Raw genomic sequence first — 45,884 nt, forward strand, 5'->3', positions numbered from 1 at the left:
TATCGTTGCTTTTCTAACTTCAAAAAACGTATTCTGATAATTAAAGAATTAATAGATATTAATACATGTAATATTTGAAGTTTGAATTTATTCAGCTTTTTTTGTAATGCCAAAATTTAAACATTAATGAAGATAAAGAATGATTTAATAGAAAAAGAAAAAGATTTTGATAACTCAGTTAGATCTGAATCATCAAAATCTTATGAATTTTTATTTTATTTTAGTTCATTGACATTATTTGACAATAAATCTTTTTATTTTAATCTAGTACATAAACGGAATTTAACAAATAAGTACTTTTTCTTCAATAATTATCTGCCATCTTTTGGTCTTCAATAAATAATTATTAATTAAAATTTTAAATTGAAATGTATTCCATAATTAATATCTGATTTACGACCTTTATTGTATTCCGCTCTCAAAGTTACTCCATAATTATCTGTTTTTTCTATTCCTATCTCTGCTCCAAGTGATAATCCAAGTCTATCTGCCTTTGGTTCAGAAAGTTTATAATATTCTGTATCTGCTTTTTTAAGTTTTGCTTCATTTGCTTTGGTATAAAGTTTATTCATATCATAATCTACTTCAGAGTCAGCCTTCAAAATAACTTGTTTATTCTCTCCAAATGGAATTCTATATTTTGTTTCTACTCCAACATTAGGTGTAGTGATAAAATAATTATTATCTTTTATCTCTAAAGCTAAAGTATCATCTTTTTCCTTTACTGTACTGAAATGTCCATAAGAGAAATCTACTCCTGCATATGGTTTAATTGTCCATTGAGTAGTTATATCATAATCATACATAACTCTATTTTTCCAAGATAAATTTGTAGAGTAATATGTACTTCTAACTCTATAAACATCATTTCCCAATTGCATATATCTTTTTGCCGAATGTCTATTAAGTGTTAATTCTGCTCTTGTCAAATATTTAAGTTTTACATCTTCATCGTGTTTATTCAATGCTTTTTGATAATGAACACCTACTTTTCCAGATAATATTCTCTCTTTTGAACCTCTATTTGTTTTTCCTTCAAAATCAAACTTAGTTTCTGTAATTCCAGCAGACCAACCAAATTTTCCACCATAAGAATAACGTTCATTATCACGTAAATATAGAAGTCCTGTTGAGTTATATTTGTATCCAGCCACACCAAGTGTATTATCTCTATGTTTTCCTCTTGCATTTATAACACTAAATTTATTTACATTTCTTGTAACATTATATGATGACAATAATTCTTCATAAGATCTGTCATAAATATTTTCCACAGTTCTCATTCTCTCTTGAATATTTGAATATATATCCCCTCTTATATCTGCCAAGGCACTTGCAAATTCTTCATGAGTAGTTATTTCATCTAGAGATTTAAATTCATTTGAAACTTCAGTCTTAGGTATTGAAAGTCTAACTTTTTCTAAACCTAAACCTAAGTTTTTATATCTTTCACCTTTGATAAGATTTTGATATGGAATTCTTACCATAGTTATATCTCTAGTTTCTGTAGGTGGTACCAAGTTTGGATCACTAGATATCTTAGCAATCCATGATACAGAAGCAGATTTGATATCTCCAGTAAATGTTCCTATTCCCTCTGGAGCTACTCTAAATACATCAGGAATTGTATATTTTTGTATTGAATTTCCAGAAGTAAAGTTTGGAAGAATATATGCCAATCCTTCAACATTATCAGCTTTAATTACTGGTTTTGAAGTACTTATATCAATTCCCAAACCATCCATTGTCAAATCACCTTTTATGTGAACAATTCCCCCTGTTATTATTCTATTATCAATAGTAACTTTTCCAATTGATGTTATCTTTATTCCGCCTACATTTGCATCACGAACACCTTTTAATTGAATTTTATTACTTGTAGCGTCTACTGTTATTTTTCCTTCACTTACAAGACTTGCTATCCCACCAAGATATACTCCAGATGCTCCATTAGATAAATTAATTTCACCCTTATTTATAATATTTCCACTATAAGAAACTATACCCATAGATGGATTCTTTCCTTCATTTGTACTTCCGTCTACATTTATTTTAGCATTTTCTTCAATTAATATTTCATGAATTCCAGAACCTCCCATGATACCTATACCACCATTTGATACATCGAGAACTGCCCCTGATTTCAATGTTATTGATGCTGTTGGAACTCCGCTTCCATTTTGCTCTTTATATGCATATAGCCCTACTGATAGAGGTTTATCAACAATCATATGTCCAGTGTATTCTACTTGTGAATTTTCTCCAAAAATACCTATTGAGTTCTTATTTAATGCAGGATTATCAAATCCACCTTTACCTATAGTTGTTTCTCCTACATGAATATCTCCTTTGTAAGAGATAATTGTTTTCTGTCCATATACACCTACAGCTTCCTTTCCAAGATTCATATTTGTATTTTCTACCTGCAGTCCATCTTTATTTGTTCCTAAATAATAGATTCCATACCCTTTATCTAAAACTTCTAAATTTGAATTACTTACCTTCATGTTTCCTGTTCCTTTTTTGTAGATACCGATAGAATCTTTTCCTACTGTCATACTTCCAGATATTCCATTAATAGTTATATTTCCAGATCCTAGAGATAAAACCCCTATACTATCATGTTCACCAATTGTCATTTTACTTCTCGATTTTACATTGATATTAACATTTTCACCATAGATACCAATTGCTTTATCATTACCAATTGTATGAATTCCTGAAGATACTACATTTGCTCCACTATCTTTTGCATAGAGTCCAACTCCACCATCACCAACAATTATATCACCATTTGAAGTTATATTTTTAGTACCTGCAACTCCAATACCGTTCTTGCCTACCTTGATATTTGAATTATTTACAATTTCGGAATTTTCAGTAAATATTCCATATGAATTCTCTCCAATACTAATATTTTTGCCAGAAGTAGTTTCTATCTTTCCACTTCCGTTTTTATATATTCCTATTGAATTATCACCAACTGTCATATCTCCTACAATATTTATATTTCCTTTTTCACTTGCATAGATTCCTTTAGCTCCGTTATTTCCTACATTTAAATTATTAGCAAGTTTTATATCAGCATTTTTACTTCGAATACCAATACCACTATCTTTTACAGTAATGTTTCCTTTAACATCGATATTTCCTTTTCCATAGTAAGAATCGATATTTTCAGATAAAATACCTATACCATTGGAATCAACAGTTATATCTTTATCAACTGTTTGTTCCACTCCAGTATTTATACCATATATACCTACATTATTTTCTCCAACTATTATCTTTCCAGCTGTTGATATTTTTCTAATATTAGAAGTATCAGAATTTGTCGAATATATTCCAACTGAAGTATCTGCAGAATTATTGTTTATTACAATTATATCTCCATTATTCATAATATTTTGATCAGCTGTATTATATACTCCTATATTTTTTCCAGAATTTATTCTTAGTCCTCTAAGCTTAATTCCATGTCCAATTCCTTTTGCATATACACCTATTTGTCCTGTAGCGTTGCCTTCCCCAAGTACAATTTCTGATGCATCGACCATATGTGTAATATCTTCAAAAATATACCCCTTTGTATTATTTCCACTTAAATGAGTCAATGTTCCATAAGATGTAACATTTCCTTTAGCATATATACCTACTCCACCATTAGAAACATTTACTTTAAAATTTTCCGATATGTCAGCAGGATTACTAGTATCACCTTTTGCATAGATTCCTATTCCGTTAACACCATTTACTTTAATGTCTGTAGGATTTGTCGTACTTACTTTACCTCCACTGACTGCAAGAGCAATTCCATTTTCTCTAACAGCTAGACCACCATCTAGATTTTCCAATTCAATATTACTTTTTTTGTCAGCATAAACAAGAATTGAATCTCCAGAATCTGATTTTATACTTCCACTATCAAATTTTACTGTACTCTCTTTTACATAAACTCCTATTGAATCTTTTCCAAGGACAATATCTGTTTTTGAAATAGTTCCATGAGCTTTTTCTGTGACAATTCCGATTCCTCTTTTTTCTTTATTCTCTGTATTTCCAATTACAATCTTATTTTTATTAGTAGAATCAAGAGCGAATTCTCCATTTTCAAATATTACTCCTATTCCATCTTTTAAAGAAGTAAATTCAAAATCTTTAATACTTGTTTTAGATTGGTTACCTTTTACATAAAGTCCTTTTTGTCCTGTCCCTTTTGACTCTATTTTTCCAGGATTAATAATTTCATTTGAATCAAATTTATTTGCAAATATTCCTATTGAATCATCACCTGTTAAAATAATGCTTTTACTTTCTACTTTAGTATTTTTATCAGCATCTTCATTTGTTGTATATATACCTATACCAGAAGTTCCCACCTCTATTTTATTATTTCTTACTGTGGCACCTTTTGCATAGATTCCTATTCCATTTTTTCCTGATAAAGAAACTATTGATCCATCATTTCTAATTTCAACCTTATTAGGACTAACTCCTTTTACAGACGCTGCCATTCCTATAGAATTATCTCCATTCAGATTTATCTTTCCATTAGGTCCAAGATTCAATAAATAATTTTGTAATGAACTATTGTATACTCCATATACCCCTACTCCATCTTTGGCAACAGGTATAACAGAGTCAATCGTTGAATTTGAATTATTTAGAGTTATAAAACTTCCCTGTCCTTCAATTATAAGATTTGAACCAACATTAATTTCTCCATCTTCTTGATAGATTGCTGTCCCTTTAGAATCTCCAAAGACCATTTTTGTATTTCCAGCATTTCCTATATCAACTTTTCCTTTTTTGATGACAATTCCTGCCCCGCCATCAATATTAAATGTTGCATTATCTGTTTTAAATTCTGTTTTTTCAGGAACTAATACTCCTATTCCTTTTCCAACATTTAATTCTCCACTATATACAACTTTTGTTGTCGTACTCACATCACCACTCTCAAGTGATATTCCAATAGTTTTTTCTCCCTGTTGTTTAACATTTGCTTTTATAGGTCCATTATAGCCTTTTCCTACATAGATTCCTATTCCAAAATTATTTCTTTCTCCATTACCAACTATTATCTTTGAATTATTTCCAAAAATTACACTTGAATCTTTCAGATACACACCTATATTTCCTATTCCATTCACTGCTGAAATCTTTCCATCAATCTTTGTTCCTTCGTCTGCATACAGAGATATGGCATTTTTTATACCTGAATTTACTATTGGCATAATATCAAAATCTATTACTGAATTAGCTGCATATACTCCAACTGCTGAATTAGCTGTTAATTTTAAATTTCCAGCTTTAATATTATTTTCTTTTGTATTTTTAAGAGCTAGAGCAATATTTTGTGATTCTATTTCTCCTTTATTTTTAAAATGAGCATTTTGTCCATTTACATAAACTCCTGTTGATTTAAGAGTATCTTTATTTAAAGAAATAATTTTTCCACTATTTTCTCCCACTGAAGAATCAGCAACATACATTCCAACTGCATCTCCAGTTACTTCTATATCTTTATTATTTATAACTTCACTTTTCAATGCTCCTGAGTCTTTTACAGCTGCCATACCAACAGAAAGAGAACTAGGTGTTATAAGATCCTTTATAACTATTTTTCCACTATTAATTCCAGTTCCATTTGCCACATAAATTCCTGAAGATTTATCACTATTTCCCTCTATATTTATTCCAGCAATATTTTCAAATTGAGAATTTCCTGTCAAATATGTAGCAACATTTTCAGTTCCTGCTAATATTCCTATATTTTTAGAATTCTTAATATGTACTCCTCCAGCGATATATAGAGCCATAAGATTATTTCCACTACCAATATTTAATTCAGTATCATGATTAAGTTCTCCATTTACAGTTCCCTTGTTATAATATACTCCAACTGCATTTGTTCCAGTTGTATCATTTTTTAAAGAAAGAACCCCTCCTTTAAGATTACTTCCATTTGTAAGATAAATTCCTGTTCCACCTTTAGAAATTTCAATATTATTAGTTCCATCAATATTAATAGTTCCATGATTTCCATATATTCCTATCCCTTTATCTTGAGCCTTTATCGCAGAATTTTTTATTTTAATATTACCATCTGCAAATATTCCAGCTGTTCCTTCATTTTTAGACAGTATTTCTGAATTTTCAAAACTATTATAAATATTTTTTTCATTTCCACTATTTTTAGCATAGATTCCTATACCCTTATTTTCAGTTTCTACTTTACCTTTAAAAGTATTTACTACGCTACCATTATTATTGGCAACTGATGTGTCCATGTATACTCCTATAGTTCTATTATCTCCTACAGAAGTTTCACTAGGATTTACATGAAGATTCTTCAAAGTAATTGTACTTCCTTCTGTATTATATCCTTGTAGATATATCAATATATTTTTGTTTTCAGGCTTTTGATTAAAAGTCAAATCAGAGTCTGTTATATTGGCATTTGATCCAGCAAGATATACTCCTATACTTTCTTTTGAATCTGAGCTAAATTCGATATTCGAAGTATCTTTCAATTCCACTTTTGCTTTATTTCTTCCATAAATTCCAACTGTATTCTTATTTTCTAAAGTTATCTTACCTAAATCTTCAACTTTCTTTTCACCTTCAGCATATATTCCTACACTTTTTTCTCCTTTAAGCTGAATTTGGGCATTTTTTTGTAAAACTATATCATTATTTTTACCTACTATTCCTGTAGAATTATTACCAACTTCAAATGTAAACGAATCATTTCCATTACCATAAGTCAACTTCTTCTCAGTAGCACCTGCAACTCCAACACTATTTTCATTAATCTTTCCAGATACAAGTAGATTTATATCCCCAGATTTTGAATAATATGCTGTTATATTATTCGAATCCCCCACATTTACTTTTGTTTTCATATCATACGAAGCCAAATTTTGAGTATAATCAACAAATAATCCAATATTTCCATTCTTTGCATTTGGATTTGAAAGAGTTAGGGTACCTGATGAAACTGTACTTTTATTTTGATCTCCTGCTAAATATATACCAATTCCATTATCACCATTAAAAGTAACTGTTCCCAGATCTTTTGTTTCTTTTCCAACTTTTGAATCGCTACTATATATTCCAATTCCTTTGTTACTGATATTTATATTTCCTAATTCTGGTGTTATTATAACATTATGTCCATATATTCCTATCCCTTTATCTCCAGTTGTTATATTTCCAGTATTTATTATTACATGATTTGAATCTGCTAAGTTTGTATTATTATTTTCAGCATATATTCCTATTGCGTTTTCTCCAGACATTTTTATGTCTTTGCTATTTGTTATAGAAATATTTCCTTCTCCAGTTTTCCCACCAAATTCATTTTTTATTAGAGCTCCATTATCAAGTCTATATGCCAGTCCTAAAATACCTATAGAATTGTTTCCTCCAACTTCTATTGCTCCTTTATTTGTAACAATTGAACCATCTACTGCATACACTCCTATGGCTTTATTATTTACTGTATTGCTTCCTTTTTCTACTAGTATTTTAGATTTATCATCTATATCCACTTTTCCATAGTTTATAAATAATCCAACTGCACCATTTCCTGCATCAGTTCTATCTGCTTCTACTGTAGCATTTGCTAAATTTATCTGTGTTTCTTCAACTGAAGTTGCCTTTTTACTTGAATTTCCTTCTAATGCCACAACTTGATCATTAAAAAATTCTGAATCCTTTGAATTTAGCTTTGCAGTAACATTATTATTAACATTTATTTTTAATCTTTGTCCTAAAAATCTTCTAAAGTAATAGTTAGATGGACTCTCTAAATTATTATCACTCTTATTTAAAGCAACATCTATATCTAAATTTCCACCATCTACAGCTGCTAATCTATATTTATCATATTTACTTCCATCAGCCTTCGTTCCTGCTTCAATAGTTATATTGGTTCCAACTTGATTTTTTACATCATCTTTTATTTGAGATACTCTAATTGTTCCTATATTTACAAGATTAAATACATTTACATCATCTGACATGACTGTTATTTTACCATTTGTGAATGTAACAGGGTTACTTATATTTTTATTCAATTCCATCGCTATAGATTTCCCACGTAAAATAATATTCCCATTTGTAAGATTTATTGTTCCACCATCTTTTGCAAATACAGAATATCCATTTCCATCATAATCCAAAGTAGCACCTTGTGCATTTACCTGCGAATTATTACCAATTGCTAAAATTGATGTAGCTCCTTTATCGATTTTTATACGTTGATTGGATATATTTATTATTCCACCATCTTTTGCAATAACTGCTGTTCCTTGATTATCATCACTTTTTATAGTAATCGTTGGATTTCCATTTTTATTTATTCTTGAAAAATCAATAGTTCCACTATTCTGAGCATAAAGTGCTACTGAATTACCACTTAAATAAAATAAGCTGTTTTCTGGTAACTTAACTTGAGAGCCTTCTGTGTACATTACAACTGAATTATTTAAAAATTTATTTTCGCTACCAACCTTTACATTCCCAGTGATTTTTAAAGAAGATGAAGTATTTCCCTTAAGAAGTCCTATTCCATTTCCTTCCCCATCACTTATAATTATATCTCCATCGAAAATAATTTTTGCCGAATTTTCGATTCCAAAAGCGATATTATTTTTTCCGCCATCTATAACAATTTTATTTTTTATATTTAAATCTTTATTTTGAACCGTGTTAAAAGTTCCTTCTTTAGCATAAATACCTATACTTTCTTTTGCATAATTATTTATTGCTATCAAAGTAGCTGCTTTAGTTTCCTTTCTTTGATCTTGCAATATTCCTATAGCTTTTTCTACATAACTTGCGTCATTTCCATTAATGTTTCCAAAATCTTGAGGAGGTTCTTTTCCAATTGTAAAATTCACAAGATTTTTTACATTTCTAGCTCCTTCTCCTGTATTTTTTGAAACAAATCCTATAGACTCGTCTCCTAATAAATCTATAGATTTTTTAAGGTATACAAGATGACCATCTCTCATGGCACTATTACCTTCATCTTGTGAAAAGAATACTCCTATCCCCTTTTGTCCTCTAACTTTTATTTCTCCATCATTTATAAATCCTGCTCTTCCAGAAGATAGATATTTATATGCCCAACCAACAATTATTGACCTTTCTCCATCAGCATACATTTTCCCTGTATTCGAGTATATCCATGCTTTTGCCTGACTTGTATCTGGACTATGCTTAATTATAATGCTATCAGTTCCCTTAGCAGTTATTATTCCCTCATTATCAATAAAATTCGTTCTATAATTACCGTCATTATGTGAAGTAGTAAAGAAATAATTTGATTTACTTGCATTTAAATTTATTTTTCCTTTATTAATAAATAATAACTCCTCGTCAGGGTTATCTCCTACTATTCCTGAATATGCTTTATAAGTTTTTAATAGCTTATTTTTATCAGAATCTATATATCCTCTATTTTTATATTTTTCTATAGTCCCATACTCACCAGTTTTTAATTTAACTCGACCTTCAGTTTCTAAATCTATCACTTTATATTCTGGTTTATTTACATTTATTACAACATCTCTACTAAATTCTGAATACGGTACATTTAGAAGAGTACTAAAAAATATCTGGTTTTCGTATGTTCCATTAGAAACTGTCTCGCTTTGATTACTTTGAGATTTTATATATCCTATATCTTTTGCAATACTGGCATCTCCTTCATAACCTTCAACTTTTGTATTATCAGCAATTGTGATAATACCTTTTTTTACAGATATTTGAGATATCATCCCAGCATTAGTTCCCCACCAAATAGAATATCTATTATAACTAGGATTGGCACCTCCTCCTGTAAGCTCAGGGGATTCAATTTGGGGTACTACTATCTCTTTTATTTTTGGTATATCCGGTTGAGCTATAAGTCTAGGGTTGAATCCACCAGGCACAGACGGAGCCTCTACAGTTGGTGCATTAACTTTTACTGGCTCAACTACTTTAGGCTCATTTATTTTTATATTGATTGCTTTAATTTCTGCTACATTTACAGGTGTCAAACTTGAAATATCACTTGGTTTATCCACATGGACACTTGGTATATTAGGTGTTACAGTCTTTACCAGTTGTGGATTTTTAACATTTGGAGTTTCAATCTCTATTACTGGCTCTAAAGGAGGATTAAAACTTACCAATGAAACCTCTTTTTTAATTATGTTTGGTACAGATAACTGTTTTTCATCAACACTTTTTGGTTTTATGTTAGCTCCAAAATCAATACTATCTGTAAATTCTATCCTATTTTTTATGACTCCATTACTTCCATAATATGTTCCATCGTATATAGTATCCCATTTGTTTAATGATTGTGGAATATTTGATGTATATTCGCTAGAATTAAAATTTGCTTTTGTTCTATTTTTATTCTCTGTTCTTTTGTTCCAAATTCCATTGAAAAACACTTGGTAAGAAGAATCTAATGACTTTATCCAAAAGGCTCCTCTTCTTAACAATTTTTCAATTTCTAGATTTAAGTTATCTATCTCACTTTTATTTTCTTTTATTATTTTTTCAACATGTTCTTTTTCAATTGAAACCTTAGCTGCTAATTCTTCTCTTGTAGGTATAGCTTCACTTATCTCTGCTGAATATCCTATCGCTCCTGTGATTAGAAAACTTACCAAAAGTGATGTTGAATAAGTTATTCTAGATGATTTTTTCACAAATCGTTTTAATATTTTTTGACTTTCATTTAAATATTTATTCCCCATTTTTCCTCCCTTGTAATAGTTTGATATTTTATTTATTTAAATGTATATTATAACTAACACTATTTATCCACAATAGAATCATTATTTAGTTGTATTATACCTCTTTTTCTAAACTTTTCAAACAATAAATTATAAAATATAATGTGACACAAAAATATAAAGCCCATAACTATTTCATGTGACATGTTAATAACCACAAAAATGATATGATAATAATAAAAAGGTATGTAATGAACCCTTTTTCTTAGACACATATTTTACTTATTAACTGACAAGGATTGATTCCTGTATTTTGCAGGACTTAATCCTTTTAATTTTTCCTTAGTTCTTCTGTTATTATAATAATCTATATACTCTTCTATCGCTAATTTTAATTCTTTTATATTCCTATAATTATTTTTTGTCCATAAAATATTTCTTTGATTTTATCAATGATATCTTTATTTTTTAAATCAGTATCCTGCTTATTCAGATAAAAATAGTATGTAGCTCTTGCTATACCAGATATTAAAAGTAATATTTTTAAAGGATATTTAGCTCTAAGTTCAGTTATTACTCTGACTTTTTGTTCTTTGCTAACTCTTCTTCCTGAACAAGAGCATTCAACTTTTTTAAATACTCATTTTCTGCTTCTAAATACAAAATTTTATTTTCTAATTCTTTAATTTTATCTTCTTTAGTTAGTGTTTTCTTAGTTTTTTTTATTTTAGTCATAGTTTTAGCCTTTCTTCCTCTTTTCTTTTCTATGACATTATAGCAGTTTTCTTTGTATTTTTTAATCCAATTTATTAACTGTCCATCTGAACTAAGCCCAACATCAAGCGCTACTGACAAAATAGCCTCATTATTCAATAAAACCCTATTAATTGTAGATTCTTTAAATTCCTTAGAATAATGGTTATTTTTGCCTTGTCTAAGAATACCATATCCATGTTTTTTTAGAAGTCTAACTAAATACTCCAATCTATGAAAATTTACCTTAAATTCTCGACCTAACTTTCTTAAAGATTCACCTTTTAATTTTCTTTCATAAATTTCAATTTTTTGTTCATTTGTTAATTTAGCCATAAAAAAATTACACCTTCCATCTTAGTCGTCTAAGATTTTGGGTGCAGTATAGAAAAGAAACTTACCATTATATGAGAACTGAGCCAAAAACATTGAAAAAATATAAAGAATTTGTTACCAATACTCTTCTAACGACATACAATAATGGAATGATAGAAGGACCTAATAATTTAATAAAGAGTGTTAAAACATTTTCTTGTAGATATTATTGCTTTTCTAACTTCAGAAAACGTATTATGATAATTAGAGGATTAATAGATTTTAATACATACAATATTTAAAGTTTGATTCTCTTCAGATTTTTTATAATAATAAAATTTAAATATTAATGAAAGTAAAAAGTGATTTAATAGAGAAAGATTTTGACGACTCGGTTAAACCCGAATCATCAAAATCTTATGAATTTTTACCTTATTTTGGTTCAGCAATACTATTTGACAAAGAACCTTAATCTTTTACTATTTACAGAAAAAGTTTCACATACTCACTACTTGAAGATAGTTTGATTATCTACTATTTTATCTTTGATATTGCATCATTTACAGCATCTATAAATCCTTCAGATGTGTATGAAGCTCCAGAAACTATATCAAGACTGTCAACGTCATGAGTTTCTTTTAACTTAGCAATAAGTTCTTCTATTGCTGGAGTTGCTACTGCATCAGTATCTCCATGTTCGTATTTAACATCAAGTATTTTTACTTTTCCATTTTCTTTTTTAGCAGCGATTTGCACTTTTATAGTATCAGCAAATCCATCTCCTTCACCTTCATATATCTCAGGAGCATTTATTTTTTCCATAACAAATGCAACCAATCCAACTACGATAAACGCAATTACGCAATACTTTCTTATTTTTTCTACGTTCAATTTTTCCTTGCTATCTTGATTCAGATAGCTCTACCTCCTTGTTTTTATTATATAAAATTGAAATATTATTTTTATAATGTAACATCCTCTATATCACCATATGTAAGGTACATATCGTCAGTTTCATTGACACTTGCACTATATTCACAGTCAAGTCTTATATTTTCCTTTAGAGGAACTCTCTTTATCTTAAACTCTTTTGACTTTTTAATATTCTTTTCAAAATCATCATCAGACAGCATAAAAGGCTCTCCAAATACCTCATCCTTTTCTAAAAGAGCTCCACAGTGCTCACAGTGGTTGGCAAAAACCTTTCCAGATATCTCTGAAATTCCTGTTTTCACTGGATAGTTCTCCTTTAGGTATTTTAGCATAAATGGAGGAATCTCCTTCTCATTTTCAATCCAGGTGATATACATATTCTGCTCACCATCAAATCCTGACATCTCATTGATGTACACAGGCTTTGTCTTTTCATCATCACCATATATGGCAAATATCTCTACGAATTTTTCTATTCCAAGGCCTATTATACCAGTCTCCTGATTACAGTTTTTACATGTTTTGGTACCTTGGATAATATAAATATAGTCACACACTATTGTAGTAACATCTTTTTTCTCTCTGATTATCCATTTGGCAAAATTGATATATTTTTCAGGGTCTGCATCTGTATACCATAGCTTCCTTCTCTTATCAAATTTTGCTCCAAGTTTCTTTGCTGTTTCCTCATCAGAAGATGATACGTCTAAATACAGTTTCTTATTCATACTTTCCCCACCTTTACAGGTCCCAGACCTTAAAAAATTCCACGATAAAATAACCATATATATCTTAATATTACTTCTTAATGAAAATGTGAACATTTTTTATAATTATAACATATTTTTTCCCATTGACAACAATTTATTTACGAATTTAGTTCTGATTTAATTCCTGTTCCAAATAGTACTCTATTTTTCTGATATCCAGATATGTATCTATATCTACAGAGTATCTTTCCTCAATTATGTAAGAAAGACGACCATCATTTAGACTTGTATTTAATCCGAAATCCTTATCAAGCTTCTGAATATAGATTGCTCCATCTACTCTATAGAATTTTGGAAAGTCCTGTCTTCTCATTGTACTATTGACATTTAGAAGGTTGTGAACTGTACCATCTTCATTGATTGTTCTCATAAGTACAGGGTTTTCATCTACCTCAGTAACACTTACAAGGGATTTTTCATTACTTGCAAATAGCTTTTCAATGGCCTCATCTATATGCCATGGCTTTCTAAGTGGCACTGTATTTTGAAGAAGTACAAGATAGTCATACTCCTCTCCATGTTCCTTTAACCAGTTTATTGCATGAACTACAGCATCTATGGTCTTTGATGTATCAAGAGCAAGTTCAGGTGGTCTCATAAATGGTACATCTCCACCACATTTTACTGCTACATCCTTTATTTTTATATCATCAGTAGAAATAATGGTTCTATCTAAGTATTTAGAACCTTTTGCACACTCAATAGAGTACTGGATAAGAGGTTTTCCATATATCTCTATTATATTTTTAGAAGGTATACCCTTACTCCCACCTCTTGCTGGGATAAGACCTAATATTTTTTTCCCTTTATACATTTTAAATCACCTTCAAAATTTATTTCTTCCTTAATCTATTATACAACATTTTTCCAAATAACAGGGTATTATATGACTTTAGTTGTATCATTGCATGCTCTCTATACTCTGGTATAAAGAAATCTATAACAAACAGTGCTATTATCTGAGTTAAAAGTGTAGCTATTGCAGCACCATTTACACCATATTTCTGAATGAGTACCATATTTAACACTATATTTATTAAAAGTCCTAAAAAAGACTTATAAAAGCTCTTTTTTGTAATATTTCTAATTGTCATATGCCCTGTTTGAAGTGATGCATTTGCCTTGACAAGTATTGAAAAAGCAAGTATTGAGTACACCATAATTGCTCCGTTATACTCAGGTGCATAGACATATTTAAATAGTATCTTTACTACTGCTATTGAAAGCAGGGTAGCAAACAGGTAAAACTGTGTCACTCCACTATTTATAAAAAGATAAAACTTCCTGTATTTTGCCATATCCTCTCTATGAAGCTCCAGCATCTTGGGAAATATGGAGTTCTGCACAGGACCAATAAGTATAGATAGTATTATAGATAGCTGTACCCCTATTGTGTACACTCCTACCTGGGCAACTCCTAAATACTGCTCTATCATAAGCTTATCTATCTGGGTATATACAAGAAATGAGATAAAGGTAATCCATAAAAACTTGCTCTCATCTATCATTTTAAATATCAGAGACTTATCAAATCTTTCCTTTTTCTTCTGAGTTTCAGATACTTTGCTTAAGTAATCTTTTCTGTACTGATACTTTAAAAGGCACATCCTTATAAAGTTACCAATACATCTTATAGCTGGAATCATAATTATTCCAATATGAAGATATATACAGAGATACTGGAGTGAATATGAAAGTATCTTCACTATATTATTGGATATAACTATCCTTTTAGACTCAAGCTTAAACTCAAAGAAGTTCTCTATTCCAGATGTAGATGTAACCAGAATATTATCAAATGCCATAAGAACCAGCATATAGAATAGAAGGCTATCCATAGGAACAAATATCTGAATAGCTATTGGTACAAAAAATAGAACAATTGCAAGGGTGTTACGAAACAGATTTACATTGTATACAACCCTGTCAAAGCTCTCATCAGTATAGAATTTTTTAATTACCCTTCCATTGATAAGTTCGAAAAATATTGCTGAAAAGGCTATCAGTGACGCAGCATAATTATACTTACCATATAGTGTTGCACCATAAAAATTGGCAACCTTTATACCTACTACAAACTGCAGAAAAAGTATAAAAAAGCTGTCAAACATAAGCCAACCAATGTTTTTACCTATCTTTTTTCCATCTTTCATATATCCCTCTATAGAAAACTATTCCTTTTCATTATATTATCACAGCTCCCAAATCTGGCTAGAAGCTTAGGATCCACTTCACTTCCATAAAAATCAATTACAACATCTTTACCAAGTCCAAATACTGCAGTTGAAAAAAGAGTCACAGCCCTTGTCATCCTAACTCCCATCACTGTTAAAAGCTCAATTGGGTATCTCTCCTTCATTACATAGCAGTGTGGAAAATACTTTCCATAGTCAGTTTTTTCCCTTGGATGCCCTTTTATAATAAGAGACTGTCCTTTGTATTTTTCAATTATCTTTCCATATAGAGCTATTTTCTCCTCTTCACTTAACACTCCATCCTCAGATAATGGCTGAGTAAATAGCATTACAGTTTCATCATGGACCTTATCTAAGATTTCACCATTAAATCCAAATACATTTTTAATAAGGTCCTGCTCTTTTAAAGATTTTTTATCCCACAGAGCTTTAAGGTCCAATACCTCTGCCTTGAATTCTAATCCTTTAGGTATCTCTTTACACAGATCCTTTGTAAGATATACCTTTTTAATAAGATCTCCATATCCCATAAAGACTCTTCTCTCTCCAAGTCCATATAGGGAAAGTATGGTATTCTGGATAAATCTTTTCCACTTGGATTCTACAACCTTGTAAGGCATATAGTTTAGAAGTCCCTCTTCAATTATATTTATCTTCTCCCTGTAAAATACCCTTTTTCCAAGTTCCAGATTATCCATTCCATATAGCTCTATATCATCACCTGCTATACCTTTTAGCATATCTTTATACTCATTTCTTAAAGATTTTATGTACCCTGACATCTTAAATCTGTTTAAGAAGCTGTATTTTGAATACATCCTGCTATTTTTAAGTATTATCTTATCCCCTGGTAAATTTTTGACCTTATCCTCTTTATTTTCATATGTTACATAGGTAATCTCATCCACTTCTAAGTTAACAAGTAATAGAAATATAAAGAGGACTCGATCCATATCATATAGAAAAACTCTTTTCATTATTTTCTCCTTTAAAAAAAGAGGAGGTTTACTACCTACTCAATCACTATTTAGAATATCTTTTCTTGTAATCTTTTTTGAACTCACTTGCAAATGCCAAGAATATTCCAAAGCATCCACCTAATACTAAACCAACAACTAGATACATATATAATGGTTTTCCAGTAGTTGTAGTAATAACTGGTGAACTGATTGATATCATGTTTGAGTAAGTTACACGAGTATATTCATCATTTAACTGATTTACTTCATCTATTATCTTATTAAGTTTATTTACTAAAATATCAAGTTTTTCATTTATAGCTTTCTGCTGTTCTTCAGTTGGATATGTTAATGTAAGTTTGCTCTCTTCTGTAAGTCTTGATATTGTGCTTTCTTTAGCAATTATCTCTTTATTTAAAGCAAAATACTCATCAAGCATTTTTCCATAGTATGCATCACCTTGAGTTACTTTCTTATCAAGCTCTCCAACATTTGCAAGTACAAAGCTCTTTTCACTAGGTTTGTACTCATCTATCATTGATTTTAGTACTGCTGCTTGAGATTTAAGTGCATCTCTTTGCATTTTTAGTACTTGAATATCAGATTTAAATCTTAAATCTCTTGTTTTACTGTCAAGACTTAACTGATGTACTGTATAGTATGAATAGTAGTCTTGAAGCTCTATTTTTTCAAGACTTGCTATATTTTGCATAATCTTATCAAATGAGAATCCTGATTTATTTGATATGAACTTCTTCTCTTCTCTATCTGCAATCAAAACCTTTAAAGCTTCTATCTTATCATCTATAAGCTGATAAACAACTGGATAATCATAATCTTTCTTTATGCTTATAGGATCAATTACATAATTAGGTCTATATTTATTTAAAAAACTCTCAAGTGCATCATTAGCTAATGCTCCAACTACCTTAGTGTTTTCTTTCGAATTTATCTGGAAGTCTATAGGAGTATACTCATACTTTTCTCCTCTGTTAGCTGCATCTTTTATTCTCTTTTGAATATAATCTGGTACCATCCATACCAACTGATTATTCTTTACAAACTCTTTAAAATCTTTACTTTTTATCTGATCTTTATACTCTTCATATACTGATTGAAATGCCTCTAATGGCAATATAGAATCTGATGTAAGAATTCCACCATCAGGTGTTAATCCTTTTTCTCTTCCTGGATAGTCTAAAGTCAGTACTGCTGTAGTTACAGCTTTACTTTTATTGTAAAAATATCCCCCAAATAGTGATACAACCATAAATATAATTGTAGTTATTACAATTAACCCCTTATGTTGCATTACTGTTCTTACAAGATCCAATAGATCTATTTCGTCTTCCTCATAATATTTTCTTTCCTCTAACTGATTATTCATTCCATCCTCCACTAATAATTTATTCATAAAAATTATACTATTTAAGCCTATCTTTGTCAATTTTTAAAAGATAAATATAGGCAACTATAATAAAGATTAGGCAGATTCCAAGATAGATAAATGTCATTGGATTTTGCATTCCACCTACTATTATCATTAGAGACCCTAATATAGCTATTATAGGGATAATTACTCCTCTTGCTATACTTGGTACCTCTTTTGTAAAATACATCTTTATAACGCATATATATAGGATTATATACAAAATATAACTTGCTATTATAGGTATCTCTGACACATCAGAGTTAGGTATCATATTGTATTTTTGTGTCACGTAGTTAAGTATTATCCATAGAATGGCAAGTACAAATGATATCTTAGCTGAATATTTAGGTACATGGTGACCTGGTGCAATATATCCTACCTTCTCACTCATTGGAAACATATTTCTTATTGCTAGAGAATATGGCATTCTAAGTGAACCTAAAGTAAATCCATTTAAAGTACCAAGAACTGATATAATAATAAAGATTAAAAAGACTTTTGCTCCTGCATTACCAAATAGCATGGTAACTGCCCTATTTACATGAGCATCTCCAAGCCTTATGATCTCCTGAGGGCCCACTAATATAGATACTCCTACAAAATAGAATATATATGCTAAAAGAACAAATATTGGTCCCACTATCAATGCTATTGGAAGATTCTTTTTAGAATCTCTTATTTCATGAGAGATTGAAGTAGATACTACCCATCCATCATATGAAAATGCAATAGGTGCAAGTGCTGCAAGCCATGAAAAACTTCCATGTGCAGTAGCTGAACTTTGGATAAATTTAGGATCTCCATATATAAATCCTGCAGTAGATAGTACTGCAAGTAATAGTACCTTTGATATAGTAGAGAAGTTCTGGAAAAATCCTCCCATAACTGCTGAAAAATAGTTCATTGCAAAGCATACTAAAAATGCTATTGTCCCTATTATTGCCATATTTTCAAATGATGCTTCCCATCCAAATAGCATACACATATATACTCCAGCTACCCATGATACTACTGCTATAAGGGAAGGATAATAGATAAATACCTGGAACCATCCAAAACAACCTGCTGTCTTTCTTCCTACATACTCATCTGCATAAGTAATTAATCCTCCAGCTTTAGTAGTCTTAGAGGCCAGTACTGCAATAGTTAAAGATCCAAATATTATCCCAACTGCTGCAAGGCAAAATAGTGCCACTCCCTTTATAATACTTCCATTTGTATACACAAGGATATTATCACTTTTAAAGAATATCCCTGAACCGATAACTATTCCAACTATCATTGTAATAGCTGTAAATAGCCCATACTCTTTTTCATTTTTCATTAATTTATCTCCTAATTTCTAATTTATGAACATTTTTTTATTATACTAAAAAATAGATACAAAATAAAGAAAAATATAAAAGAGGCACAGAAAAAATTCTGTGCTCTCCTCTTTATACTATTAAAACTTTTTTCTATAAAACAAAAATCAAACTTCTGGTGTAAACAGATATAACTCTGTCATTCTGACGATAAATAATGAGGTCATTGTTCTTGTACATATACATAGTACTTCGACTTCTTTTAACTATCTTCGCTGCTTCCTTCATAGTAACCCACATTCCATATTTGTCAACCATTTCTTCCTGTAATTTCTGAGATGACTCTGAACTTTCAGCCAACTTCTTCATCAAGTATTCCTGAATTTCAGCTCTGTATTTCTCTTCATCCTTCGAATCTTTTTGTGCAGCCAATAACTTTTTCAATAATTCCTCATTTTCCTTTTTAGAATCTTCCATGTATCCCCCTCTTGATATTTTATGTACAGTACATTTGAACACCGTACTGTTTATATGTACATAGTACACCTTTAAGTGGGATTTGTAAAGAATTATTTTTATAAATATTGCAATAATTGAGATTTGTTTATATTAGTTAATTAAAAACAATAACTTGTTAAATGATATTTATCATTAATCTTTATAAAATTTTTCTATAACTTTACTAATTTCAAATGAAACTTTTCTATCAACACAATTATTAAAACTTTTTCCAGTATTAATATATCTTAAAAAAGAAACTAATTGAAACCTTATTCCTTCTCCATCTAATTTATAAAAATATCTCTTATTATCCAAAGGATTCTCATATCTTAATTCAAAATAATCAGTTTTCCACCAAGGAGCTGGTACATAAATATAACCTTTTGTTCCTGAAATTACTAAATTTCCTTCTGATTTAATTCCTCGTCCTACTTTAAAAGACGCTACAGCATCTCTGTATTTGAAATTTGCCTTTGTAAATAAATCAAATTTACTACCCTCTGAAATAAATTGACTATACAAATCTACCTGTTCATAATCAGTACCCAAAATATCAAAAATAGGTAACATTGCAGTTGGACCCCATGAAGTAATACTATTCCAAATATTCGATGATTTTAAATCTACTTTTTCTAAATCTAATAAACTTGTACATGTTGTATCAACTGATACTACTTTACCTATACGTCCACTTTTTGCAAGTAAAATTAGACGATTATATGCCATTGAATACGCTGTTTTTATCGCCTCCATAAGAACTAATTTTTTTTTGTCAGCAAGTTCAAACAACTCCTTTGTTTCTTCTAAAGTCAATGAAATTGGTGATTCACATAGTACATGTTTTCCTTTTAATAAAGCTTTCTTTATCTCTTGATAATGCGAAGATGGATGTGAAATGATATACACTGCATCACAAGTATCTAGAAATGTATCATAATCTTTTGTTATAACTTTAATATCTTTTTGTAATTCCTGCATTATTTCTAAATTGTTTGTACATAAAGATTTAACTTTTGCTCCATTAACATATAAAAATTCATCACAATATTTTTTTAAAATTCTGCTTTCACTATTTCCTACAAGTCCTATACTTAGTAATTGTTGTTCTGATCTTAATTTTGATGATGAAATTCCCTTAGTTCTTTCAAGATACTGAACTTTACAATATTCATTTAAATAATCAAAATGTCCTTTCCAATCAGAACCAACAGTAAAAATATCTACGCCATATCTTTTAATATCATCAATTTTTTGCCCTTCATACTCTTCTATAATAATCATGTCAGCTAATCCAGTAGCCTTTACGTTTGCAACTCTTTCCATTAAAGATTCTTGAACATTTATTTTTCCTCTCCCACGATCAAAATCATCTGAAGTTACTCCAACAATTAAATAATCTCCAAGTTTTTTAGCTCTTTCAAGTAATTTTATATGTCCATAATGTAACAAATCATATGTCCCATAAGTTATAACTTTAGTCATGCAATTCTCCTTTTTAAATTATTCCTCGATTTTGTAAGTCTTTAAATACTTCAAATAATCTATCATAATCTTTTATAGATAGGTCTCCTATATGACCAACTCTAAATATTTTGTCTTTTAGCTCTCCTCCATTGGGACATATCCAAATTCCATATTCATCTTTAAGTATTTCAAAGATATCACTCGCCTTTGCTGTTGTTGGGTGTAAAGATGTTACTGCATTAGACATAGATTCTGACACAAATTCAAATGGAAATGCCTGGATTTTTTGTCTAAAATACTTTGCAAGAGCTTCCACTTTCTTTATTTCGTTTTCAACTCCACCTTGAAGTTTAATCTCTCTCAAACGTCCATTTATTTGTAGTAATATTCCTACTGCTGGTGTAAATGGTGTTTGTCCTCTTTCACCATTTTTTAAAGCACTTTTTAAATCAAAATAAAAACTTTTTACTTTACTTTTTTCTATTCTCTCTAATGCCCTTGTTGACAAAACAATTATAGATATTCCCGGAGGGCAAGCAAGAGCTTTTTGAGATCCTGTTATCATTATATCTACCCCCAATTTAGACATGTTAAATTCATCTGCTAAAAAAGAGGAAATAGAATCTACAATTAAAAATAGATTGTTTCTTTTACAAAATTCACTAATCATCTCAATATCATAATATACACCTGTTGAAGTTTCATGAAGATTCACTAAAAATGCTGTATACCCTTTATGTTCAAATTTTTTTAAATCATTATAGACTAATTTTTTACCAGTTTCCAATTTTATTTCATCATATGGAATTTCATGTAATTTTAAAATATCTATAAAACGCTGTCCAAAGCTTCCTCCATTTATTACCAATACTTTATCTTTATCACTTAATGTATTTATAATTGATGCCTCCATTGCCCCCGTTCCAGAAGCAGTCATAAATACCGCTCTTGAGTTCTTAGGAGCCCTTGAAAATTCTAACATTAGTCTTTCATTTTCTTTCATAATTTCTGAAAATTCTGCAGTTCTAAAATATGGTACTTGTTCTGATCCTATTTTTCTAACAATATTATTTGATTGTACTGGTCCTACTGTCAAATTAAGCATTTTTATATTCTCCTTTTATCAAACTATAATCCAAATACATCTATATTTCTTTTTGCATCTAAAATTGCCTTAAATATATAAAAATCTATCGGTGTTGTTATTTTTATATTTTCGCTTGGTCCTTCAACTATATTTAAATTATTTCCATAGTAGTCCATTAAAGAAGCTGAATCTATGAACTCTTTCTTTTCTAATTTTGCCTTCTCATGACACTTTAAAATATCTCGCAAATAAAACGACTGAGGTGCTCTTGCTAAAAAACATTCATTCCGAGATAATATTTTTTTTACTTTATCATCTTTTATATTTACAACTGTTTCAACAGCTGGAGCTACTGTTATTGAATTTCCTTTAGTCTCCACCATAACAATATTATCATCTATAGTTTTTTGTAATATTAATGGTCTCACACCATCATGTATCAGTACTATATCCTTTTCCGAAATAGATTCTTTTTTTGCGCTCTGTAATGCATTATAAATTGACTCTTGACCTGTATTTCCACCTTTTACTATGCTTACTACTTTAGTTAAATTAAATTTTTTTATTAACTCCTTTAAATATTCTATTTTTTCTTCTAAACAACTAATAATAATTTTATCAATTTTTTCATTATTTTGGAATAATTCAAGAGTATAAATAATAATTTCCTTGTCATATAATCTTAAAAATTGTTTTGGTGTTCCATTAGTTTTCATTCTCTTTCCAACACCGCCTGCAAAAATAACCGCCATATTCATAATAATTTAACTCCTTTTTATTTAATTAAAACTCTTAACTGTATTTTCGATTCCCTCTTTTAATGAAATTTTCGGGCTCCAACCTAAAGAATTTAATTTTTTATTATTTAAACCAACTCTTTTATAATTTGTATATAAATTATTAGAAGAATGTTGAGGAATGCACTTTACTTTTATTTTTTTATCTGGAAAAATATCAACACATAAATTTGCCAAATTTTTAATCGAAACTTCTTCCACTTCATTAGATATATTATATACTTCATTTTCTAAACCTTCTAATAATATTAGCATCATCGCTTCTATAGCATCAGTAATGTAGCAAAACGATCTTATAGCAGAGCCATCACTTTTTAATATTATGTCTTCATTTTTTACGACATTTGATATAATATCAGACATTATTCTACCATCATTATCAATATTCATTCCTGGACCATATACATGAGCAATTCTTGCTATTTGATATCTTACCCCATATTGTAAAAAATAACTCCTACAAATAGTTTCGCTCATTCTTTTGCTTTCAGGATAACACGCCCTATCTTCAAGAGGATTTAATGTTCCCATGTCATTCTCAGCAATATAATCTCTATTTTCAATTTTTCCATACACTTCTCTAGTTGAAGCAAAAAATACTCTTGAATTTTTATGTCTTGCAAATTCAAATACATTTAAAGTCCCTATCGTATTTGCTTTTATTATGCTAAGAGGATCCTTTTTTATAGTTTGTGGATTCGCAGAACTTGCTAAATGAAAAATATAATCAATTGACTCATTTAAATCTATTGGAGATGTTATATCCTGAGTAATCAAATGAAAATTCTTCTCATTTAATATATCCTTAAACTGTCTTAATCCCTTCTCTTTATTTCTTACTAATGCAAAAATATTAATGTTATAGTTTTTTTTCATATTTAATTCCACAAATAAAAAAGTAATATATGTGGCCAACATTCCTGTTGCACCTGTTATCAAAATACTTTTCCCTTTTAATTTTTCAAAAGCAATATTTGAATTAATTATTTTTTTTAAATCCTCTTTTAATACATGATTTGAAAAAGTTATCATTTTTCCTCCTTATTTTTATTCAAAATCCGAAATATAATTTCTTTATTTTTATAAACTTCTAATAAACTAATTCCTAAAATTAAACTTATTACAAAGTATCTTAAATACAAATAGTCATACAGTATTACCGCAATGACTGAAAATAATATCATTATCATTGATGTTAATATGAAAAAAAACTTATCATAGAGCTGAGTGTTTATTTCCGCATCACATATTTTCATTACAAATATAAAATGTGATATCCCATAAAAAAAATAACTAACCAATGTAGTATATCCAGCTGCTATAAATCCATATTTAGGAATAAATATTAAATTTAATATCACATTAAGAGTTGCTGCTATCATCGAGGAAATTAATATGAACTTATTTTTCAAATAAAAAAACTCTACATTGGATACTAAATTATAAATTAACTGGTAATAAGTACTTACTGCTACTGCTGGAATTATATAAATAACTTGATGATAATTAGGTGGTAAAATAAATTGTATATATTCCGGTGCTAATAGCACTAAAAGTATGATACAAAACATCCCCCCTATTAAAATTACATTAGAAGCTGTTTTTACTTTTTTATAATCTTTAATTCTTAAAACTTTAAATAACCATGGTCCATAAACTTGCCCAACAGAAGTCACTAATAAATTAGCTATTAAACCAATTGTATAGCCAGCACTATAAATAGCTACATCAGTTCTATTGCATAACTTATCTATCATTATTCTATCTGATTGAGTCAAAATTATTTGGGATAAATAATGAGGTATTAAAGGGATTGAAAAAAATAAGGCAAATTTCCAATAAGTTTTGTTATAAAAGAAATTTTTAATATGTATTCTTTTAGCAAAAGGCAAAACAAAAATTAAAGTTAAAATCGCTTGAACGACAATCCTTGTTATTAATTTATTTTTAGAAATACCCATTAAAAATATAGTTACTAAAGGAGTGAATAGATAAACTAATATTGTTATAACTAATATCGAAATATATTTATAGGCAAATCTTTGCCGTGCATTCCAAAGCAAAACTAAACTACTTCCTAAAATTTCAATAAACATTGAAAGCATAATTAAAAATGGTAAACCAATCACTCTTGTTATAAAGTTATTAAATATTAAATATATAAATATAAATATTATGCTTAACGTTATTAATAACCCTTGTATTGCAGAAGTAAACTCATTCTTTTTTTCATTAAATTTATTAAATCCAGCATTATAAGTTCCTGAATATAAATTTAAAGTACAAAATATAACAAAAATTGTTTTCCAAGAAATATATAAACTCAATTTCCCATAATCTTCTGGAGACAGCCATCTTGTAAATAACGGTAATGTTACTAAATTTGCTATTTTTTGTAAAACTATACAAAGAAAATAGCCAATTGATACTTTAAAAGTTATAGGTAATGCCCTATACTTACTCATAAAACTAGTTATAAAATTTTTGAATGTTTTAACCATAAGTACTTTCTTCTCCATTTTTGAAAATATAGTTTAAATAATAAGCTAAAATTAAAGTAATATAGAAATAATATGAATTCTTTCTTGATTCAACTAAAAATTCTATAAAATATCCACATATTACTATTCTAGTCATATTCGTTATAAATAAATTTTCATTTACCTTAATATTTTTATTAATTAAATATATTATAAATATAAAAATTATAATTAATGCAACTCCACCGATATACAACATATCTAAAAATTGATTATGTAAGTGATCATAACCCAAAATTCTTTCTATGTATGCCTTTTTTTCAATTCCTACACCAAAAGTAAAATGTTTTTTTATATACTCCACTCCGCATTCCCAAATATATTCACGCTTCGATAGTGTAACTTTTCGCTTTAAATATCCTTCAATAATAAATCTAAAATGATACTGTATTTTCAAATAAACAAACAAATACGAAACAAAAAAATACATTCCCATAACAAAAAAAATGTCTAATATTTTTTTTATTATTTTTTTTTCAATAAAAATCATTAATATACATACAAACGAAACTACCAACAATGATGCTGCTGACCAAACTAAATAACTAGATATAATAATAATTGCTATTATGAATTTAGGAATCTTTAGTTTGCCTTTTCCTAATAAATTTATTTTTAAAAAATTACAATAAATTGTCAATAAGTATAAGAAGATAAAACCATTTCTGTTCCCTAAAAACCAATTATCGGGTTGAACTGTATAATATAACCCATTGGGAAAAATTACTACAGATATCAAATTTATTATCACTAAAGTATTACATAACATAGTTACTGCTGTCAAAAATTCCATTTTATGGTTTAAAATACCTTGCTCTGTTATAAGTACAATTGTTAAACTCATTACAAGCTTTATAATTACGGAAAAAATATCTCCTTCAGGATTAAAAATTGTTGAAAGTAAAATAATTCCCCAATAAAAAAATATTGAGAAAAAAATTTTGCTCGCTGTCCTTTGTTTTAAAAATATCATAAATGCTATTACAACTGAGAAAATTTGAAAGATATCATATATACAATTTATAATAAAAAAATTAGTGTTCTCTATAAAATACTTTGGTTCAAAAAATGGAAATAACAATAACAAATAAAAAATTACCTTTTTTTTATTTAATAGCATTATTTTTCCCTCAAATCAAATTCCACATAAAAATGTTGTTCACGCTTTTCTATTGGTGGTATTTCCATATAATTTCTATATAATTTTTTTAAATATTTGTCGTAATTATTTGGAACATATACATTTAAATTTTCAAATAATAAAACCTTTTTGGGAGTCATATCTTCTCTTAATTGTATCTCGCCTATATATCCTTTCCTTCCAGTAGGAACCGTTACCTCTGAACTCTCAGGATATTTCGAAACTATCCTATCAAATAAATTATTCAATTTTTCGTACTTAATTAATTCTACTAAACTTCCTATTAATACAACTCTTAAATAGTAATATAACTTTCCTAAAAAAGTCTCTAAAAGAATATCTTTTAAAATTTTATTTTTAAATCTATTCATTTTTCCTGATGTTGCTAAAAAACTTAAAATTTTACATAAAATTGCATTTCTATATATTAACAATTTTGACTTTGGCAAGTTATCTATCGGAAAAATTTCTATCGTAATTCCTTGGGGATAAGTAGAACCAAAGTTTGTCAGATTACTAATTTTAATTCCAGGTTTTATTACTTTCGCAAACGTTGATGTATTCCCTTTCCCATCATTAGGCCTAGAAATAAAATATTTATTTCCATAATCACTCTCTATTTGCTGTAATAATTTTTCATAGTCTTTACGAAAAATCATTAAATCAACATCATCATCCCATGGAATGAATCCTTTATGTCTTACTGCTCCTAGTAACGATCCTCCTCCAAGCATAACTTTTATTCCACTTTTATTTGCTGAGTCTAATACATCAGTTAATACTTTTAAAAGACATTGCTGTAACAATTTCAATTCTTCAGTTGTTAATATATATTGATCACATTTTTTCTTTTTTATTTCATCAAATATTTTCCTGCTATTTATAAACATTACTAGCTCCTTTTAGATATTCATTTTTTTAAAACTTCATCATCTACCCAAATAGAAAAAGAATGCTTTGGAATTCTCTCATCTTCAGGTGGTAGTTCCATGAAATTTCCATAATATTTTTCTAAATGCTCTAAGTAATTACTAGGAACCAAACATTTTATTCCTTCAAATTCAATTTCTTTTGCATCTTCATAAACACTTTTTAAAACTGTCTCTTTTTTTGCTCCTGCATCAGCATTTGGAGCTACATATTTTGCAACTTTATAATCATATTTTTTCTGATAACTTAAAATTTTTGCCTTGTATTTATAGACATCATGTAATGAAAAAAATGGTTGCAATATTGGTCCAACTAATTTTGCTATATTTGTATTTACATATTTAAAATTAGCTCTACATAACGCATGACAACTTCTTAAAAAATACATTTTTTTTAAATATAACCATTGAAAAAATCTGTTTTCTGTAATACCATCATAAATGAATATACTTATACCAAGCTTCAATTCCTCTTGTATTCTGTATTGTTTAGAAATCATCTTTGAATTATTATATGCAAATATTGGTATATATCCCCTGAATTTTTTATCTTCCTCTGGATCTATTAGTATGAACTCATTTTGTTTTTTACTCGCCATTATTTTTTTTAATCTTTCATAATCTGTACGAGTCATGCTTACATCTACGTCATCATCCCAAGGAATAAAACCTTTGTGTCTAACTGCTCCTAATAAAGTTCCTCCAAGCAAATATAATCTTATCTTATTTTCATTACAAATTTTATACATTGCTTCTAATATTTTTAAATTTATTCTTTGTAACTCTACAAGGTTATCTACTTTTTTCATAATTAATTTTACCTCTCTTATTTTCTAAATTAATATCCTAATCCCTCTATATTTTCAATAATTCTCTTCTCTAATCGCTCATTATTATCTATTGAAACAAAAGAATTATGTGGCAATATTAATACATTATCTAATTCCCATAATTCATTTTCCTCTTCCAATGGTTCTTTTTCAAAAACATCTAACATAACTTGAAGTTCAGATTTTTTCTTCAATAAATCAATTAACACTTTTTCATCTATTAATCCACCTCTAGAAACATTTATCAATATACTATCCTCTTTAAGTAAATATAAATTATCCTTATTTATAATATGATGAGTACTTTCTGTTAGTGGAACTGTCAATATTACTATATCAGCAGTTTTTAAAATCTGATTTAACATTTCTATAGAATATATTTTATCAAAATATAATTTTTCATCTTTATAAATATCTATCCCTATTATTTTACAATCAAATGATTTAAGACGTTTTGCGCATTCAATTCCTATCTGTCCACAGCCTATAATACAAATTTTTTTATCGTTTAACTCTCGTAAATTCCTTTTTTTCTCCCAGCGTTTTTCTTTCATATTTTTTATAAAAAATGGTAAATTTTTATAAAAATATAGTATTCCTAATACCACCCATTCACTAATTGGAACATCATATACGTGAGATGCCCTAAATAAAGCTATATTATTATTATTTATATAATTTAACGGCAGACGATCTAATCCTGCACTTGTAACCTGTATAAACTTTAAATTTTTAAATTTCCTAATATCATTATACTTAAAAAAATTATTACAAATAACTCCAACTATATCATTAAAATTTGAATCTATTTTTTCTAATTCATTTTTAATATAAATAATTTCAAAACCTTTCTTTTCTAATTTTTTTTTTAAATATGTAGTTAATTTAAGTGCTCCTGTTATTAATATTTTCACTGTAATCACCTCATTTATTAGTATTATTTTTATTTAAAAGCACTTTATATACTGTCATTATTACTATTTTACAATCTAAAAGAAAAGAAATATGATCTACATACCAAATATTTAATTCAATCCTTGTTGGCCAATCAATCTGTTTTCTCCCATTAACTTGTGCCCAGCCAGTAACTCCTGGTCTTAAGATAAACATTCTTTTTTGCTCATTAGAATAATCTTCATATTTATGAGGGTGATAAGTTAATGGTGGTCTAAATCCTATAAGTGACATATCACCTTTTAAAATATTTATAAACTGAGGCAACTCATCAATACTAGTATTTCTTAATATTTTGCCTACTCTTGTTATTCGTGGATCTCCTTCAAAAGAATACTGTTTAGAACCTTTATTTTCTGCTCCTTCGCACATACTTCTAAATTTATATATTTCAAATACTTTGCCATTTTTTCCTAGTCTTTTCTGTTTAAAAAAAACTGGTCCTTTAGAATCTATTTTTATAAATAAGGCAACAACTAAAAATAAAGGTAATAAAACTACCAAGCCTAAAAAAGAAACAACTATATCTATTAATCTTTTAAAAAACAACTTATACATTTTTATCTCCTGCTTTTTACTATTTCTTTTATCATGTTCTCTGTTTTTAATTTATTTTCTATGAATCTCTGCTCTTCAATTCCAGAAATTTTTTTCTCAAATTCTTTCATTTTACAAATATTCGTTGAAAATATTCTTTCTATTTCATCTATATTTTTTAGCATTTCAGTGTTACAAAAACTTCGTGATAAAATAACTCTAGTCGAACCTAATCTATAATGTTCTAATATTATATTTTCAGCTGGAAGAAGACCTTCCCCTATCTGAGCAACTCCACCAAACCCATATGGAATATTAAACTTTCTTATTTTATTACAAATCTCTTCCACTATTCCATTAGCAAGAGGTTCAAACATAAATTTCATTCCATAACTTAAATGCAAATCATTTAATCCTATATGAATTTCATCGACTGCTTTCATTGAAAGTATTTCTTCTAATATTTCAACACCTTCTTTCGTTTCAAGTAATAAAGTCGTTTTTACTCTTCCATCAACATACTCTAAAAATTTTTTAACTTCCTCTAAAGTTTTCCACATTGGCAACATTATTATATCTGCTCCATTTTTAATAACGGCATCTATTTCTCTCTGTGAATTAATATTTATTGGATTAACCCTTACTAAAAGTTCTGATTTTTTTAAAAAAGGCCTTAGTTTTTTTATGTCTTCAATCGTATGCTTTGATTTTACTGTGTTCATATTTTTTTGTCTTTCTTCTTTTCCTAGTGTCTCCAGGTCAATCCAAATTCTATCTACACCATATTTTTGTGCAATTAATGCCACTTTAGGATCATTAGTAATATACATTGTTTTCAACATTTCATTTGCTCTCCTTATTTATAGTCTGCTTCTCTATATGTAACTATAACTCTTTTCATTAATTCTTTAATTTTATCTATATCTGGATTGTTGGTTACTTTCATTAGTTCCTCGTAAAATTTTGTAATATCTGTATGTCCTTGTATTTTAGTTATAAATATCTTCTTGTTTTCTGTTTTAATCGCATTATTTACATCATAAAGAAGTTCTTCATATAGTTTCTCACCTGGTCTAAGTCCTACTATATCTATTCCTACATTAGCATTTGAAAGCTTTATCATAGATTGTGCCAGCTCATATATTTTTACAGGTTTTCCCATATCGAGAATAAATATCTCTCCACCTTCTCCAATAGATCCAGCTTCTATTACAAGTTGAGCTGCTTCTGGTATAGTCATAAAGTATCTTGTAATATCTCTATGAGTTACCGTTAAATTTTTACCCTGCTCTATCAAGTTTCTAAATATTGGTATAACTGAACCATGACTTCCAAGTACATTTCCAAATCTTACTGCCATAAATTTAGTATTTTTAGATACTCTGTTCATATGCTCTATTACAAGTTCACATGCTCTTTTGCTTGCTCCCATAAGGTTAGTAGGATTTACTGCCTTGTCAGTAGATATTAGTACCATTCTTTGGACTCCATATTTATCAGCGCACTCTGCTACATTTTTAGTTCCAAATATATTATTTTTAATAGCCTCTTCTGGATTATGTTCCATCAGAGGTACATGTTTATGAGCTGCTGCGTGGAACACTATATTTGGTTTATACTTATTAAATAAAAACTCCAGTTTATCTTTCTCTCTGATATTACATATCTCAGATACATAATTAAGATTTGGATAAAGTCTATGTAGTTCCAATTCTAAGAAATATATGTCATTTTCATTTACATCTATTGCTACAAGCTGTCTTGGATTAAATTTAGCTATCTGTCTTGCTAACTCTGATCCTATGCTTCCAGCTCCACCTGTCACAAATATAGTTTTTCCTTCTATTAGGGATCTAATGTTTGAATCATTTATACTTATTTCATCTCTTCCTAAAAGATCTTCTATCTTTACACTTCTAAGTTGAGTAGCTAGTTCTCTATCTTCAAGTATTTCAGGTATTCCTGATACTGTTTTAATCTTAATATTCTCAATACCCTGAATTTTTTCTACTATACTTCTAATCTGCTCTCCTTTAATTGATGGAAGAGCAAGTAAAATCTCATCTATCTTTTCATTCTCAATTATCTTCTGTATTGCTTTCATTGTTCCCAGTACTTTTACCTTATAAATCTCTGTTCCAACCTTTTTAAAGTCATCATCTATAAACCCTACTATCTTGTATGGAAAAGTAGGACTTGTAAATGATTCTCTTGCAAGTATTGCTCCTGCCTCTCCAGCTCCATATATAAGGGCTCTTTTTATTACTTTTCCCTTTCTTTTAGTTCCAGCATAGTATCTATTTAATCTAAATAAATATCTTCCGAAAAGCTGTAATGAAACAGAGATAAGCATAATCATAAAAAGTATAACCCATGGATATGATCCTGTTTTTTGAAACAAGACAAAAATAGTGAAAACAGCTGCAGTAAATATATTTAGGCACAACAAATTAAATACGTCTAATATATTCGTATAACTCCAACTCTTTTCACTAATCTTCTTAAATACATACCCTAATAAGAATATGCTTAAATATATAAAGAAATAATCTTTTTTAATATATTTCATCCAATCTGTATCATACTTCATCATAAACGAAAGTACTATTGCTGCACAAACACTTCCTGTATCAAGTAAAAGCTTTACTCCACCTCTTATGTTCACAAGTGATGGATTATATCTCTCCTCTTTATCCATATGTAATTTTTTAAATAATCTTTGTATCACTATCTGAAAAATAGAAAAAAGTAAAAAAGCTACAAAAATATACGGATTCTTATAGAAAAAAAGAAATATTAAAAATATCACTGCATTTACATACACCGATTTATACTTAGCTTTTTTATTAAAATTCAGATTATCTGTTAAATAGTAAAAGAAAAGAAGAATGGCAAAAAGTCCATACATGGCAGTATTAATACTTAAATCTACCATATGAAACACTGTTCTATATACAATAAATAATAAAATTACATAAACTATTTCAAATTTCATCAGTTGTTACTCCCCATTTTTTAGTTTTCCTCTTACATTTTACTATATTTACCATAAATGTCAATCAATATATTATTACAAAACCTTTAATTTTAGCTAAAACTCACAATATTTTTGCACTAAATATCCTATAAGTTTTTTTACCACCATTGATTACTAACACACCACCTTATTTCCACTGACAAAAGATGTCTCAGGTCATAGCCTTGTTCCACTTCCTCCACCTAATATAATTCCTTTTATTTCTCATTTCATTTTTAATTTGTATTTTATTATATAACAAAATATAAAATGTTTGTAAATTAAAAGATGATTATTTTCTAATAAAAATATAGTTTCCAGATAAACCTTGCTTATTTTACCTCATAAATATAAATTATTTTGGTATTTTTTTATTACATGTTATAATGAAGCTTATTAATACTTACTTATGTATTTACTAAAATATCTACAAATATTTTAAAGAGGAGGGAGTTTATGTTTTTTGACTTACATATTCACTCCAAAGCAAGTGAATATAAAGAAGATAAAGAAGTCATAAAAAATTCTACAATAGAAAATATAGATGTGCTTTTAGAAAAATTAAATGAGTATAATGTAGGATTATTTTCTATTACAGACCATAACAGATTCGATAATGAATTATATAAACAATTAGATATTCAAATAAAAACTAATAAATATCCAAACGTAAAAGGATTGGTTGCTGGAATAGAATTTGATGTTTCATTAGATGATAAGATGAAGAGTTGTCATATCATCGCAATTTTTGATGCAAAAAATAAAGAAGATAACTATAAAAAAATTAACGATGTTCTCAATAAAAATTTATTAAAACAACAAGATGAAGCATATAAGAAAGATCAATTTGAAGCAATATTGAAAGAAATTGGACTTAACGTTATTTTAATTGCCTGTCAAAGAAATAACTTAGATCAACATGATGGTAGACATAATTCTTTAAGTGAATCTACTGAAGAACCTAAAGAATTTATTAAAACTAAATATATAAGCGCTCTAGAATTTCAAAAACCCGCTGTAGAAGGAATTCTAAAAAATAATTTAAAAACTATACCTGTTCAAATTGGGTTAGTAACAGGAAGTGATTGTCATGAATGGACTGAGTACCCAAATCATAGCAAAGACAAGAAAAATGATAATTTTCATCATTCATCTGCTAAAATTTTGCCAACTTTCAAAGGATTATTAATGGCAATTACATCTCCTGAAACACGAATTAATCAACCATCTAATAAAAATACCAAGTACATCGAACACTTCAATATACAAGGTAAAAAAATTAAACTAGCAACTGGAATCAATGCTATAATTGGTGAAAATGGTTCTGGTAAATCCACTTTATTAAATCTACTAAATGATACTAATTCTTCACCAAAATATATAAAAGATTTAATTAAGACCAACCAATTGGTATGTGAAAATCAATATCCAGGAAAAAAATTATTTATTGGACAAGGAGATATTGTCACAAAATTTCAAAACTCTGAACTATTTCCTAAAACACAATTTAAACAAATACAACACGAAAATTTTCGCTCTATGTATAAGGATTACGCAAGCAAAATATACAAATATATTCAACAAAAAATAGACCAAAATGAAGCAACACAAAATTTAAAACAAAAAAAATTAGCATATAATAGCTTAATTGAGGAATCAACTTATTTTATACAAATCATTTGTGATAAAAATTATGATAATATTGACAATCCACACGCTGAACCAGCAAATAAATTATCTAACATTTTTAATGCTTTAAAACTACTGTTAGAAGATCAATATTTTCAACAAGATAAAGAAGAAATTGAAAAAGCTATTCACATTTTAAATCCCCTTTTAGAAAAAATAAAAACTAAATCAGAAAAAGTAGATATAGAAAAAAACATTAAAAATACAATATCATCTCAAATAGCAAATTATAGTCTTAGCACCACTGCAGCTGCGTCAACAAGAGACAACCAGCAACAAGATTATACTCAAGAAATAATGGAATTTATTAATAATATTGTTAGTACAATAGTAAAAACAACTACAAATCCAGTTTTTCCAACATGTCCTCCAAAAATATCTGGTTTCACAGAAAATAAATTACACGGATTTAGTTTTAATTCTGAAGCTTACTATCATGACAAAAATGTTCACGATGAGTTTTTAGCTCAAATGTTTAATAAAAATTATTCAAATTTAAAAAAATTACAATCAATAACTACTAATGAAGAGTTTGTTTCTGCAGTAACAGGCTGTACATCTGTAAATAAATTAAGCGACATCTATAATAATAATTTAGAAAAATTTTTGAATAATATGTGTAAAGAACAAAACTTTATTATAGATGTGTCTAGTGAAAATAAAACTCTTGGTAGTACTCTCGGTGAACAATCCTTAGCATATTTTAAATACATTACAAAACATGAAAATGAAAAATGTATTTTTTTAATTGACCAACCAGAAGATCACATTTCTAATAATAATATTAGTAAAAATCTTATAAAATATTTAAATTCAATTAGATATAATAAACAAATTATAATTGTAACACATAACCCATTACTTGTTGTAAATCAAGATGTTGATCAACTTATTTTTGTAAAGAACAATAATAACAAAATAACAATTACTGCTGGATGTTTAGAGTTAGAAGATGATGAAACTAACATATTAGACATAGTTGCCCATAACATGGACGGTGGAAAAGATTCTATAGAAAAGAGGTTAAGAGTTTATGGATAAAAAAATCATACTTGAAATGCAAGAAAATAAAAATATCGAAATCACTGTTAATGGTGAAATAAAGTTAACAATAGAAAAAAAAGAAAGAACAATTAAGGCAGACGACATCTATATGTTATTAGATCATTCCCCTGGTGATAAGTATTCAATAGAAATTGTAAATAAAAAAGGCATTGATAAACCAGTCATTGAATTTTTTAGCGACTTATTAAATGATATTACAGAACAACTGCCTTAAAGAAAATGTTTTAATTTTTGATGATTTATTTGATTCTGGTGCTACACTAACCGCAGTGTGTAATGAATTTAAAAACAAAAAATAAAAAAATGTCTGAAGAGGCTGATGTAGGTTTTATGATTTGGAATAAACTAAGCGAGGGAACTCTAAATAATATGGTAAATATGCTAGTTCAAAAGAAAAATGTTTGCTTATTCCTTCATCATGAAAACCAAGTGGTAATATTAAATAATAGCAATAAAGGCTGTTGGAAACCAACAGCCTTTAAAATCTATATAATACTTTTTATTTCATCACTTACAACTCTTGTTAAAGGTTTCTTATTAACAGTGGTAATTAAACCAAGATCAGTTAAGTTATTTAAATATTTTCGTAAAGTTCTAACTGACTTCATTCCTTCTATATATCTTAACAATTCCTCATCAGTCAATGGATTTTGTTTAGCAAAGATATAGTTTTGCATATAAATATATAGTGCATCTGCTTCAATTTCATCAAGATTTTTTTCTTTTTTCAATTTTTTTAAATAATCCTTTGCATAATCAAGTTGCAGCCTTTTATCTTTCAGCATCTCAATTATACTTTCCTGACCATTGAGAATAAACTCCAACATACCAAGAACAAAAAATGTCAATTCTCCCTTATTACGTGGAGATGATGTTTCTTTAAAAAGATTTGAATATTTATTTTTATCTCCAAAAATACTGTAAGAGAGTGAAAGACCTGTAAATATATCAATTTTACGTGCTAAATACATTGAAAATAGAAATCTTCCAAATCTTCCATTTCCATCATAAAAAGGGTGAATATATTCAAAATAGTAATGAACTATAGATGCCTTTATAAGAGATGGAACATCTTTTCTATTCATAAATTCTATAAGTTCTTCTAAATGCTTTATAATAAGTTCTTCTGAGGAATCACCAGTATGGACATTACTCATACCACTGTGTATATATACTCCTTCTTTTCTAAATAGCTTTCCATCCAGCTCATTTTCTGGATTTTTTAATATATCCTCTGCAAAAATATCGTCATACATCTTTCTTACTTCTTCTGGAAAATCAATTGTTTCTATATTCCCTTTAGTAATCTGAATATATTTATTTACTATTCCAGAAAATCTAGTAGTCTTACGAGATGTCATACTTTCATATATATCTTTTTTAGTGGAGTGAACCCCTTCAAGCCCATTTGTCTTTACGATCTCATTTGACATAATATCAATAATGCAAGCCTGGTGTGCAGCATTTGGCAACTTACTGCTGATTTCCATAATCTTTTTACTATTTAAAAATATTTTTTCCTGTTTCATTAAAAGTTCACTTACAGGAAGACAAAAAAGCTTATACTCCTCCTGAGTCACTTTATTCCCCTTTAATACAGGATAAATTTTTAATTCGGTATTATATGCACATGGATTATTGATTCTAAGAGCATATTCCTTATCTATATCCTGCTTTTTATAGTATAACTTTTCGAGAGCTTCATACTTTGTCATACTGCTGCACCTCCTGTTTTTTTACATATTCTATATATAAATTATATATCATAATGTAAAAAAGTCAATTTTTTTACACATTAATTAGTATTTTTATTATAATAATGTATAATTATTGCTTTTTATACATTATTATTCCAAATATTGACTTTTATTTGTAAAAAAAATCAGAGCAACATACATCACTCTGATTTTAATCTATATTCTTCTATCTATAATTCCACCTTGTAAAACTCTTTATACCACTGAGCAAACTTTCTTAGTCCTGTTCTCAGATCTGTTTGTGGTTTAAATCCAAAGTCACGTTCAAGGGCACTTGTATCAGCATAAGTTACAGGTACATCTCCTGGTTGCATAGGTACAAGCTTTTTATGAGCTTCAAAGTCATAATCATGAGGTAATACCTCTGCTCTTACCAGTTCTTCCTGAAGGATTGTCACAAAATCAAGCAGGTTTTCAGGACTGCTGTTTCCTATGTTATACACTGAGTATGGAGGTATTGGAAGTCCATCTTCTCCATTTTTTCTAACTGGTGCACTTTGCATTATACGTTTTATTCCCTCTACTATATCATCTACATATGTAAAGTCACGTTTACAGTTACCATAGTTAAATATCTGGATATTTTCTCCCTTTATGAGCTTATTAGTAAATCCAAAATATGCCATATCTGGACGTCCTGCAGGACCATACACTGTAAAGAATCTAAGTCCTGTTGATGGGATATTATATAGTTTTGAATAAGCATGTGCCATTAGCTCATTGCTCTTTTTAGTAGCTGCATACAGTGATACTGGATTGTCCACCTTGTCATCTGTTGAATAAGGTACTTTCTTATTAGTTCCATATACAGATGATGAAGATGCATATACAAGATGCTCTACACCTTTCCCATCATCATATGAGTGTCTGCAAGCCTCTAGAATATTATAGAACCCAATTATATTAGCCTCTATATAGGCATCTGGATTGGATATAGAGTAACGTACTCCTGCCTGAGCAGCAAGGTTTACCACTACCTGAGGTTTAAACTCCTCAAATATCTTATCAATTAAATCTCTATCTGCTATGCTTCCCTTTACAAATTTCCAAGTTGAATCTTTATGATTTGCTGCTTCTTTTTGGATCTCTTCCAATCTCCACTCTTTTATTCTCACATCATAGTAGTCATTAACACTGTCTATTCCTATGATATTTACGGATTTCTGAGTTTTTAAAAGTTCCAGTACAAGATTTGATCCAATAAATCCTGCAGCTCCTGTAACTAATATATTTTTCCCCTCTAAGTTAATATTTTTATCTAACATATTATCCACTCCTTTGGATTAGTCTCTTCTAAACAAATCTCTTGAATATACCTTCTCTTGAACGTCATCAAGGCAACTATCATATCTGTTAGCTATTATACTTTGGCTAAGCTCTTTAAATTTAGCAAGGTCATTTACCACTTCACTTCCAAAGAATGTAGTACCATCTTCAAGTGTTGGTTCATAGATAATTACTCTTGCACCTTTAGCCTTTACTCTTTTCATTACTCCCTGAATAGATGATTGACGGAAGTTATCTGAATTGGATTTCATAGTAAGACGATATACTCCTATTACTACCTCTTTTTCCTTAGACTCACACCATGTACTGTTTGGTCCATATCCTCCAGAAAGCTCTAATACACGGTTAGCTATAAAGTCCTTTCTGGTTCTATTTGATTCAACTATTGCTGACATCATGTTTTGTGGTACATTGTCATAGTTAGCAAGAAGCTGTTTTGTATCCTTTGGAAGACAGTATCCACCATAACCAAATGATGGGTTATTGTAGTGAGAACCTATTCTTGGGTCAAGGCATACTCCATTTATGATGTCTACAGTGTTTAATCCCTTCATTTCAGCATATGTATCAAGCTCATTGAAGTAACTTACCCTTAAAGCAAGATATGTGTTTGCAAATAGTTTTACAGCCTCTGCTTCAGTAAATCCCATAAACAGTGTATCTATATTCTCTTTTATTGCTCCTTCCTGAAGAAGTGCTGCAAATGTATGAGCTGCTTTTACTATTTTTTCATCTTTTTTGTCCATTGATACTATAATACGTGATGGATAAAGGTTATCATAAAGTGCCTTTGATTCACGTAAAAACTCTGGACTGAATATTATATTTTGTGTTCCATATTTTTCTCTTACTGACTCTGTATAACCTACTGGAATAGTAGATTTGATAATCATTATTGCATCTTTATTTACTTTTAATACCTCTTCTATTACAGATTCTACTGCTGAAGTATCAAAGTAGTTTCTCTTTGGATCATAGTTAGTAGGTGCTGCAATTACTACAAAGTCTGCATTTTTGTATGCTGATGCACCATCTAATGTTGCTACAAGATCTAATTCTTTTGTAGCTAGATACTCCTCTATATAGTCGTCCTGAATAGGAGATTTTTTACTGTTTATCATCTCTACCTTTTCAGGAATAATATCTACTGCTGTAACGTGATTATTTTGAGCAAGCAATACTGCAAGTGAAAGCCCAACATATCCTGTTCCTGCCACAGCTATATTAAGCGGTGAACATTTCTCAAACTGTGGTCCTTTTACCTCTTCTACAAATAAAGATACAGGTTCAAATCCAAGTACCTCTCCTAAGCTTTCTAACTGCTGAATAGATGGAACATAATCTCCAGTCTCAAGTCTGCTTAGGATTCCTCTATTCATTCCTGTTCTATCTGCAACTTCCTGTTGTGTAAGTTTCTTTTCTTTTCTTTTTTCTACTACTATTTTCCTCAAAAGTGCTTCAGACAATTTTTTCATTAAATTTCATCTCTTTCCCCTTGTGATATTTTAAATAACATAATTTTTATATTCTCCTGATATTAATAAATATTTTTATTATTTTGACGTCTTAAATGTCACAAAAGTTTAATTATCTTTTAAAATAAATCTTTCTTTCCATCTGTTCACAGTAGTTAACATTACTTCTGTTACAAAATCTGTGCAAGTGACTTATCATATATAAAAGGAAACAGATATAAAGGAGGAGCTATGGCTATTTTAAAAATAAAAAAGAGAAAAGATCTATTTGTACAAATTGACAAGAAAACTTTGGAGGATAAAAATCTATCATTTAAGGCTACTGGACTTTTAGCATATCTAATGGGAAGACCTGAAGACTGGAAGATAATACCATCTCACCTGGAAAAGTGTAAAACTGACGGATTAAGCTCTATTAAAAGTGCTCTGTTAGAATTAAGAAGAAATGATTACTGCCACTATTTCGAAGTTAGAGAAAAAGGTATCATCAAAGAAACCTTCTACTATGTTTTTGAAATTCCCACTCCTTACAGTGATGATATGTTAATGGAAATACTTGAACATTTTAAAGATACATCTGAACCTGTTACAGTAAATTATAAAGCTGCAAAAACAAAATCAGAAAATACAACTCCAGAAATAAAAGAACAAGATAATGAAGTTAAACCTGAGAATCAATTTTCATCACAACCAGAAATTGAAAAACCATTAGTGGATAATCCGTTAGCGGATAAACCGTTAGCAGAAAAACCGCTAACGGAAAATCACCCACTACTAATAATAGATAGTACTAATAACAGAGTTAGTAATAAAAGAGATACTAAAGAAAGAATTACTAATAACAGAACTACTACTAAAGAAACTAATAAAGAAAGTAGTAGTAGCCTTTATAGTTTTCTTGATGAAGATAAATACCCTAGAATTAATGAGGCAACTATCAAAAATATCAGAAATAATATTCAAGATTTAACTGAAGATAGATTTAAAACTTTGTACCTTTTGACTGAGGAGTATGTCCTGTCTGGTAAAGGGAATAATTTTAATGCTATTTTATACAAAGCTCTTAAAAATGAGTGGAGTTTTAAAGCACCAGTACGTAAAGAAACAGAAAGTGTTCTAAGTGAAGATAAGAGAAAATGGCTATCTAGATACAGTGGAATTACTACCAACAAGACCCTTAAAAAAGAGATAGAAGGTATAATCTGTGAGATTCCTATTGAAGAGCTTCGTAAAAATAGAAGTGTTCTTTCTTCTATGGATACTTTCCAGTTTAAGATGTTTTTAATTTCTCTTAAATCTAGATGCAGAGCTACGAGAGGGTAAAAGAAAAAAGGCTGTATAAGCCTATAAAATTATAGAATTATAACAGCCTCATTTTATCTTATTTATCTACGTTTTTTACCCAATCCTGATTATTCAGATACCATCTGATAGTAAGCTCTATTCCCTTTTCAAATGGTGTCTCAGGATACCAGCCAAGTTCTGTTGCTATTTTAGTTGGGTCTATTGCATATCTTGCATCATGACCTAATCTGTCCTGAACATACTCTATAAGGTCATAACTGATGTTTTGGATATCAGTTTGAAGAGTCTTTTGATATTCAGGTTCCGTAGTCATTATTCTTGCTATGGTATCTATGGTGAGTTTAACTATATTAATATTTTTTTCTTCATTAAAACCACCTATATTATAGACTTCTCCAACTTGTCCATTATTGATTACCATATCTACTGCTTTATTATGGTCTCTTACATAAAGCCAGTCTCTTACATTGGCTCCATCTCCGTAAACTGGAAGTTTCTTACCAGCAAGAATATTTTTAATGATAAGAGGTATCAGTTTTTCTGGGTACTGATATGGTCCATAGTTGTTAGAGCATCTTGTGATGTTAACAGGTAGTTTGTAAGTATGATAATATGCCATAACTATCATATCAGCTGATGCTTTTGATGCTGAGTATGGTGATCTTGGATCCAGTGGAGTTGTTTCAACAAAGAAATCATCTCCATAAGTTTGTAGATTTTTTCTTCCTTCTACCACTTTTTTTACTTTTTCATCTAAAATCAGCTCTACAGCTTCACTGTAATCTCTTTTTAAAGAGCCATAAACCTCATCAGTAGATATCTGAAGATACTTTTTCCCCTCTCTGTAGACAGGATACCCTTTATCATCATATCCTGTTGTCCAGAATTTTTTAGCCACATCAAGAAGATTTTGTGTTCCTAAAATATTAGTTTCTAAAAACACTCTAGGTCCTGTGATACTTCTATCTACATGAGATTCTGCAGCAAAGTTAACTACATAATCTATATCATATCTTGTAAATATATCCTCTACAAGCTCTTTATTCGCTATATCTCCATGTACAAAATCTATCTTATGTTCATCTATCTCTTTTTGTATATTTTCTTTATTTCCAGCATATGTAAGCTTATCAAGGACTACTATCTCAATATCTTCGCATTTCTCAAGCATATATTTTACAAAGTTAGTCCCTATAAAGCCTGCTCCTCCTGTTACTAAATAAGTTTTCATCTATATCTCCTCACTGATATCAACCAGGTATTTTCCATAATCTGATTTCAGAAGTGGTTTAGCAAGAGTCAAAAGTCTCTCTTTAGTTATCCAACCATTTCTATAGGCAATCTCCTCTATACAGGCAACATAGTTCCCCTGTCTTTCCTGGATTGTTTCTATAAAGTTGGAAGCCTGCAGAAGATTCTTATGAGTTCCTGTATCAAGCCATGCAAATCCTCTTCCTAAAAGATTTACTTTTAGACTTTTCTCCTCCAGATACATCCTATTTATATCTGTAATCTCAAGTTCTCCTCTTCCACTTGGTCTGACTTTTTTAGCTTTTTCAACTACTGTATTATCATAAAAATAGAGTCCAGGTATTGCAAATTTAGATTTTGGATTTTGAGGTTTTTCCTCAATTGATAGTACATTCATATCCTTATCAAATTCAACAACACCATAATCATTGGCATTTTTTACTGCATAGCCAAAAATCTGAGCTCCTTTTGTTAAACTTGCTGATTTTCTAAGAAGAGCTGTAAAAGATTGTCCAAAGAATATATTATCTCCAAGAATAAGTGCAACACTTTCATTTCCAATAAACTCTTCTCCAATTAGAAAAGCCTCAGCAAGTCCATTTGGTTCTTCCTGAATAGCATATTCTATACTCATTCCTATATCACTGCCATTCTCTAAAAGCTCTTCAAAACACTTAATATCTCTAGGTGTAGAGATTATTAGTATCTCTCTTATTCCAGCCAGCATAAGTACTGATAAAGGATAATATATCATGGGTTTATCATATATTGGAAGTATCTGCTTTGATACACTTCTTGTAAGAGGATATAGCCTTGTTCCACTTCCTCCAGCTAATATAATTCCTTTCATCTCTTCTTCTCCTTTACTTATCTCGAAATCGTTCGAAAACTTTTTTCCCGCCTATGTTTCGTAAAATAGTGAATATTCGAAACCGTTCGAAAACTTTTTTCCCGCCTATGTTTCGTAAAATAGTGAATATTCGAAACCGTTCGAAAACTTTTTTCCCGCTTATATTTCGTAAAATAATGAATATTCGAAACCGTTCGAAAACTTTTTTCCCGCTTATATTTCGTAATATAGTGAATATTCGAAACCGTTCGAAAACTTTTTTCCCGCTTATATTTCGTAATATAGTGAATATTCGAAACCGTTCGAAAACTTTTTTCCCGCTTACGTTTCGTAAAATAGTGAATATTCGAAACCGTTCGAAAACTTTTTTCCCGCTTACGTTTCGTAAAATAGTGAATATTCGAAACCGTTCGAAAACTTTTTATTTTGCCCAAAATGGAATATAAGTTTTATTAGGTCCTGTTTTAATTATTCCTATTTTTTTTGCCTTTCTTATTAAATTTGTTATCTTATCCACAGATGATTTAGTATCATCAAGTAAAAATCTAGCTCTTAATGAAGAATTTGACATATAATCTTCTATAGAGTATCTATAACAGCAATGATAAAATAATATATTAATCTTATCATCATCTTCCATTTGTTGAAAACCTTTTTCTTTGAACAATTTTACATTTACATACTCATCTGTCATTATAAATTTTGGAGTAAATAAATTATTTTTTTCAGAAATTTCAACGATTCTGTCAATTCCGCTTCCCAATTCTTCACATAATTTTAATTGTCTCATATAATAAGCTAATTTTTGATTTCGACTCTTATTACAATCATAGAATCTTAAAATATCTATCACTGCTTTTCCTGGATTTGTAATTTCTAGTCGATTATCATAAACTTCTATTTTTATTTCAGAACCAGTAATACTTAAATCTTGATGAATAATTGCATTTGCAATCAATTCTCTGACTATTGAACTGTCATAATATTCAAATGTTGTCATACGACCATCTACAGAACGCTGCTCTCTAGGTAAAAAATCTTTCAAGTATCTAATCATTCCCTCGAATCCTACAGCATATCCCTTTCTCCCTTGGATTTGCTCTTTTATTGAAGTTTTTGTCAATCCATTATAGATTATAACTCTTACACCTTTTCTTCCTAAATTTAATTTTTTTAAATCCTTTGCTAAAAGCAATGCCCCTAAACCTGTTATGTGATATTTATTGTCTGCTTGTACTATAAATCCATCATTTTCCATTTCATTTAAAATTTCTATAAAATCTAAATCTTTCTTACAATGTTTCATACGAAAATAAACTGAAATATCTAATAAATCATATATGTCTTTTGGAGTTAAATTTTTCTTTACTATGTTCGCTTCATAATTAAATCCACTTGCTTTTTGCCATAACTTTTTAGCTTTTTCTGGATAATCTCTTATATTTTTATTATTAGATCCTATTCTAATATATATTTCTTTTTTAAAACTTACTGGCGTGTGACTAGCACAATTTATTTTAATCACTGATACTGTTTTATTATTTATTTTTTCATCATCGAAAAATTCAAAATCAATAGTTGGAGACAACAAACTTGTAATGTACATCTTTCCTTCTTGATTTCCCTTTTTGTAACTTGATAAACGCTTCTGTGTTCCTACTACTTCCCAAGTAGTATCTTTTATTCCAAAAATTATATATCCGTATTCCTTGTCATCCATCAAGCAACTATTAGCAATAGCAGCAATAGTCTGTCCCATTTTATCTAATTCTAACTCATGTTCTTTGACTTCTATCCAACCTGTTTCTGAGTCATTCTCTTTTAAATAATTATAAACAATTTCTAATTCTTCCTTAGTAAGCGTCATCTTTTCTCCTTTACTTCATAGTTTCTTACATTATTAATTAAATTCTTTACTCATTTTATTTACAAGTTTTACTATTTTATCCTCAATTTTTATATTTTCCACATACTCCATTATACCTTAAGTTCATCAATAATTA

General features: G+C 29.0%; 32 protein-coding genes. 3 read left to right on the top strand and 29 right to left on the bottom strand.

The window, feature by feature from the left end; genetic code table 11:
• Window positions 1–350: 350 nt before the first annotated feature.
• The 23 genes from IX290_RS02855 to IX290_RS02970 form a co-directional block, all read right to left on the bottom strand.
• Window positions 351–10,766 (bottom strand): autotransporter-associated N-terminal domain-containing protein, encoded by a 10,416-nt coding sequence (locus IX290_RS02855; protein ID WP_211491698.1) that lies wholly within the window; start codon window positions 10,764–10,766, stop codon window positions 351–353.
• Window positions 10,767–11,023: 257 nt separating this feature from the next.
• Complete coding sequence (locus IX290_RS02860; RefSeq protein ID WP_211491726.1) at window positions 11,024–11,179, bottom strand: IS3 family transposase; 156 nt, start codon at window positions 11,177–11,179, stop codon at window positions 11,024–11,026.
• A 139-nt stretch (window positions 11,180–11,318) separates the two neighbouring features.
• Window positions 11,319–11,834 (bottom strand): transposase, encoded by a 516-nt coding sequence (locus tag IX290_RS02865; RefSeq protein ID WP_211491699.1) that lies wholly within the window; start codon window positions 11,832–11,834, stop codon window positions 11,319–11,321.
• A 513-nt stretch (window positions 11,835–12,347) separates the two neighbouring features.
• Window positions 12,348–12,704, bottom strand: coding sequence for an FMN-binding protein (locus IX290_RS02875; protein WP_249168820.1), 357 nt, complete (start codon window positions 12,702–12,704; stop codon window positions 12,348–12,350).
• 71 nt (window positions 12,705–12,775) lie between these two features.
• Window positions 12,776–13,474 carry a DUF5710 domain-containing protein gene (locus IX290_RS02880; RefSeq protein WP_211491701.1) on the bottom strand — a complete coding sequence of 233 codons (699 nt, stop codon included), beginning with the start codon at window positions 13,472–13,474 and terminating at the stop codon, window positions 12,776–12,778.
• A 148-nt stretch (window positions 13,475–13,622) separates the two neighbouring features.
• A complete protein-coding gene (locus IX290_RS02885; RefSeq protein WP_211491702.1) occupies window positions 13,623–14,330 on the bottom strand; it encodes an acylneuraminate cytidylyltransferase family protein in 708 nt (235 codons plus the stop codon).
• 19 nt (window positions 14,331–14,349) lie between these two features.
• Window positions 14,350–15,669 (bottom strand): flippase, encoded by a 1,320-nt coding sequence (locus tag IX290_RS02890; RefSeq protein ID WP_211491703.1) that lies wholly within the window; start codon window positions 15,667–15,669, stop codon window positions 14,350–14,352.
• 8 nt (window positions 15,670–15,677) lie between these two features.
• A complete protein-coding gene (locus IX290_RS02895) occupies window positions 15,678–16,688 on the bottom strand; it encodes a glycosyltransferase family 52 (protein WP_211491704.1) in 1,011 nt (336 codons plus the stop codon).
• 46 nt (window positions 16,689–16,734) lie between these two features.
• Window positions 16,735–18,057 (bottom strand): Wzz/FepE/Etk N-terminal domain-containing protein, encoded by a 1,323-nt coding sequence (locus IX290_RS02900; protein WP_211491705.1) that lies wholly within the window; start codon window positions 18,055–18,057, stop codon window positions 16,735–16,737.
• A gap of 37 nt (window positions 18,058–18,094) precedes the next feature.
• Complete coding sequence (locus IX290_RS02905) at window positions 18,095–19,426, bottom strand: amino acid permease (RefSeq protein WP_211491706.1); 1,332 nt, start codon at window positions 19,424–19,426, stop codon at window positions 18,095–18,097.
• 133 nt (window positions 19,427–19,559) lie between these two features.
• Complete coding sequence (locus IX290_RS02910; protein WP_211491707.1) at window positions 19,560–19,850, bottom strand: DNA-binding protein; 291 nt, start codon at window positions 19,848–19,850, stop codon at window positions 19,560–19,562.
• 207 nt (window positions 19,851–20,057) lie between these two features.
• Window positions 20,058–21,389, bottom strand: a complete 1,332-nt coding sequence (locus tag IX290_RS02915) for a Gfo/Idh/MocA family oxidoreductase (RefSeq protein ID WP_211491708.1) — start codon at window positions 21,387–21,389, stop codon at window positions 20,058–20,060.
• 13 nt (window positions 21,390–21,402) lie between these two features.
• Window positions 21,403–22,476, bottom strand: a complete 1,074-nt coding sequence (locus tag IX290_RS02920) for an aminotransferase class V-fold PLP-dependent enzyme (RefSeq protein ID WP_211491709.1) — start codon at window positions 22,474–22,476, stop codon at window positions 21,403–21,405.
• Between the two features lie 23 nt (window positions 22,477–22,499).
• Window positions 22,500–23,216, bottom strand: a complete 717-nt coding sequence (locus IX290_RS02925; protein ID WP_211491710.1) for an IspD/TarI family cytidylyltransferase — start codon at window positions 23,214–23,216, stop codon at window positions 22,500–22,502.
• Window positions 23,217–23,237: 21 nt separating this feature from the next.
• Window positions 23,238–24,287 (bottom strand): NAD-dependent epimerase/dehydratase family protein, encoded by a 1,050-nt coding sequence (locus IX290_RS02930; RefSeq protein ID WP_211491711.1) that lies wholly within the window; start codon window positions 24,285–24,287, stop codon window positions 23,238–23,240.
• Window positions 24,284–25,774 carry an oligosaccharide flippase family protein gene (locus IX290_RS02935; RefSeq protein ID WP_211491712.1) on the bottom strand — a complete coding sequence of 497 codons (1,491 nt, stop codon included), beginning with the start codon at window positions 25,772–25,774 and terminating at the stop codon, window positions 24,284–24,286. Before IX290_RS02935 ends, IX290_RS02930 begins: the two co-directional genes overlap by 4 nt.
• Entirely contained in the window at window positions 25,749–26,915 is a 1,167-nt protein-coding gene (locus tag IX290_RS02940; RefSeq protein WP_211491713.1) for an O-antigen ligase family protein, read from the bottom strand. The genes IX290_RS02935 and IX290_RS02940 overlap by 26 nt, the downstream gene beginning before the upstream one ends.
• Complete coding sequence (locus tag IX290_RS02945) at window positions 26,915–27,826, bottom strand: LicD family protein (protein WP_211491714.1); 912 nt, start codon at window positions 27,824–27,826, stop codon at window positions 26,915–26,917. The genes IX290_RS02940 and IX290_RS02945 overlap by 1 nt, the downstream gene beginning before the upstream one ends.
• Before the next feature lie 20 nt (window positions 27,827–27,846).
• Window positions 27,847–28,674, bottom strand: a complete 828-nt coding sequence (locus IX290_RS02950) for a LicD family protein (RefSeq protein ID WP_211491715.1) — start codon at window positions 28,672–28,674, stop codon at window positions 27,847–27,849.
• A gap of 29 nt (window positions 28,675–28,703) precedes the next feature.
• Window positions 28,704–29,609 (bottom strand): NAD(P)-dependent oxidoreductase, encoded by a 906-nt coding sequence (locus IX290_RS02955; protein ID WP_211491716.1) that lies wholly within the window; start codon window positions 29,607–29,609, stop codon window positions 28,704–28,706.
• A gap of 10 nt (window positions 29,610–29,619) precedes the next feature.
• On the bottom strand, window positions 29,620–30,207 hold the full coding sequence (locus IX290_RS02960; protein ID WP_211491717.1) for a sugar transferase: 588 nt from the start codon (window positions 30,205–30,207) through the stop codon (window positions 29,620–29,622).
• A 2-nt stretch (window positions 30,208–30,209) separates the two neighbouring features.
• Window positions 30,210–31,028, bottom strand: coding sequence for an aldolase/citrate lyase family protein (locus tag IX290_RS02965; protein WP_249168821.1), 819 nt, complete (start codon window positions 31,026–31,028; stop codon window positions 30,210–30,212).
• Window positions 31,029–31,042: 14 nt separating this feature from the next.
• Window positions 31,043–33,181, bottom strand: a complete 2,139-nt coding sequence (locus IX290_RS02970; RefSeq protein ID WP_211491718.1) for a nucleoside-diphosphate sugar epimerase/dehydratase — start codon at window positions 33,179–33,181, stop codon at window positions 31,043–31,045.
• A gap of 477 nt (window positions 33,182–33,658) precedes the next feature.
• Here IX290_RS02970 and IX290_RS02975 point away from each other — a divergent pair, with 477 nt between their 5' ends.
• Both IX290_RS02975 and IX290_RS02980 read left to right on the top strand, forming a co-directional pair.
• Window positions 33,659–35,932, top strand: coding sequence for an ATP-binding cassette domain-containing protein (locus IX290_RS02975; protein WP_211491719.1), 2,274 nt, complete (start codon window positions 33,659–33,661; stop codon window positions 35,930–35,932).
• Window positions 35,925–36,170 carry a hypothetical protein gene (locus IX290_RS02980; protein ID WP_211491720.1) on the top strand — a complete coding sequence of 82 codons (246 nt, stop codon included), beginning with the start codon at window positions 35,925–35,927 and terminating at the stop codon, window positions 36,168–36,170. Before IX290_RS02975 ends, IX290_RS02980 begins: the two co-directional genes overlap by 8 nt.
• Window positions 36,171–36,441: 271 nt before the next feature.
• On the opposite strand, the gene IX290_RS02985 is transcribed toward IX290_RS02980, so the two are convergent.
• The 3 genes from IX290_RS02985 to IX290_RS02995 form a co-directional block, all read right to left on the bottom strand.
• On the bottom strand, window positions 36,442–37,671 hold the full coding sequence (locus IX290_RS02985; protein WP_211491721.1) for a Fic family protein: 1,230 nt from the start codon (window positions 37,669–37,671) through the stop codon (window positions 36,442–36,444).
• A gap of 212 nt (window positions 37,672–37,883) precedes the next feature.
• Window positions 37,884–38,978: a GDP-mannose 4,6-dehydratase gene (locus IX290_RS02990; protein WP_211491722.1), complete on the bottom strand. Its 1,095-nt coding sequence runs from the start codon at window positions 38,976–38,978 to the stop codon at window positions 37,884–37,886.
• 18 nt (window positions 38,979–38,996) lie between these two features.
• The gene (locus tag IX290_RS02995; RefSeq protein ID WP_249168822.1) at window positions 38,997–40,475 is read right to left on the bottom strand and encodes a nucleotide sugar dehydrogenase; all 1,479 of its coding nucleotides are present in this window, start codon (window positions 40,473–40,475) and stop codon (window positions 38,997–38,999) included.
• 231 nt (window positions 40,476–40,706) lie between these two features.
• Between IX290_RS02995 and IX290_RS11605 the strand changes: the two genes are divergently transcribed.
• A complete protein-coding gene (locus tag IX290_RS11605) occupies window positions 40,707–41,798 on the top strand; it encodes a hypothetical protein (RefSeq protein WP_249168823.1) in 1,092 nt (363 codons plus the stop codon).
• Between the two features lie 58 nt (window positions 41,799–41,856).
• Here the strand turns inward: IX290_RS11605 and IX290_RS03005 are convergent, their stop codons facing one another.
• The 3 genes from IX290_RS03005 to IX290_RS03015 all read right to left on the bottom strand — a co-directional run bounded on the left by IX290_RS03005 (window position 41,857) and on the right by IX290_RS03015 (window position 45,748).
• Window positions 41,857–43,011, bottom strand: a complete 1,155-nt coding sequence (locus IX290_RS03005) for a dTDP-glucose 4,6-dehydratase (protein ID WP_211491723.1) — start codon at window positions 43,009–43,011, stop codon at window positions 41,857–41,859.
• A complete protein-coding gene (rfbA, locus tag IX290_RS03010; RefSeq protein WP_211491724.1) occupies window positions 43,012–43,881 on the bottom strand; it encodes a glucose-1-phosphate thymidylyltransferase RfbA in 870 nt (289 codons plus the stop codon).
• A gap of 421 nt (window positions 43,882–44,302) precedes the next feature.
• Window positions 44,303–45,748, bottom strand: a complete 1,446-nt coding sequence (locus IX290_RS03015; protein WP_211491725.1) for an ATP-binding protein — start codon at window positions 45,746–45,748, stop codon at window positions 44,303–44,305.
• Window positions 45,749–45,884: the final 136 nt, after the last annotated feature.

It is taken from the genome of Fusobacterium sp. DD2, assembly GCF_018205345.1.
GTDB lineage: Bacteria > Fusobacteriota > Fusobacteriia > Fusobacteriales > Fusobacteriaceae > Fusobacterium_A.

Excerpts from the sequence above, each read along its gene's own strand:
- IX290_RS02855 (WP_211491698.1), bottom strand. The coding sequence starts at position 10,766 with ATGGGGAATAAATATTTAAATGAAAGTCAAAAAATATTAAAACGATTT.
- IX290_RS02865 (WP_211491699.1), bottom strand. The coding sequence starts at position 11,834 with ATGGCTAAATTAACAAATGAACAAAAAATTGAAATTTATGAAAGAAAA.
- IX290_RS02880 (WP_211491701.1), bottom strand. The coding sequence starts at position 13,474 with ATGAATAAGAAACTGTATTTAGACGTATCATCTTCTGATGAGGAAACA.
- IX290_RS02885 (WP_211491702.1), bottom strand. The coding sequence starts at position 14,330 with ATGTATAAAGGGAAAAAAATATTAGGTCTTATCCCAGCAAGAGGTGGG.
- IX290_RS02890 (WP_211491703.1), bottom strand. The coding sequence starts at position 15,669 with ATGAAAGATGGAAAAAAGATAGGTAAAAACATTGGTTGGCTTATGTTT.
- IX290_RS02895 (WP_211491704.1), bottom strand. The coding sequence starts at position 16,688 with ATGAAAAGAGTTTTTCTATATGATATGGATCGAGTCCTCTTTATATTT.
- IX290_RS02900 (WP_211491705.1), bottom strand. The coding sequence starts at position 18,057 with ATGAATAATCAGTTAGAGGAAAGAAAATATTATGAGGAAGACGAAATA.
- IX290_RS02905 (WP_211491706.1), bottom strand. The coding sequence starts at position 19,426 with ATGAAAAATGAAAAAGAGTATGGGCTATTTACAGCTATTACAATGATA.
- IX290_RS02915 (WP_211491708.1), bottom strand. The coding sequence starts at position 21,389 with ATGACTAAAGTTATAACTTATGGGACATATGATTTGTTACATTATGGA.
- IX290_RS02920 (WP_211491709.1), bottom strand. The coding sequence starts at position 22,476 with ATGCTTAATTTGACAGTAGGACCAGTACAATCAAATAATATTGTTAGA.
- IX290_RS02925 (WP_211491710.1), bottom strand. The coding sequence starts at position 23,216 with ATGAATATGGCGGTTATTTTTGCAGGCGGTGTTGGAAAGAGAATGAAA.
- IX290_RS02930 (WP_211491711.1), bottom strand. The coding sequence starts at position 24,287 with ATGATAACTTTTTCAAATCATGTATTAAAAGAGGATTTAAAAAAAATA.
- IX290_RS02935 (WP_211491712.1), bottom strand. The coding sequence starts at position 25,774 with ATGGAGAAGAAAGTACTTATGGTTAAAACATTCAAAAATTTTATAACT.
- IX290_RS02940 (WP_211491713.1), bottom strand. The coding sequence starts at position 26,915 with ATGCTATTAAATAAAAAAAAGGTAATTTTTTATTTGTTATTGTTATTT.
- IX290_RS02945 (WP_211491714.1), bottom strand. The coding sequence starts at position 27,826 with ATGTTTATAAATAGCAGGAAAATATTTGATGAAATAAAAAAGAAAAAA.
- IX290_RS02950 (WP_211491715.1), bottom strand. The coding sequence starts at position 28,674 with ATGAAAAAAGTAGATAACCTTGTAGAGTTACAAAGAATAAATTTAAAA.
- IX290_RS02960 (WP_211491717.1), bottom strand. The coding sequence starts at position 30,207 with ATGTATAAGTTGTTTTTTAAAAGATTAATAGATATAGTTGTTTCTTTT.
- IX290_RS02965 (WP_249168821.1), bottom strand. The coding sequence starts at position 31,028 with ATGTTGAAAACAATGTATATTACTAATGATCCTAAAGTGGCATTAATT.
- IX290_RS02970 (WP_211491718.1), bottom strand. The coding sequence starts at position 33,181 with ATGAAATTTGAAATAGTTTATGTAATTTTATTATTTATTGTATATAGA.
- IX290_RS02975 (WP_211491719.1), top strand. The coding sequence starts at position 33,659 with ATGTTTTTTGACTTACATATTCACTCCAAAGCAAGTGAATATAAAGAA.
- IX290_RS02980 (WP_211491720.1), top strand. The coding sequence starts at position 35,925 with ATGGATAAAAAAATCATACTTGAAATGCAAGAAAATAAAAATATCGAA.
- IX290_RS02985 (WP_211491721.1), bottom strand. The coding sequence starts at position 37,671 with ATGACAAAGTATGAAGCTCTCGAAAAGTTATACTATAAAAAGCAGGAT.
- IX290_RS02990 (WP_211491722.1), bottom strand. The coding sequence starts at position 38,978 with ATGTTAGATAAAAATATTAACTTAGAGGGGAAAAATATATTAGTTACA.
- IX290_RS02995 (WP_249168822.1), bottom strand. The coding sequence starts at position 40,475 with ATGAAAAAATTGTCTGAAGCACTTTTGAGGAAAATAGTAGTAGAAAAA.
- IX290_RS11605 (WP_249168823.1), top strand. The coding sequence starts at position 40,707 with ATGGCTATTTTAAAAATAAAAAAGAGAAAAGATCTATTTGTACAAATT.
- IX290_RS03005 (WP_211491723.1), bottom strand. The coding sequence starts at position 43,011 with ATGAAAACTTATTTAGTAACAGGAGGAGCAGGCTTTATAGGGACTAAC.
- rfbA (WP_211491724.1), bottom strand. The coding sequence starts at position 43,881 with ATGAAAGGAATTATATTAGCTGGAGGAAGTGGAACAAGGCTATATCCT.
- IX290_RS03015 (WP_211491725.1), bottom strand. The coding sequence starts at position 45,748 with ATGACGCTTACTAAGGAAGAATTAGAAATTGTTTATAATTATTTAAAA.